The sequence below is a fragment of the Patescibacteria group bacterium genome (assembly GCA_016784145.1).
In the GTDB taxonomy this organism is placed as follows: Bacteria; Patescibacteriota; Patescibacteriia; order UBA2591; family UBA6264; genus BS150m-G65.
Genome location: JADHVF010000003.1, coordinates 57,467 through 108,466, shown reverse-complemented (window position 1 = coordinate 108,466; position 51,000 = coordinate 57,467). Strand labels below are relative to the sequence as shown.

At 30.7% G+C, this 51,000-nt stretch carries 46 protein-coding genes, 11 tRNA genes and 1 rRNA gene (1 of these 58 running past the window's edge); 49 read left to right on the top strand and 9 right to left on the bottom strand.

The window, feature by feature from the left end:
- Window positions 1-603 precede the first annotated feature (603 nt).
- The 3 genes from ISS06_02885 to ISS06_02875 form a co-directional block, all read right to left on the bottom strand.
- Window positions 604-674 (bottom strand) — tRNA-Ala (locus ISS06_02885).
- Between the two features lie 57 nt (window positions 675-731).
- A tRNA-Arg gene (locus ISS06_02880) sits at window positions 732-803 on the bottom strand.
- 8 nt (window positions 804-811) lie between these two features.
- Entirely contained in the window at window positions 812-994 is a 183-nt protein-coding gene (locus tag ISS06_02875) for a hypothetical protein (protein MBL7054106.1), read from the bottom strand.
- Between the two features lie 109 nt (window positions 995-1,103).
- Here ISS06_02875 and ISS06_02870 point away from each other — a divergent pair, with 109 nt between their 5' ends.
- The 28 genes from ISS06_02870 (at window position 1,104) to ISS06_02735 (ending at window position 26,181) form a co-directional block, all read left to right on the top strand.
- Entirely contained in the window at window positions 1,104-1,493 is a 390-nt protein-coding gene (locus tag ISS06_02870) for a polymer-forming cytoskeletal protein (GenBank protein ID MBL7054105.1), read from the top strand.
- Between the two features lie 60 nt (window positions 1,494-1,553).
- The gene (locus ISS06_02865) at window positions 1,554-2,339 is read left to right on the top strand and encodes a hypothetical protein (protein MBL7054104.1); all 786 of its coding nucleotides are present in this window, start codon (window positions 1,554-1,556) and stop codon (window positions 2,337-2,339) included.
- Between the two features lie 28 nt (window positions 2,340-2,367).
- Window positions 2,368-3,816 carry a glycogen synthase gene (locus ISS06_02860; protein ID MBL7054103.1) on the top strand — a complete coding sequence of 483 codons (1,449 nt, stop codon included), beginning with the start codon at window positions 2,368-2,370 and terminating at the stop codon, window positions 3,814-3,816.
- Window positions 3,813-4,439 carry an MBL fold metallo-hydrolase gene (locus ISS06_02855; GenBank protein ID MBL7054102.1) on the top strand — a complete coding sequence of 209 codons (627 nt, stop codon included), beginning with the start codon at window positions 3,813-3,815 and terminating at the stop codon, window positions 4,437-4,439. The genes ISS06_02860 and ISS06_02855 overlap by 4 nt, the downstream gene beginning before the upstream one ends.
- Before the next feature lie 9 nt (window positions 4,440-4,448).
- Window positions 4,449-4,655 carry a hypothetical protein gene (locus tag ISS06_02850; GenBank protein MBL7054101.1) on the top strand — a complete coding sequence of 69 codons (207 nt, stop codon included), beginning with the start codon at window positions 4,449-4,451 and terminating at the stop codon, window positions 4,653-4,655.
- 32 nt (window positions 4,656-4,687) lie between these two features.
- Entirely contained in the window at window positions 4,688-7,141 is a 2,454-nt protein-coding gene (gene gyrA / locus ISS06_02845) for a DNA gyrase subunit A (protein ID MBL7054100.1), read from the top strand.
- A 15-nt stretch (window positions 7,142-7,156) separates the two neighbouring features.
- The gene (gene pcm, locus ISS06_02840; protein MBL7054099.1) at window positions 7,157-7,786 is read left to right on the top strand and encodes a protein-L-isoaspartate O-methyltransferase; all 630 of its coding nucleotides are present in this window, start codon (window positions 7,157-7,159) and stop codon (window positions 7,784-7,786) included.
- A gap of 10 nt (window positions 7,787-7,796) precedes the next feature.
- Window positions 7,797-10,016 (top strand): S8 family serine peptidase, encoded by a 2,220-nt coding sequence (locus ISS06_02835; protein MBL7054098.1) that lies wholly within the window; start codon window positions 7,797-7,799, stop codon window positions 10,014-10,016.
- Window positions 10,017-10,034: 18 nt separating this feature from the next.
- The gene (locus tag ISS06_02830; GenBank protein ID MBL7054097.1) at window positions 10,035-10,964 is read left to right on the top strand and encodes a DUF4931 domain-containing protein; all 930 of its coding nucleotides are present in this window, start codon (window positions 10,035-10,037) and stop codon (window positions 10,962-10,964) included.
- A gap of 22 nt (window positions 10,965-10,986) precedes the next feature.
- A complete protein-coding gene (locus tag ISS06_02825) occupies window positions 10,987-11,478 on the top strand; it encodes an Hsp20/alpha crystallin family protein (GenBank protein ID MBL7054096.1) in 492 nt (163 codons plus the stop codon).
- 17 nt (window positions 11,479-11,495) lie between these two features.
- Window positions 11,496-13,376 carry a VanW family protein gene (locus ISS06_02820; protein MBL7054095.1) on the top strand — a complete coding sequence of 627 codons (1,881 nt, stop codon included), beginning with the start codon at window positions 11,496-11,498 and terminating at the stop codon, window positions 13,374-13,376.
- Window positions 13,377-13,464: 88 nt separating this feature from the next.
- On the top strand, window positions 13,465-15,501 hold the full coding sequence (locus tag ISS06_02815; protein ID MBL7054094.1) for a translation initiation factor IF-2: 2,037 nt from the start codon (window positions 13,465-13,467) through the stop codon (window positions 15,499-15,501).
- A gap of 11 nt (window positions 15,502-15,512) precedes the next feature.
- Window positions 15,513-15,896 (top strand): 30S ribosomal protein S16, encoded by a 384-nt coding sequence (gene rpsP / locus ISS06_02810; protein ID MBL7054093.1) that lies wholly within the window; start codon window positions 15,513-15,515, stop codon window positions 15,894-15,896.
- A 137-nt stretch (window positions 15,897-16,033) separates the two neighbouring features.
- Entirely contained in the window at window positions 16,034-16,342 is a 309-nt protein-coding gene (locus ISS06_02805; protein ID MBL7054092.1) for a KH domain-containing protein, read from the top strand.
- 78 nt (window positions 16,343-16,420) lie between these two features.
- A complete protein-coding gene (gene trmD, locus ISS06_02800) occupies window positions 16,421-17,125 on the top strand; it encodes a tRNA (guanosine(37)-N1)-methyltransferase TrmD (GenBank protein ID MBL7054091.1) in 705 nt (234 codons plus the stop codon).
- A 161-nt stretch (window positions 17,126-17,286) separates the two neighbouring features.
- Window positions 17,287-19,857, top strand: a 16S ribosomal RNA gene (locus ISS06_02795).
- Between the two features lie 148 nt (window positions 19,858-20,005).
- A tRNA-Ile gene (locus tag ISS06_02790) sits at window positions 20,006-20,080 on the top strand.
- A gap of 129 nt (window positions 20,081-20,209) precedes the next feature.
- Window positions 20,210-20,286: transfer RNA gene (locus tag ISS06_02785), tRNA-Val, on the top strand.
- A gap of 86 nt (window positions 20,287-20,372) precedes the next feature.
- Window positions 20,373-20,849, top strand: coding sequence for a hypothetical protein (locus ISS06_02780; protein ID MBL7054090.1), 477 nt, complete (start codon window positions 20,373-20,375; stop codon window positions 20,847-20,849).
- Window positions 20,850-20,852: 3 nt separating this feature from the next.
- Entirely contained in the window at window positions 20,853-22,424 is a 1,572-nt protein-coding gene (locus ISS06_02775) for a CCA tRNA nucleotidyltransferase (protein MBL7054089.1), read from the top strand.
- Entirely contained in the window at window positions 22,402-23,112 is a 711-nt protein-coding gene (locus ISS06_02770) for an RNA pseudouridine synthase (protein ID MBL7054088.1), read from the top strand. The genes ISS06_02775 and ISS06_02770 overlap by 23 nt, the downstream gene beginning before the upstream one ends.
- A gap of 9 nt (window positions 23,113-23,121) precedes the next feature.
- On the top strand, window positions 23,122-23,694 hold the full coding sequence (locus ISS06_02765; GenBank protein MBL7054087.1) for a cytidylate kinase family protein: 573 nt from the start codon (window positions 23,122-23,124) through the stop codon (window positions 23,692-23,694).
- Between the two features lie 10 nt (window positions 23,695-23,704).
- Window positions 23,705-24,181 (top strand): 50S ribosomal protein L19, encoded by a 477-nt coding sequence (gene rplS, locus ISS06_02760; protein ID MBL7054086.1) that lies wholly within the window; start codon window positions 23,705-23,707, stop codon window positions 24,179-24,181.
- 15 nt (window positions 24,182-24,196) lie between these two features.
- Window positions 24,197-24,283: transfer RNA gene (locus ISS06_02755), tRNA-Leu, on the top strand.
- A gap of 96 nt (window positions 24,284-24,379) precedes the next feature.
- Window positions 24,380-24,452, top strand: a tRNA-Ala gene (locus tag ISS06_02750).
- A gap of 96 nt (window positions 24,453-24,548) precedes the next feature.
- Window positions 24,549-25,262 (top strand): FAD-dependent oxidoreductase, encoded by a 714-nt coding sequence (locus ISS06_02745; protein MBL7054085.1) that lies wholly within the window; start codon window positions 24,549-24,551, stop codon window positions 25,260-25,262.
- 11 nt (window positions 25,263-25,273) lie between these two features.
- A tRNA-Val gene (locus ISS06_02740) sits at window positions 25,274-25,345 on the top strand.
- Window positions 25,346-25,800: 455 nt separating this feature from the next.
- On the top strand, window positions 25,801-26,181 hold the full coding sequence (locus ISS06_02735; protein ID MBL7054084.1) for a hypothetical protein: 381 nt from the start codon (window positions 25,801-25,803) through the stop codon (window positions 26,179-26,181).
- Window positions 26,182-26,235: 54 nt separating this feature from the next.
- On the opposite strand, the gene ISS06_02730 is transcribed toward ISS06_02735, so the two are convergent.
- Window positions 26,236-26,307, bottom strand: a tRNA-Phe gene (locus ISS06_02730).
- 236 nt (window positions 26,308-26,543) lie between these two features.
- Here ISS06_02730 and ISS06_02725 point away from each other — a divergent pair.
- The gene (locus ISS06_02725) at window positions 26,544-27,731 is read left to right on the top strand and encodes a hypothetical protein (GenBank protein ID MBL7054083.1); all 1,188 of its coding nucleotides are present in this window, start codon (window positions 26,544-26,546) and stop codon (window positions 27,729-27,731) included.
- On the opposite strand, the gene ISS06_02720 is transcribed toward ISS06_02725, so the two are convergent.
- Together ISS06_02720 and ISS06_02715 are read right to left on the bottom strand one after the other, a co-directional pair.
- Complete coding sequence (locus ISS06_02720; GenBank protein ID MBL7054082.1) at window positions 27,717-29,159, bottom strand: bifunctional (p)ppGpp synthetase/guanosine-3',5'-bis(diphosphate) 3'-pyrophosphohydrolase; 1,443 nt, start codon at window positions 29,157-29,159, stop codon at window positions 27,717-27,719. The genes ISS06_02725 and ISS06_02720 overlap by 15 nt on opposite strands.
- A 20-nt stretch (window positions 29,160-29,179) precedes the next feature.
- Window positions 29,180-29,251 (bottom strand) — tRNA-Gly (locus ISS06_02715).
- A gap of 95 nt (window positions 29,252-29,346) precedes the next feature.
- On the opposite strand from ISS06_02715, the gene ISS06_02710 reads away from it, so the two are divergent.
- The 9 genes from ISS06_02710 to ISS06_02670 all read left to right on the top strand — a co-directional run bounded on the left by ISS06_02710 (window position 29,347) and on the right by ISS06_02670 (window position 38,901).
- Window positions 29,347-31,578 (top strand): adenosylcobalamin-dependent ribonucleoside-diphosphate reductase, encoded by a 2,232-nt coding sequence (locus tag ISS06_02710; GenBank protein MBL7054081.1) that lies wholly within the window; start codon window positions 29,347-29,349, stop codon window positions 31,576-31,578.
- Between the two features lie 22 nt (window positions 31,579-31,600).
- Window positions 31,601-33,325: a 2-oxoacid:acceptor oxidoreductase subunit alpha gene (locus tag ISS06_02705; GenBank protein ID MBL7054080.1), complete on the top strand. Its 1,725-nt coding sequence runs from the start codon at window positions 31,601-31,603 to the stop codon at window positions 33,323-33,325.
- A gap of 5 nt (window positions 33,326-33,330) precedes the next feature.
- Window positions 33,331-34,104 carry a 2-oxoacid ferredoxin oxidoreductase gene (locus tag ISS06_02700; GenBank protein ID MBL7054079.1) on the top strand — a complete coding sequence of 258 codons (774 nt, stop codon included), beginning with the start codon at window positions 33,331-33,333 and terminating at the stop codon, window positions 34,102-34,104.
- An 84-nt stretch (window positions 34,105-34,188) separates the two neighbouring features.
- Window positions 34,189-34,896, top strand: coding sequence for a thioredoxin domain-containing protein (locus ISS06_02695; protein ID MBL7054078.1), 708 nt, complete (start codon window positions 34,189-34,191; stop codon window positions 34,894-34,896).
- A gap of 54 nt (window positions 34,897-34,950) precedes the next feature.
- Window positions 34,951-35,499, top strand: coding sequence for a TlpA family protein disulfide reductase (locus tag ISS06_02690; GenBank protein ID MBL7054077.1), 549 nt, complete (start codon window positions 34,951-34,953; stop codon window positions 35,497-35,499).
- On the top strand, window positions 35,496-35,957 hold the full coding sequence (locus ISS06_02685) for a DUF192 domain-containing protein (protein ID MBL7054076.1): 462 nt from the start codon (window positions 35,496-35,498) through the stop codon (window positions 35,955-35,957). The genes ISS06_02690 and ISS06_02685 overlap by 4 nt, the downstream gene beginning before the upstream one ends.
- 29 nt (window positions 35,958-35,986) lie before the next feature.
- Window positions 35,987-36,427, top strand: coding sequence for a ribose 5-phosphate isomerase B (gene rpiB / locus ISS06_02680; GenBank protein MBL7054075.1), 441 nt, complete (start codon window positions 35,987-35,989; stop codon window positions 36,425-36,427).
- 5 nt (window positions 36,428-36,432) lie between these two features.
- Complete coding sequence (locus tag ISS06_02675) at window positions 36,433-37,062, top strand: ribulose-phosphate 3-epimerase (protein ID MBL7054074.1); 630 nt, start codon at window positions 36,433-36,435, stop codon at window positions 37,060-37,062.
- Window positions 37,063-38,901 (top strand): transketolase, encoded by a 1,839-nt coding sequence (locus ISS06_02670; GenBank protein MBL7054073.1) that lies wholly within the window; start codon window positions 37,063-37,065, stop codon window positions 38,899-38,901.
- A 76-nt stretch (window positions 38,902-38,977) separates the two neighbouring features.
- Here the strand turns inward: ISS06_02670 and ISS06_02665 are convergent, their stop codons facing one another.
- Together ISS06_02665 and ISS06_02660 are read right to left on the bottom strand one after the other, a co-directional pair.
- Complete coding sequence (locus tag ISS06_02665) at window positions 38,978-39,895, bottom strand: FAD-dependent oxidoreductase (protein ID MBL7054072.1); 918 nt, start codon at window positions 39,893-39,895, stop codon at window positions 38,978-38,980.
- 39 nt (window positions 39,896-39,934) lie between these two features.
- A tRNA-Pro gene (locus ISS06_02660) sits at window positions 39,935-40,008 on the bottom strand.
- Window positions 40,009-40,096: 88 nt separating this feature from the next.
- Between ISS06_02660 and thiI the strand changes: the two genes are divergently transcribed.
- The 3 genes from thiI to ISS06_02645 all read left to right on the top strand — a co-directional run bounded on the left by thiI (window position 40,097) and on the right by ISS06_02645 (window position 42,066).
- Window positions 40,097-41,254, top strand: coding sequence for a tRNA 4-thiouridine(8) synthase ThiI (gene thiI / locus ISS06_02655; GenBank protein MBL7054071.1), 1,158 nt, complete (start codon window positions 40,097-40,099; stop codon window positions 41,252-41,254).
- 58 nt (window positions 41,255-41,312) lie between these two features.
- Entirely contained in the window at window positions 41,313-41,495 is a 183-nt protein-coding gene (locus ISS06_02650) for a hypothetical protein (GenBank protein MBL7054070.1), read from the top strand.
- Window positions 41,496-41,862: 367 nt separating this feature from the next.
- The gene (locus ISS06_02645) at window positions 41,863-42,066 is read left to right on the top strand and encodes a TraR/DksA C4-type zinc finger protein (protein ID MBL7054069.1); all 204 of its coding nucleotides are present in this window, start codon (window positions 41,863-41,865) and stop codon (window positions 42,064-42,066) included.
- 65 nt (window positions 42,067-42,131) lie between these two features.
- Here the strand turns inward: ISS06_02645 and ISS06_02640 are convergent, their stop codons facing one another.
- Complete coding sequence (locus ISS06_02640) at window positions 42,132-43,670, bottom strand: SpoIID/LytB domain-containing protein (protein ID MBL7054068.1); 1,539 nt, start codon at window positions 43,668-43,670, stop codon at window positions 42,132-42,134.
- A gap of 75 nt (window positions 43,671-43,745) precedes the next feature.
- On the opposite strand from ISS06_02640, the gene ISS06_02635 reads away from it, so the two are divergent.
- The 8 genes from ISS06_02635 to rny all read left to right on the top strand — a co-directional run.
- Entirely contained in the window at window positions 43,746-45,170 is a 1,425-nt protein-coding gene (locus tag ISS06_02635) for an oligosaccharide flippase family protein (protein ID MBL7054067.1), read from the top strand.
- 5 nt (window positions 45,171-45,175) lie between these two features.
- Window positions 45,176-46,453 carry an O-antigen ligase family protein gene (locus tag ISS06_02630; GenBank protein ID MBL7054066.1) on the top strand — a complete coding sequence of 426 codons (1,278 nt, stop codon included), beginning with the start codon at window positions 45,176-45,178 and terminating at the stop codon, window positions 46,451-46,453.
- A gap of 493 nt (window positions 46,454-46,946) precedes the next feature.
- A tRNA-Ser gene (locus ISS06_02625) sits at window positions 46,947-47,031 on the top strand.
- 89 nt (window positions 47,032-47,120) lie between these two features.
- Window positions 47,121-47,633 (top strand): NUDIX hydrolase, encoded by a 513-nt coding sequence (locus tag ISS06_02620; GenBank protein MBL7054065.1) that lies wholly within the window; start codon window positions 47,121-47,123, stop codon window positions 47,631-47,633.
- Window positions 47,634-47,707: 74 nt separating this feature from the next.
- Window positions 47,708-47,893, top strand: coding sequence for a hypothetical protein (locus ISS06_02615; GenBank protein ID MBL7054064.1), 186 nt, complete (start codon window positions 47,708-47,710; stop codon window positions 47,891-47,893).
- A 154-nt stretch (window positions 47,894-48,047) separates the two neighbouring features.
- A complete protein-coding gene (locus tag ISS06_02610; protein MBL7054063.1) occupies window positions 48,048-48,992 on the top strand; it encodes a hypothetical protein in 945 nt (314 codons plus the stop codon).
- Window positions 48,993-49,089: 97 nt separating this feature from the next.
- Window positions 49,090-49,665, top strand: coding sequence for an ATP-dependent Clp endopeptidase proteolytic subunit ClpP (clpP, locus tag ISS06_02605; protein ID MBL7054062.1), 576 nt, complete (start codon window positions 49,090-49,092; stop codon window positions 49,663-49,665).
- 75 nt (window positions 49,666-49,740) lie between these two features.
- Window positions 49,741-51,000: the 5' portion of a ribonuclease Y gene (rny, locus tag ISS06_02600; GenBank protein ID MBL7054061.1), read on the top strand. The gene runs 258 nt beyond the window's last position; only the first 1,260 of its 1,518 coding nucleotides appear in the window; the start codon lies at window positions 49,741-49,743; its stop codon lies off the right edge, out of view.

Genomic DNA, 51,000 nt, shown 5'->3' with positions numbered 1-51,000 from the left:
TATTTAGACATCTTTTTGGCTATATAGAGGGGTATTTTAGCGTCATAAAATATATAATTATTTCAGAAAATGAACAAAAAATTCATGATTTGCCGTGATTTAATGGTTATTTGTCTCTTTTTTGCTCTAAAACTCTCAGTAAGATTCGTGCTCAATGTCTACTTAGGGGCAAGGCCTCTAAGTGAGATTGTTGATTATTGATTACTGATTATTGATTAGCACCCTACTTAGGGGCAAGGCCTCTAAGTGAGGTTGTTGATTATTAATTACTGATTATTGATTTGTAATCTACTTAGGGGCAAGGCCTCTAAGTAGTAAACTAAGTAGGAAATTAGTGTGCGACCTCGGATGTTGCACACTTGTTGAGTAGATTCGACAGGGTTAGTAAAATACAACCTCTATACAGTCATTGATATTATATGTTAAAATATAAAAACAAGCCAAGTTTATGAAAGCATTAAAGCATTAAAGCGTAAAAACAACTCTATCTTGATATTGAATGTCTGCTAAAATGAAATGCTATTCAGAATTTGAAAGTCTAAATAAAATTTTTAAACAAAAGTTATTTTAATGTTCTAGTATTCTCTTGTCTTTATGATATAATGGACTCAGGCAGAATCGAACTGCCGTTTTTGCAATGCGAATGCAATGTATTACCACTATACGATGAGCCCTGTTAATTTATTATTTGCTATCATGTAAAAACAAGTGAATAACAAAGCTAATCAATATCCCCCCGAGAGGAATTGAACCTCTGTTTAGAGATTAGGAATCTCTCGTTCTATCCATTGAACTACAGGGGGTTTTTTATTTATTGTTTTAATGTTTTTTTTGCCAAGAAATCTGTAAATTCACTTAAGAAATTTGTTTGAATGTTTACAACATGTAAAACAAATAAAATTAAAGCAATTATAATTACAATAAGAAAAAGAAGTTTTAAATCTTTAATTAAATGGTTGTTTTGGTTGATGTTTTTATTATCCATGTTTTTCATTTTAAAAGTAAAATACTTTTTGTCAATATAAAAAATAAATATTTGACGATTTTAATAATTTTGTTATAATTTAGTAACTACTATAATAAATTTAATAAACTAAAATTTTATGTTAGGAAAAGAAACAAAAGTGACCCCTGAAGATGCTGAAACAATAATTGGCTCAGGAGTAAAAGTGGATGGTAAATTTAGGGCGTACGGAAATGTTATTATTAAGGGAGAGTTAACGGGTTCACTAAAAACAGAAAATGACCTTCAGTTAAAAGAAGGAGGCGTGGTTAATGCTAATGTTAGAGCAAAGAATGCTTCAATCGATGGAGAGATTAAGGGAAACTTAAATGTTGAGGAAGAAATAAAACTAGGAAGCAGTGCAAAGTTATTGGGAGACATTAATTGTAGTGTTCTTGCAATTGAACAAGGAGCTGTTATTAATGGAAAATGTCAAGTTGGTGGCAGAGAGGATGCACCTGAAGAAGTAGAAGAAGTAGACGAGGAATAAAAATTTAATTTTTATTAATAAAATTTTACTTAAGGCGTAATTGTCTAGAAAATTAAAATTATGTATTTTTATATTTATGATTCTTTCTTGGTTGGCAAAAAATACTTAAAAGTTGTTTCTAAAATAGAAACAAGAGTGTCAACTCTTGGAATTCCTGGGAAAAAATATCAATATTCTATATTGAAAAACATTAAAGAAATGACCAAAAATATTTTAAGAGAAGACAGGTCTCCAACCATAGTTATATTAGGAAGCGATAATCTTTTGGCTGATGCAGCTATAGCGCTTGCTAATACAGATGCTGTTTTGGGATATATTCCAATAGATATTGATTCTCGTTTTGCGCACATTTTAGGAATCACAGTAGATGAATATGCCTGTGATATTATTTCAGCGAGACGAATAGAAAAGGTTAGTCTTGGAAAAATTAATAAAGAATATTTTTTTTCTTCTTTAGTTTTTCCTCAAAACAAGTGCAATTTTTTCGCAAATGATAAATATAAGATTATTCCAAAAAGGAGCAAATTAATAAAATTGATTAATTTAGATTTGTTAAGATTTAATAATTCGTTTTCAAAGACAAGTTTTAAAAAAAGGGCAGGCAACCCAAAAGATGATTATTTAGAAGTTTTAGTTGGCTCTCCTGGTAAAAATTTTTGGTTTTTTAAGAAAAAAGAGAATTTAGATAGTTTGTTTTTTGTAAAAAAGATAGAAGTAAAATCAAAAAATCCTAAAGAGGAAATTTTTATTGAAATTAGTAAAAATAAAAAAATTCAAATACCAGCAGTTATTACACTTGGAGAAGAAAGATTAAAGATAATTGTAGGAAAAGATCGACTTATTTAATTAAGAAAATCGAGAAACATAATTAATAATGAAAATACTTTTTGTAGCCCCAGAAATATATCCAATCATAAAAATAGGCGGATTAGCAGACGTTGTTGGAGCTCTTTCAAAAGAAATAACCAAGAAAGAACACGATGCAAGAGTTGTTATTCCATTTTATTTTGAATTAAAAAATAAAATAAATAACATAGAAAAAATTGGAGAAGCATCTGTATCTGTTAATAAAAAAAAAGAACATTTAAACATTTTTCAAACAAAAATTAAAACAAGCAGTCCAGAACAAAAGCAAACAGAAGTAATAGTATATTTAATTGAAAATGAAAAGTATCTAAGTAGTAACGGGGTTTATTTAGACAATAATAACCCTTTGGCTGTTTTGAGGTTTTTGTTTTTTTCTTTGGCTGTTTTGAAGATATTTAAAATAATTAATTGGAAGCCCGATATTGTGCACTGCAATGATTGGCAAACAAGCATTATTCCCTTTCTTTTAAAAATAAAAAACATATCAATTAAGTCTATTCTTACGGTTCACAATCTTTTTTTTCAAGGAAAAATAAAACAAAAGATTTTCTGTGATTTTTTAGAAATAAAGAAAAAAGATTGTCTTTCTTTAAAAAAAAATAGCTTAAATGTTAACGTTCTCGAGCAAGGAATTCTTTTAGCTGACCTAATTACAACAGTAAGTCCTCAATATGCAAAAGAAATAACCAAGCAACAATTTTCGCTGGGATTAAGAAGATCTATAAAAAAAAGAGCAAGAGATATTTCAGGTATCTTAAATGGAATAGATCAGGATATTTATAATCCTATTACTGATAAATTTTTGAAAAAAAATTATTCAATCAAAACAATAGAAGACAAACAAGAGAATAAGTTATATTTACAAGAAAAGCTAGGATTAAAGATAGACAAGGATATTCCATTACTTGCAATTGTTTCAAGAATTAGCAAGCAAAAAGGGTTGGATTTAATTTTATCTTCTTTTAATAAAATAATTAAATTAAATTGCCAGTTAGTACTTTTAGGGACGGGGAACAAAGACCATGAACAATTTTTTTTAAATCTTTCAAAAGAGAACAAGTCAATGATGGCTACTTTGATTGGGTTTGATTCAATTCTTGCTCATCAAATTTATGCTGGTGCTGATATTTTTTTAATGCCATCAAGGTTTGAGCCATGCGGGTTATCTCAGATGATGTCAATGAGATATGGAACCATTCCATTAGTTAGGAGTACTGGCGGGCTAAAAGATACTGTAAAAAATTTTAAAATAAAAAAATCATCAGATGGAACAGGGTTTGTTTTTAAAATTTTTTCTGTTAAAGTTTTTTTGTTTACACTAAAAAGAGCATTAAATATTTATTATAAAAAAAATATTTGGAGAAAAATACAAGTTAATGCGATGAAAAAAAATTTTTCATGGGAAAATCCAACAATTGAATATATAAAATTATATAAAAAATTATTAACAAAATGAAAATTAATTGGTACGGACAATCATGTTTTAAAATTAAAAATAAAACCAAAACTATTTTAATAGACCCATATGGACCAATCAATGGCGGACTAAAAAGAAAGCCAAATTTTAAGGCAGATATAATTGTTCTTTTTTCTAAAGAAAAAGACAAAAATAAAATAGTTAAATTAGAGAAAGCAAAATTTCTAATTGATCATGCTGGTGAATACGAAATTAAAAATGTTTTTATTTATGGGGTTGATTTCATTAGAGAGAATAGTCAGTCAATAATTTATCAAATTGAAATTGATAATATTCGTTTAGGGTTTTTAGGGGAGATAAACGATACGCTTAAAGATAGAGAAATAGAAGAAATCGATGGTATGGATGTTCTTTTTGTTCCAGTTGGGGGTGAAAATTTGATTGACCCAAGTCAAGCAATGGATATTATTAATTCTCTTGAGCCAAAAATAGTTATTCCTTGCTGTTTTGATATTCAGGGGATAAAAACAAAATTGCTTCCGTTGGAAAACTTTTTAAAAGAGGCGGGGATTGATGAAGTCGAGCGTTTAGATTATTTTACCTTAAAAAAGAAAGATTTATCTGTTGAAAAAACAAAAATTATTGTACTTAAAGAGAAATAATATTTTTTTATGCATAAATTAAAAAAAGGCCAGTTATTATTATTTATCTTGATAGTCGTTTCAATTTTCTTTTTATGGACAATCAACACAAAGTTGCAGTTTAATAAAATAGACCAAGAAGAAAAACTTTTAAATTTATTTAATAAAGGATTTTTAGAGGTTGGTAATATGTTTAATGAAACAAAAGAAAAAATAAAAAATATAAAACAAAATTAAAAATACAAAGAATTTAATTATGAGTATAACCAATGAATAATAACAAAAATACTAACACATCTTTAGAAAAAGAAATAAAAGATTCTTATCTTGATTATGCAATGAGTGTAATCGTGTCTAGGGCATTGCCAGATAGTCGTGACGGACTTAAGCCTGTTCACCGAAGAATTCTTTATGCAATGCATAAAATGAAACTTGGACATAAGGCCAAGCACAGAAAGTCAGCTACAATTATTGGAGAAACATTAGGAAAGTTTCATCCTCATGGAGACCAAGCAGTTTATGATTCTTTAACAAGAATGGCTCAGGATTTTTCTCTTAGATATCCATTGATTAATGGACAGGGAAATTTTGGTAGCGTTGATGGCGATAGAGCAGCTGCATATAGATACACAGAAGCAAAGTTGACACCTATTGCAGAAGAAATGTTAGTAGATATTGAACAAAATACAGTTGATTTTGTTCCAAATTATGACGACACAATTAATGAGCCAAAAGTATTGCCAGCAAAATTACCAAACTTGCTTATTAATGGATCAATGGGTATTGCTGTTGGTATGGCAACCAATATGCCTTCCCATAATTTGGGAGAAGTTTGCGATGCAGTGGTTCATTTAATAGATAATCCAGGCGCAGACACAAAAGAGATATGTGGCTTTATAAAAGGGCCTGACTTTGCTACTGGCGGAATAATTTTTGGTTCTAAAAATATTAGAGAGGCATATTCTACTGGCAGGGGCCCGGTTGTTATAAGATCAAAAACAGACATAATTAAAGGAGAGGGAGACAAATTTCAAATCATAGTAAATGAATTACCATATCTAGTTAATAAGGCGAAGCTTCTGACAAAGGTTGCTGATTTAGTCAAAAACAAAAAAATAGAAGGGGTAAAAGACATCAGAGATGAGTCAGACAAAAATGGAATTAGAATTGTTTTTGAATTAAAAAAAGGAACTATTCCAAAAAAAATATTGAATCAACTTTTTAAACTCACAGAACTACAGCAGACATTTCATCTTAATATGGTTTCTCTTTTGGGGGGAACACAACCAAAGATTATTGGATTAAAGGGCCTTTTAGATGAGTACATAAAACACAGGCAAGATGTTGTGTATAGAAGAGCCGAATATAAATTAATTAAGACTAAACACAGGGCGCACATTTTAAAGGGGCTTGTTATTGCCATAGATCATATTGATGAAGTAATTAAAATAATAAAAAAATCTTCAACAAAAGAGCAAGCAAAAAATAATTTAGTTAAAAAATATAAATTAAGCGAAGAGCAAGCTAATGCGATTTTAGAGACAAGGCTTCATCAGCTAGCTGGCATGGAGATAAAAAATATAAAAAATGAATTAAAAGAAAAATTAATACAAATAAAAAAATTAGAAGAAATTTTATCTAAACCAAAGATGATTTTAGATATAATAAAGAAAGAAACAAATGAACTAAAAGAAAAATATAATGACGATCGTAGAACAATAATTGTCGAGGAAGAAATAGAAAACTTTAAAGACGAGGACCTTATTCCAAATGACCCAACTATTATTATTCTTACAAAATCAGGATATATAAAAAGGTTATCTACTCAAAGCTTCAGGTCTCAATCAAGGGGAGGAAAAGGGGTTAAGGGCTTGTCGGTCAAGGACGGAGATACTGTTCAGCAGGTCATTGTAACAACTACTCATGCAGAAATATTATTTTTTACAAACAAGGGAAGAGTTTTACAAATAAGAGCTTATGATGTTTTGGGGTCTACTAGAACAACTAGGGGGCAATCTTTGGCTAACTTTTTAGAAATTCAAGAGAATGAAAAAATTTCATCAATTCTATCAACCAAGGGATTAAAAGATCACAAGAATATAATAATGGCAACCAAAAATGGAACAATCAAGAAAGTTTCTACAGATGCATTTAAAAATATAAGAAAATCAGGATTAATTGCAATTAAATTAAAAAAAGAAGATTTATTGAATTGGGTTAGCCTTATTGACGATAAAGATAATGTTATTTTGGTTTCATCAAAAGGAAAATCAATTTATTTTGAGGAAAAACAATTAAGACAAATTGGCAGAACAGCTTCTGGTGTAAGAGGAATAAGACTAGATAAGCAAGATTTCATTGTTGGAATGGGTGTTGTTAAGGCATCTAGTAAAAAAGAAAACAATAGATTATTGATTATTACAGCTAATGGATTTGGGAAGGCAACGCCAATTAAAAGTTATCGCATTCAAAACAGAGGAGGCAAGGGAACAAAGGCAGCTAAAATAAACCAAAAAACAGGAAGCATTATAGGAGCGTTAATTTTTGAAAAAAATAATTTACCAGATTTTATTATAGGAGACGTTTTGGTAATATCAGAGAAAGGGCAAACAATTCGTTTTCAGTTAAAAGGGGTTCCAAGAACAGGTAGAGTGACGCAAGGAGTAATGTTAATTAAATTTAAGCAAGAGGGCGACAGAGCAGGCTCTTTTGCTTTAATATAAGATAAAATAATTTCCATGGAATTAATTAAAGAGTTTGTAAAAAAAGGATATCTTAAATCAACTAATATAATTAATGCTTTTGAAGAAATTAAGCGTAAAGATTTTGTTTTGTCTGAGCATTTTAATGAGACAGAAGAGGATAGACCCTTGTCAATTGGTCATGGGCAAACAATTTCCCAGCCACTAACAGTTGCTTTTATGCTTGAACTTTTGAGTCCAAACAAAGGAGATAAGATTTTAGACATTGGAGCGGGGTCTGGATGGACGGCTGCATTATTGGCTCATATTGTTGGCCAACAAGGAAAAGTTTTTGCTATTGAAAGAATATTAGAGCTCAAAAATTTTGGGGAAAAAAATGTTAATAAATATAAGTTTATTGATTCAGGTCAAGTAGAATTTATTTTAGGAGATGGGACTAAGGGACTACCTAATCAATCTCCTTTTGATAGGATTCATGTTGCAGCAGCAGCAAATAATATTCCATCTAATCTCATTAATCAACTTGCGATAAATGGAAAGATGGTTATTCCAGAAGGAGTTAAATCACAGAATATAGTTTTAATTGAAAAAATAGGAGAAAATAAAATTAAGAAAAAAAGTTTTCCAGGATTTCTCTTTGTTCCTTTAATAGAGAAAAATAAATAAAAGTGATTAGATGCAAATTTTTTTTAATAAAAAAATTATAATTATTCTTAGCTTATTACTAATAAGTGGAGTTTGTTTTGATTTTTTGCTAACCAATGAAGAAAGTGTTTATTTTGACGAAGTATTGGTTAAGTTAAGAAATAATTCTAAGATTTATAAAATAAATAATATTATGGGGCTCTCTCTTGATGACATAGAAGAGATAATAACCAAACCACCCATAGAATGGATTGAGCCAAATTATTATTTTCATTCATCTTATTTGCCGAGTGATAAGCTTTATAATAAGCAGTGGTATCTAGACAAGATAAAGGCCCCTCAATCATGGGATTTTGTCAAAGGAGGAAGACAGGATATTATTGTTGCTGTTTTAGATACAGGAGTAGATATATATCATCCAGATTTAAAAGATAATATATGGATTAATCAAGGAGAGACAAAAAACGACAAAATAGATAATGATAATAATGGGTTTATTGATGATATTAATGGTTGGGATTTTATTCAAAATATTCCAGACCCGTCTCCAAAATTTAATGAGTCATATGACGAAAGCGGAATTCATCATGGAACACTTGTGGCAGGCATAATTGCTGCCAAAGGAGACAACTTTGAAGGAATAACAGGGGTATCATGGAATAGCAAAATTATGCCTCTTAGAGTTTTAAGTAGCGAAGGAACAGGTAGTGTTAATAATGTAATTAAAGCAGTAGATTATGCTGTTGATAATGGAGTCAATATTATTAACTTAAGTTTTGTTGGCACAAATAAAAGTTATTTTTTAAAACAGTCACTTAAAAATGCATGGAACAAGGGAGTGATTATTGTTGCAGCAGCTGGAAATGAAACAGCTGGTTCAGCTGTTAACTTAAATCAGTCTCCAAATTATCCAATTTGCCTTGATAAAGGTGATAGCGAAAATTTTATTATAGGAGTAGCAGCAGTAGATAACGGAGACAGGAAAACAAGCTTTTCAGATTATGGATCAGATTGTGTTGATATCTCTGCTCCAGGAGCAAGCATATATGGAACATTAGTATATAGTTCTAATCATGAAAATTTTGATGAATATTATGGGGGATATTGGTCTGGGACATCAATAGCTGCTCCAATTGTTTCGGGTTTATTTTCTTTAGTTTTTTCAATAAATCCTTTATTTAGTCATAAACAGGTTCAGGACTTCGTACTTAGTCAAGCAGACGAGATAGATTCTTTTAATCCAAAATTTTTAGGTCAACTTGGTAGCGGAAGAGTTAATGCTTACAAAACATTAAAATATGCATATGAACAACTTGGCGGAATAGAGAGTCCTTATTATATAGTAACAGGAGCGGGTCCGGGAGGAGGTCCTCATGTTAGGGTTTTTGATTCAGCCGGGTTGCCTATTACTGGATTTTTTGCTTATCACAAAAATTTTCGAGGGGGAGTTAATGTTGTTTCAGGGGATATAAATGGAGACAACAAAGAAGAGATAATAACAGGAGCGGGTCCGGGAGGAGGTCCTCATGTTAGGGTTTTTGATTTATACGGGTCGCCTATTACTGGATTTTTTGCTTATAACAAAGATTTTTTAGGAGGCATTAATGTTGCTGCTGGAGATATAAATGGAGATGGCAGGGACGAAATAATAGTTGTTCCAGAAAAAGGAGGAGAACCAAATATAAAAGTTTTTGATGGTTATGGAAAGTTAAAGCATGAATTTTTAGCTTATAATAAAAATTTTTCAGGCGGAGTTAGTATTTACTCAAGTGATGTTGATAATGACGGAATGGACGAGATAATAACAGGAGCAGGTCCAGGAGGAGGGCCTCATGTTAGGGTTTTTGATGGTTATGGAAATTTAAAATATCATTTTTTTGCTTATAACAAAAATTTTTACGGAGGCATTAATATTACTACTGGAGATATATCAGGGGACAACAGGGATGAAATAATTGTTAGCATTGATTCGGGCGCATCTCCATATATAAGAGTGTTTGGAACAGAATTTCTTTTACTAAAGCAACAATTTTTAGGATATGATAAAGATTTTTATCAAGGAAGTAATATAGTTTCAGCTGACTTTGACGAAGACTCTGTAAATGAAATTATTCTTGCTCCAAATGCTTATTCAGAGCCGCAAGTTAGAATTTTTAATTCTTTTGGCAAACAAGTTTCTCAGTTTTATGCATATTCACGTAATTTTAAGGGAGGAGTTAATATTGCTACTATAAAATCAGCAGGTTATTAAATTATTTAATTTAATTATATGAAAGCAGAGATTAGAAAAGATTATTTTTTAGATAAACATGTTATTATTACTCCACAAAGATCTTCTAGGCCAAGATCAACCACATCTAAAACAATTTTTTTAAAAAAGAAAGCTTGTCCATTCTGTCCATCTAAAATCGAGAAAGATTTGATAAAAAAAAAGTATATATTTGATAACAAAAACACTAAACAATGGGATATAATGGTTTTAAAAAACAAGTATCCAATTGTTGAAATTTCAAACCCAAAAGCATACGGAGAAAGCGAGATAATAATTGAAACGCCAATCCATAAAAAAGAATTGGCTCAATTAGAGTTAAAGCAAATCAAAAACTTATTAGAAGTATATAAAGACAGAATAAGCACTCTTAGTAAGATTCCTAATATTGATTATATTCTTGTTTTCAAAAACAAAGGAGGCAAGGCAGGTGCGTCATTAGTTCATGCTCATTCACAAGTTTTTGCATCAAGTCTTTTGCCAGAAGATTTGAAACAAGAATATATAGCAATATTAAAATACAAGCAAGAACATAATAGTTGTCCTTATTGTGATATAATAATTAAAGAAGAGAATAGTCCTAGAAAAATTTATTCTGATAAACACGTTGTTGCGATTGCTCCATATGCTTCTAGATATCATTACGAATCATGGATTTTTCCAAGGAGGCATATTGATAATTTGAATAAATTGAGCAAAGAAGAAATAAATTCTTTTTCATTTGTATTAAAGAATATTTTGGAAAAACTTTATGATATTGAAGTTTCTTATAACTTTTTTCTTCATCAAGTTATATCTAACAAGGATCAGCATTTTTATTTAAAAATTCAACCACGTGAATCAGTTTGGGCAGGAATAGAGCTCGGCTCTGGCATAGTTGTTAACTCTCTTAGTCCTGAAAAGGCAGCTAAATATTTAAAAATCAATTAATAAATTTTATTATATTTGAAATATGGCTTGGTCAAAAATATTAGGATTAAAAAATAATTTTTTAGAAAAAAAGGGGGAAGAAGTTAATGTTATTTATGTTGAGAAGAATAGTGTTTCAAAAAAAATATCTAAGCAAAAAAAGCAATCAAGTTCTAAAAAATTAAAGAAAGAAACGAGCAAACAGGGCATCAGGCCACAATTAGCAATTGATCTTTATGATGACCGCCAGAATAATCAATTAATTATTAAGGTTATTTTAGCGGGAATTGGGGCAAAACAAGTTGATATTAATGTAGAGCCAGAGATGATCATGATTAATTATGAAAGAGCAAGAACAGAAGATGAATACAGAAAATATTTTTATAAAGAACTTCCTTGTGGCAAGATTTCAAGGACAATAATTCTCCCACATCAAATAAGGCCAGCCAAAGCAAGAGCTAATTTAAAAAATGGCATCTTAACGATTGTTTTGTTAAAAACATCAAAAGAAAAAGACAAAATAGAAGTTGAGTAAGTTTTTATAAACAATGTATGAGAAAAAGAAGTTTTAGCTTGGTTAATTTTAACAACCAACCAAAGAAAAAAACTAGGCAGAGATTATTTTTTTATTTATTTGTAATTTTAATTATAATCATAGGATATTTTTTCACTTTTTTTAAAATTTATGACAATAGAATTTATCCAAATGTATTTTGTTCTGGCAATTTTAATTTAGGGGGCCTCACCAAATATCAAGCAAGTGAACTTTTAAATGTTTGGGTTGATAAAATAGAAACAGGTGGTTTTTCTTTTTATGTTCAGGACCAAGCAAAAGATACCCCCATAAATATACCATCGCAGTTAATAGCGCCAACAGATCCTGACTTGAGTCGTTCTTTACTTTCTTTTGATGTTGATTCGACTGTTAAAAGTGCTTTTAATGTTGGTCGGAATAATAATTTTTTCCAAAAAATAAAACAAATAACATTTGATGTAAATAAGAAAAAAAAGGTTGATTTAATTTTTTGGATTGACAAAGTTCAGCTAATTCATATCTTGGAAGAGAATTTTGGAGAGCTAGATAATCCAGCTAAAAATGCTAAAATAGAATATTCCAAAGATAAGAATGAATTGATATTAATAAAGGAGGAAGTTGGTACAGTATTAAATTATACTAAAGCAATTGATGATTTAATTAAAAATTTAGGGTTATTAAAAAATAATAAAATAGAAATTACATTTGTGGAAGATGGGGCAGATATTAATTCAGGTCAACTATCTAATATAATTGAAGATGCCAGGGATTTATTGTCTTCTGCGCCGTATTCTTTAACATTTGAAGAAAAAAAATGGCAGATAAAATTAAACGATTTGGCTGATTGGCTTGATTCAGGCAAAAATAACTTGAATGAAATTAGTTTGTTTTTTAAAAAAGACAAAATTTCATCTTATTTAGATGAAATAGCAGGAGAAATAAACATTGATCCAGTTTCTCCTCGTTTGGCAATAGAAAACATGAGAGTTTCTGAATTTAAAAAGGGATCCACTGGCATAAACCTACCCATTGATGATAATGTCAAGATAATCATCAAAGAAATTTTTCAGAAAAATAAAAACATAGAGCTTAAGATTGATGTTACAGAGCCAGAACCATTGCCAGAAGATCTTAATAGCCTTGGCATTAACGAATTGCTTGCTGACGGGCGATCTAATTTTTCAGGAAGTCCAAGTAACAGAATACACAACATCAATGTTGGCACAGACAAACTTAACGGAATATTGATTTTGCCAGATGAAGAGTTTTCTCTAATTAAAGCACTTGGAAATATTGATGAAGAGGCAGGGTTTTTAGCAGAGCTAGTTATTAAAGGAGATAGAACTGTTCCAGAGTACGGAGGAGGGCTTTGTCAGATTGCTACCACAACATTTAGAACAGCGATAAATGCAGGTCTTCCAATTACTGAAAGACAAAATCATTCATATAGAGTTTCTTATTATGAGCCAGCTGGAACAGATGCTACTATTTATAATCCAAGGCCAGATTTGAAATTTATAAATGATACAAGTAATCACATTCTTTTTCAAGCAGAGATTAATATAGATAAAAAAGAGTTAATTTTTCGATTTTATGGCACAAGTGACAACAGGAAGGTTATTACTGCCGAGCCAACTATTTTTAATATTGTTGAGCCAGGTCCAATAAAATATATTAAAACAGACGAATTATTGCCAGGAGAAAAAGAAAAAGTTGAATCAGCTCATTATGGCGCTGATGCCAAGTTTAAAAATACAGTTATTTTTGCCAATGGCATTAAAAGAGAAGAAGAATGGAACAGTCACTATAAACCATGGGAAGAAACGTGGTTAATTGGAAGACAAGTAGAAGCAGAGCAATCCACAGATTCATTATTAGATGAAGTAGACAGTAATTAATAATCAGTAATAAATAATCACTAATCAATAATCAATAATCAATAATCAGTAATCAGTAATAAATAATCACTATTTAATAAATTACTTTATGAATATTACAGAACTTGCGAGAAAAGTTAAAATTACTCCAGCAGAACTTCGGCAAAAATTGCCAGAATTGGGTTTTCATATTGGAAAAAGGGCAATTCAGATTCCAAATAAACAGGCTGAAAAATTTATAGAAATATGGCGAGCAGAACAATCAAAGCAAGCAATGCTTAATAAGATTAAACAAAAAATTTCAAAAACAGAAGAAAAAGAAAAACAAGTTGAAAAGGAATTAATAAGCATTCCTTCCAAAATACAGGTTCATCGTTTTGCAGCCAAAATAAATATTCCTCTTAACAAGGTGATGAACGAGCTAGTTAAAAATGGTGTTTTTTGTGGGGTAAATGAGAATATAGATTACGAGATTGCTGCTATTGTGGCAGAAAATATTGGCATTGATGTTCAGCCAGGAGATGAAGAACAAGTAGCCAAAGTTAATGTGAAAGCAAAAATAAATAAAATTTTAAAACAAGAAAAAAAAGAAAATTTAAAGCAAAGGCCACCAATAATTGTTATGGTCGGTCATGTTGACCATGGTAAAAGTTCTATCTTGGATGCTATTAGAAAAAGTAAAATTACAGAGATAGAGCAAGGAGGAATTACTCAGCATATAGGGTCTTATCAGGTTGAAAAAAATGAACATTTAATGACTTTTATTGATACGCCGGGACACGAGGCATTTAAGCAAATGAGGGTTAGAGGGGGAGGGCTAGCTGATATTGCTATTTTGGTTATTTCAGCTGATGACAAAATTCAGCCACAAACAATGGAATCAATAAAAATAATTCATGAAGAAAACATCCCTTTTGTAGTTGCTATTAATAAAATTGATAAATCAGGGGCAGACATAGATAAAATTAAAAAAGAATTATCAGAAATTAATTTAATGCCAGAGGATTGGGGAGGAAAAATTATTTGTATTCCAGTTTCTGCTAAAACAACCAAAGGCATAAATGATTTATTAGACGCAGTAAATATAATTATTGACTTAAATAAGAGCAGTTTTTTAGCAAATCCAACCGGAGAAATGATAGGAGTTGTGGTTGAGTCTAGACTGGATCCAGGTTTAGGACCTATAATGAGTTCAATTATTTTAAATGGGCATATTCAAGATGGAGATAATTTGATTGTTGGAAATAGTTATGGAAAGGTTCGTTTTATTCAAGATTATCTAGGGAATAAGATAAGCAAAACAAAAATTAGTTTACCAGTAGATATTTTCGGATTAAAAAATGTTCCGTCAGCCGGAACTATTATTAAAAAAATTTCTAGTGACAAGGAGTTTAAAAAAATAACAAAACAAATTTCTTCAATTAAATCAAGTCATTTATTTTTTCAAGAAGAAAATGAGCAAGAATATAAAGATACAGCCGAAGCAGCCAAAAATACAAAACAACTAAAAATTATATTAAAAGCAAATAAATTGGGTTCTTTGGAGGCAATAATTCATTCAATAGAAAACTTGAGTACAGACGAAGTTAAAGTTAAAATATTAAAAAAGGGGATAGGACAAATAACAGAAACAGACGTTGATCTTGCTAGTGCATCAAATGCATATATTTTTGGATTTGAAGTTAATGTTTCAGGGTTGGCCAGAAACTTAATAAAAGAGAAGAATGTAAAAGTAGAATTATATAATGTTATTTATGATTTAATTGAATTTACAAAAGAACAGATAAATAAATTATTACCAGAAGAAGTAATAGAAGAATTTTTGGGAGAAGTTAAGATTTTAAAAATATTTCAAAAGAAAAATAAAGAAAAGGTCGTTGGAGGGAAGGTTCTAAAGGGAAAAGTTAATAATAATCGTTTTATTAGAATATGGGAATCGTCAGAACAAGGAAAGCAGTCAGAAAATAGAGAATTAACAAAATTAAAAGGAGAAGGAAAAATTACACAGCTTCAATTTAACAAAAATGACGTTGATGAAGCTGGTGCAGGGAAAGAATGCGGATTAAAAATTATTACACAGGCCAATATAGAACCAGATGATATTTTAGAAATCTACAAAGAAGTTAAAAAGCAAAGAAAAATATAAATTATAAAAATATGTTAACAATAAAACTTTCTAGAAGAGGAAAGAAAAACCAACCATTTTATCGTTTAATTGTTTTAGAGAAAAGCAAAGACCCTTTTGGAGATTTTTTGGAAGACTTAGGATTCTATAATCCACTTACAAAAAAAATATCTCTTAAGGCTGATAGAATAAAGTACTGGATATCAAAAGGAGCGCAGACAACCGGGACAGTAAGAAATTTACTAATTAGTAATGAAATTATTAAAGGAGCTAAAGTAAAAGTAACAAAAGTAAACGCTAAAAAATTAGCTAAAAAGGAAGACAAGGCAAAAGAAATATTAAAACAAGCTAAACAACCAGAACAAGTAGAAGCTACCGAAGAAAAAGAAGAAGACAAGCAAGCTCTTGACAAATAGGTTTTTTTATTATATTCTTTTAACGAAAACTATATAAACCAGTCTTTAGTAAGGTAAGGGTAGCCAAAAGGTCGTATTGGCTGGATTTGTTTCTAATGTGCATATTCTTGCATATTAGTAAAAATGAAAGAAAGATTATGGCAGAACAAATGAAAGATGAAAAGTTTTTGGAATTTGTTGTCAAATCGCTTGTTAATAACCCAGACGATGTAAAGATTGAAAGAAACGTCGATGAAATGGGTGTACTCCTTTCTTTAAGAGTTAATAAAGAAGACATGGGTCAAATTATTGGCAGACAGGGCTCAACAGCCAGGTCTATAAGGTCTTTATTACGCATTATTGGACTTAAAAATGATGCCAGAGTTAATCTAAAGATAGAAGAGCCAGAAGGATCTGAAAAAGAGGTCCCAACCAAGAGCGATGAAGATGATGAATTAAAATTATAAAACTTTATTTAAACCCAAATGTAAAGATTGTCGCTCTTTGGGTGGCAATTTTTACATTTTATTTATCATAAAACAAAAATGAGCTTAATTCAATTTGATATTATCACATTGTTTCCAGATATTTTTGATGCTTATTTTTCATCATCAATTATTAAGAGGGCTCAAGTATCGGGACTTGTTAAAATTAATACTCATAATATTAGAAACTGGGCAGCTAAAACAAATAGCAGCAAGAAACAAGTGGATGACAAGCCCTATGGTGGAGGATATGGCATGATTTTGAAACCAGGCCCTATTTATAGAGCAATAAAAGATATAAAAAATAGTAGGAGAATATTGCCTAGTCAAAGAAAAATAATTTTATTATCTCCAAGAGCAAAATTATTCAATCAAAAAAAAGCAACTAGGTTGGCTAAAATAAAACAAATAATTTTAATATGCGGGAGGTACGAAGGATTTGATCATAGAATACTGAAGTTTGTTGACGAGGAAATTTCTGTTGGAAATTATATTTTAACAGGAGGGGAAATACCAGCCATGACAATTGTGGATGCGGTTGTTAGGTTAGTCCCAAGAGTTATAAATTCTAAATCATTAAAACAAGAGCAACCAATTCTTGGACATAGTGATGTAATGGCTAACAAACAATATCCACAATATACAAGACCAGAGGTATTTACATTTAAAGATAAACATGGTATATTAAAAATAGCAAAAGTCCCAAAAGTATTACTTTCAGGTAATCACGAGAAGATTAGGCAGTGGAGAAAATTAAAAATATAGGATTTTTGTAAAAGTTCTTTACAATTTATAAGTTAAACTATTAATAAAATGTTTATTAAAGACAGAGAAAATTAATCTTGCTTTATTTTTTTTCATTTTTTTTTAAAAAAAATGAATACACAAATAGGATTATTAGATAATATATTTATTATATATATCTTTTTTAAGAGAGTTTGATCCTAGCTCAGGATGAACGCTGGCGGCGTGTCTAAGGCATGCAAGTCGAATGTGTTAGTTTACTAACACATGGCAGACGGGAGAGTAACACATTAGTAATCTACCGAAAAGAGGGGCATAACTTTAAGAAATTGAAGATAATACCCCATGTGCTTGATTTTTATAAGAAAATTAAGTAAAGGTCGTGAGACCGCTTTTTGAGGAGCTTATGGCTTATCAGGTTGTTGGTAGGGTAATGGCCTACCAAGCCTATGACGAGTAGCGGGTGTGAGAGCATGACCCGCCTCATTGAGACTGAAACACTGCTCAATCTCCTACGGGGGGCTGCAGTCAAGAATCTTCCTCAATGGCCGAAAGGCTGAAGGAGCGACGCCGCGTGCAGGAAGAATTTCTTCGGAATGTAAACTGCTTTTCTAAAGGAACAAGTGCTTTTGCATTGAGTGTACTTTAGGAATAAGCTGCCGCTAACTTCGTGCCAGCAGCTGCGGTAATACGAAGGCAGCAAGCGTTATCCGGATTTATTGGGCGTAAAGCGTATGTAGGCTGTTTGATAAGTTTTTAGTTAAATCCCTTTGCTTAACATTGGAATCGCTAAAAAAACTATCAAACTAGAGACCGGGAGAGGCAAGTGGAATTGTCGGTGTAGGGGTTAAATCCGTCAATATCGACAGGAACACCAAAAGCGAAGGCAACTTGCTAGAACGGTTCTGACGCTGAGATACGAAAGCGTGGGGAGCGAATGGGATTAGATAGATCCCGGTACCGCATTATAATAGTACCAAAGGTGTCCCTCTTGGTTGTGAAACCAAGATGTGTATCCAGCTATATCGGGGAATATCCAAAAAATAAAAAGCTTCTACTGGCTTATTTTGGACGATCCCGAGGGAAGTATTAATAATATATTTTATATTATTTAATACCCCGTAGAGACTATGTATTTGAGTTAAGATAGAAGGTGCTTTTTAATTAATTCTTTATAAATTAGTTTTATAAAAATTTATGAAAAGATATGATCAAGTGCCTTTGTCGGATCGTGTTAAGGAAATACTTCTTGGCACATTATTAGGAGACGGCTCTATTAAGATGCAAAAAAAATATGTAAATGCTAGGCTTTTGTTTAGGCATACGGCTAAAGATTCAGAATATTTTTTTTGGAAAGTAAAAGAGCTAAATGAAATAGCAGGAAAAAATAGTGTTATTTTACAAAAATCTGATAATTTTTATTCCAAGAATAATAAGTTAAGATTTTTAGGAAAGACACTTCCTGCCATCACTCAACTATATGAATTAACATACAAACACAACCTTCTAATCATTAAAAGACATTGGTTGAATAATATGTCAGCAATTTCTTTAATGGTTTGGTGGTGTGATAGTGGTTCATTAATTGGGGGAGGAAGAAAAGGTATTTTTTGTACAGATGGTTTTGATAAAAAATCTGTCAAAATAATAGCACAATATTTACATAAAGTATGGAATATTCGTACAAAAGTTGCCCCCATAAAACGTAGTAGAGGAAGTAAACAAGAGCAATATTGGAGATTGTGGATATATTCAACGGAAAATTTAAAAAATTTTCTTAGAATTATTATTCCTCATATACCAGTTAAAACAATGTTGCGCAAAGTCCTTCTATTATATAAAGATTCTCAAATGCAACAACGCTGGATATCTGAAGTATCTTCTTTAAGTAAATTTTCCAAGAATATAATCTTGGCAGAATTAGATAAAAAGAAGCAGAAATAAAAAAACTTCAGATAAAGATATAGTCCGTCCTTATAGTAATATAAAGAAGACCCCAGTAGTCCACGCCGTAAACGATGGATGCTGGATATTGGAAGTGTCGACCCTTTCAGTATCGCAGAAAAAAAGCTAACGCGTTAAGCATCCCGCCTGGGAAGTACGGCCGCAAGGTTAAAACTCAAAGGAATAGACGGGAACCCGCACAAGCGGTGGGCCATGTGGTTTAATTCGACGCTAAGCGAAAAACCTTACCGAGGCTTGACATACTAGGCATTAGATTATCTGAAAGGATAATTGATTTCTCTTTGAGAAAACCTAGAACAGGTGCTGCATGGTTGTCGTCAGCTCGTGTCGTGAGATGTACCGTTAAGTCGGGAAACGAGCGAAACCCTTATCCTTAGTTGCTAGTTTAAGTTTATCTTAAACGCACTCTAGGGAGACTGCCGGCGATGAGCCGGAGGAAGGTGGGGATGACGCCAAATCAGCATGGCCCTTATGCCTCGGGCTACACACATGGTACAATGGCCAATACAAAGGGTTGCCAAACCGTAAGGTGGAGCCAATCCCATCAAAGTTGGTCTAAGTTCGGATTAAGGGCTGAAATTCGCCCTTATGAAGTTGGAATCGCTAGTAACCGTGTATCAGCACGTCACGGTGAATACGTTCTCGGGTTTTGTACTCACTGCCCGTCAAGCCAAGAGAGCCGGTGGTACCCGAAAGTTCGCGTTCGCGGAAATAAGGTAAAATTGGTGATAAGGGCTAAGTCGTAACAAGGCATCCGTAGCGGAAGCTGTGGATGGATTACCTCATTTAGAGGACAAGCCTTGCATTTTTAATGCAATGTGCTATGGTCGATGATTATTCGTTCTCTGTCTTTAATAAGCGTTTTATTGTAAAAAGATAGCCAGATTTTTAGGTTGTCTTTTTTCTTATTTTTGTTATTATTAAATATAAATTAGCGCGCGTGTAGCTCAGTGGGAGAGCGCATCTCTGATAAAGATGAGGTCGAAGGTTCAATCCCTTCCACGCGCACCATTTTACGTTAATATTAGTCAAAAATATTAAACATAATCACTAATCAATAATCAATAATCAATAATAAATAATAAATAATTAATAATTGTTAATCAATAATTAATAATAAATAATCAGTTTGCCCATTATGGGCTTGTAGCTCAGTTGGTTAGAGCGCTTGCTCGACACGCAAGAGGTCTCCAGTTCGAATCTGGACAAGCCCACCATTTAGCTCGGATTTTAGTTAGAGATAAATGCCCTGAGTTTGTGGAAGAGGTAAGCTGTTTAATTCCATGGCCAAGCCATTTTTTTTATGAAAAAACAAATCAAAATTACTCCAATTATAAAAGATTCTTATTTGGCAATGATAAAAAACAGTGTTGGTTCAAAAATGTTTTCTTGTTTTTATGTTTTAAAAGGAAAGACAAAAAAAAATGCAGTAATGAATGGAAAATTATCTTGTGCTTTTTTTGTATCAACCATCCTACATCATTTTAAATTAATTAATGGACCTCATTTGACTGTTAAAAGCACTTTAAAAGATATGAATGTTTCTGGATGGCATAGAATAAGAAGTCCAAAAAAAGGAGCAATTATTTCATGGGAAGAAAGGAAAAGACCGGATGAAAAAATTCATGGACATATAGGATTTTATATTGGTAATAAAAAAGTAATAAGTAATAGTTTTAGAAAAAAATCTCCAATTTGTCATGATTTAACATATGCACCAGTAGGAACAAAAAAATATAGAAAAGTTAAAGATATTTTTTGGCATTCAATGCTAGAATAATTTATGAAAATTTTAATTAAAAATAATAAGGATTTGGCTATTCTAAAAAAAGATAAATTTTTTAATTTCATTAAGAAAATTAAAAAACAATTTCCTGCTTCTAAAATATATTTAGTTGGCGGAGCGGTTAGGGATATGCTTTTAAAAAGAGAAACACAAGATTTAGATTTTGTTGTTACTGGCATTAAGGCAGAAGATTTAAAAAAATTTTTATCAAAAAATGGACAGGTTAATTTAGTGGGGCAGACATTTGGTGTTTTTAAATTTATTCCCAAAGGATATAAACATAGTGACCAAGTTGATATTGCGCTTCCCAGAAAGGATTTTTCTTTTAAAACAGGGGCATACAAGGATGTTGAAATTCAGTCTAGTCCAGAATTAAGCATCATGGATGACCTCTCAAGAAGAGATTTTACAATTAATGCCATGGCAATAAGACTAGATAAACAGAAAATAGAAATTATTGATTTATTTGGAGGAGCAAAGGATTTAAAAGATAAAAAAATAAGAGCAGTTAAAGCTCCGGTTGAAAGATTTCAAGAAGACTATTCCAGGATGCTTAGAGCAATTAGGTTTGCTTGTCAATTAAATCTTCAAATAGAAGATAAAACATGGAAGGCAATTAAAACAAAAATTAGTGGATTAAATAAAATAAAAAGACAAGCAATAGTTTCAACTAGTCAAGATTTTTCTGTTCAAGAAATTAAAGAAGCAAGAGTTGTTCCATACGAAGTAATGGCTAAGGAATTTTTAAAATCTTTTTTGGCTAATTCTGTTTTAGCTTTTGATTTGTATGATAAATCAGGATCTTTTTTAGAAATTATGCCGGAAATTTTAAAAATGAAAAATTGTCCTCAACCTAAAAATTATCATGCAGAAGGAGATGTTTGGGAGCACACCAGAATAGCTTTGCAATCGCTCACTTCTAATGAATTTAAAGAATATTTTAAAAAATCTACAAATTCAATTGAATTAATTATTGCTACGCTATTACATGACATTGGTAAACCGCCTACATTAGCTATGCCAGATACAACTAAAGACAGAATTCGTTTTAATAATCATGATGCCATTGGCGCAGACATGGCTAATAAAATATGTAAAAGATTAAAGTTGTCCAGTCCTGAAAAGATTGGAGTTAATGTAAAAAAAATTACATGGCTCATTAAGGAACACTTAATATTAGCCAGAGGAGATATATCAAAAATGAAAGTTTCAACTATTGTTAAGTATTTTTTTAATAAAACCATGCCAAGCAAAGATCTTTTAAAATTATCTTTTGCTGATATTTCAGCAACAATTCCTGTTTCTGGTAAGCCCAATTTTACGGATTTTTTTGAGATGGTAGCCAGAATGGAACAAATAAAAAAAATTAGTAAAAATAAAAAATCACTACCAAAAATACTATTAAACGGAAATCAAATTATGAAAAAGTTTAAGCTCCCAGCCGGACCCAAGATAGGAGTTTTATTAAATATTGTTAGAGAAGAGCAATTAAATCTAAAAATTAAAACAACCAAACAAGCAATTGATTTTTTAAAAAAATATTTAAATGAATCCCCTTTTAAAAATTAAGATATTGTATGAACGAGATGATTTGTTGGTAGTAGCCAAGCCTGCAGGGATTTTAATGCACCCAATAAAAAATATTCAAACACAACCAACATTATTTAGTTGGCTTTTGGATAATTATCCGCAAGTTAAAAACATTGGACAAGTAGGTAGAAATGGAATTATTCATCGACTTGATAGAGATGTTTCAGGAGTGCTTATGCTTGCTCTTTCACAAACAGTATATGATTATTTTATAGAGCAATTTAAGCAGAAAAGAATAACTAAATATTATTATGCGCTTGTTTATGGACATTTGCCTGTCAAACAAGGCGAAATTGATTTTGAAATTGGGAGAAATCCAAAAGGCAAGATTGTGTCTGTTAAATATGATAAAAAAATTAAATTCAAAAAATCAGCTTTAACAAAATATGAAGTAGTGACAGAGTTTAATTTTCCATCAAAGTATAGTTTGTTAAAAGTAGAGCCAGTAACAGGCAGAACAAACCAAATAAGAGTTCATCTCAAGGCGTTCGGGTTTCCAATAGTTGGGGACAAAAAATATAAATTTAAAAATTTAAGCACGGACATAGATAGAATATTTTTACATGCTTATTGTTTGGGGTTTTATGATTTAAATAATAAGTATAATATTATAAATAGTAATTTGCCAAAAAAATTAAATAATTTTTTACTTACTTTAAAAAAATAATAATAAGCAATGGGAACATATTTAGATTATTTAAAAAAATACCAAAAAACTAATAAACAATCTAAAAAACTAACAATCACTGTCTCAGGACAGGCAGGTTCAGGCAAAAATACAATTGCTGAGCACATTGCTGACGTTTTTAAGTTAAAATTTGTTAATGCAGGGGATATTCAGAGGCAATACGCTCAAAAAATGAATATTTCTTTAGACAAAGCATCAAAAGTTTTGCCAGCGGACATTGATCATTTTATGGATAAAAAAACACTTGAATTAGCAACAAAAGGAGGATATGTTTTAGTTGGCAGATTGGCTGCTTGGGTAGCAGGAGATTTTGCTAAATATAGAATTTTTGTTGATTGTAGTCAGCAGGTTAGAATAAAAAGGGTAAGTAAAAGAGAAAATATAACTCAAGAGCAAGCCAGAGAGAGAATAATTAGAAGAGACAAGAGAGACAAAAATAGATATAAAAGACTTTATAAAATTGATTTAGATGAGAAAAACATATATAATGTTATTATAAAAAACAATGAACCAGGTATAAATAAATTAAAGCAAAAAATAATTAACAAAATTAATAAATAGAATAAACAATATGACTAACGAAGAAAAAAAAGAAACAAAAGAAAACTCTTCTGAAAAAGAAGTAGAAAGTGTTCCTTCTGCGCATAAAGATTTGAAAGCACAAGAAAAAGGAGAACAAATAAAAAAGGAAGAATCTGCTGGAGAAGAAGTAGAACAAAAAGTTACTAATATAAGTCCTGGCATGATTATTCGTGTTCATCAAGAAATTAAAGAAACGGATGCAAAAGGAAAGGAAAAGCAAAGAATTCAAGTATTTGAGGGGATAGTTATTTCTGTGCACAGAGGAAAATCTCCTGAAGCAACTTTTACGGTTCGAAAAATTGCTACTGGCGGGGTTGGGGTTGAAAAGATTTTTCCACTATATTTACCTTCAATAAAAAAAATAGAAATAGTAAAAGAACACAAAACAAGAAGAGCAAAATTGTATTATTTAAGAGGAAAATACAAGAAGAAATTAAAGGAAATCAAAGATAAAATTAAGAAGTAAAAAGTTAGTTTTTATGCGGACGTGGCGGAATTGGTATACGCAATAGGTTGAGGGCCTATGAGGGTTTCCCTCGTGGAGGTTCGAGTCCTCTCGTCCGCACCACAGACTAATGTTTGGTTATTGTTGTGTCTGCCGAAATTCTGTGAAGCAGAATGTAGGATGGCGTCTTGTATTTTAATTATTAATTATTAATTTAAGGGGCCGTTGGCTCAGTTGGTAGAGCGCCTCGATGGCATCGAGGAGGTCGCCGGTTCGAATCCGGCACGGTCCACTCTTTGCTTTGCTTAGCAGGATAATCAATAATTAATAATTAATATTTTTTACGAACAGAATAATTAATAATTTTTAATTTCAAATATTTAAAAATATGTTTCAAGATTTTTCTTGCAAAATTCAATCAAAGAAAAACCTAACGTCAGATATTGTTAAATTAAAAATTGTTTTAAAAAATAAAGATATTCTTGATTTTAGACCTGGGCAATTTATTATGCTAGGTCTTTATGATAAATTAGGTAATATTTGGCAAAAAAGAGCTTTTTCAATTTGTTCTTCTCCTTTAAATAAAGAATATATTGAACTAGTAATCAAAATAGGAGGAAGTTTTACTCAAAAAATTAATAAGCTAAAGACAGGAGACAAGGTGGTTGTTTTTGGTCCTTTTGGTGAGTTTGTTTTTGAAGAGAATAGAATGAATAATGTTGTTTTACTGGCTGGCGGAATCGGGGCGACTCCTTTTATGAGCATAATTAGATATTGTTCTCAAAAAAAATTAAATAATAAATTATTTTTAATTTATAGTAATAAAATCAAGCAAAATATTGTTTTTTATAAAGAATTAAAAGCAATTATTAAAAAAAACAAGAATTTCAAGGTTGTCTTTTCTTTAACAAGCAAAGTCCCATTTTTTTGGCAAGGAGAAAAAAAGAGAATTGATAAACAAATGATTAAAAAGTATTGTTTTCCTTTTAAAAATAAATATTTTTTTCTTTGTGGACCAAAGAGGTTCATAAAGTTAACAATTGCTTGTTTGTTAGAATTAGGCATTTCTGAAGATTATATAAAAACAGAAAAATGGGCATGAATTATGTTTAGGGACGGCTAGCTCAATGGTAGAGCATCGCGTTTACATCGCGGAGGTTGTAGGTTCGAGTCCTATGCCGTCCATTTTTTCTTCTAGTGTGCAACCTTTGATATTGCACACTTTTTTGTGCTCAATATCTACTTAGGGGCAAGGCCTCTAAGTAATATCTCTAAGTGACTCTACTTAGGGGCAAGGCCTCTAAGTAATATCTCTAAGTGACTCTACTTAGGGGCAAGGCCTCTAAGTAATATCTCTAAGTGAATGATTACTGATTATTGATTATTGATTCGTGCTCAATATCTACTTAGGGGCAAGGCCTCTAAGTAATATCTCTAAGTGTATCTACTTAGGGGCAAGGCCTCTAAGTAACTACTTGTGAGTGTGCGATCTTTGATATTGCACATTTTTTATTTAGGCAGTTTGCGATTGACAAAACCTTAAAATATGCTATATTGGTTAATAATACAATGGCTGCATACATAATGTAGTTAAGTACATTAATAATCAAAGGAGAACAAAAAAAATGAGAGCACTAAGAATGTTTTTAGTAAGCATAATAGTTGTTGGCTGTTTCACGGGCATTTATTCGCAGACAGTTTCAGTAGAAGAAATAATGATAGATACATTAACCATAGATACTCTGGTAACAGATTTGAATACTTCATTAAATGACCTGGCTATTCTTGTTGCTAGTCACCAAAAAACATTGGGCTGGGAAGAAGAAATTGAGAGCAAAGAAATAAATGATTATTTTTTGCCAAAACATGATTCTTTTTTAACAAGAACTGATATTGAATCGTGCGTTGTGAGCATAAAGTTTGTTTTATTAAAAATGGAAATGCTTGGTTATTCCCCGACCAACAGTAATCAAATCGATTCTTTGCTAATGTCTGCTGAAAAATTTATAAAAAGTGATTAAAAGGACCACTCAAAAACCTGCACAAAATTGTGCAGGTTTTTTAATAATATAAAATGCCGAGGGGCAGAATCGGACTGCCGACACGTAGATTTTCAGTCTACTGCTCTACCACTGAGCTACCTCGGCGCAGGAAGTCAGTCCTAACTTGGAGGGGATTGACCCCAATGTATTAGTAAATGTTTATTTTTGGCTTGCCTCTTCGTTTTCCTCGCTTCATTTGCTTTAGTTGATATGACAAAAGAAACATTTTTTACTTTTTTTTCAGAGATTTATCTTTGATGAGTTATTTTTTTTATTATAATTTATATTTATTAATTTGTAAATACTTTAATTTTTTAATTTTTTTTGTTAAAATAAGGCATATGTTTAAAAATTTTTTTATTATTTTTTCCTTATTTCTTGTTTTGGTTGTTATCCCTTTTAACCCAGTTCAAGCAGAAGATTCTACCTGCCTTGTTTATTTTACTGGAAAAGGATGTCCTCATTGTGCAAAAGTGGATGCAATAACTTCATCATTGCTCAAGAAATATCCTGAGTTAGATATTATTAAATACGAGATTTATGAGAATAAGGAAAATATTGATTTGATTGTTGAATATGACAAACAATATAATTCAGGGCTATCTATTCCTTTGATAATTTTAGATAAAAAAAGTTATTTGATTGGAGATAAAGAGATTATAAAAAATATTGACTCCCTTATTATTCGAAACAAAGGAAATCCATGCTTGTTGAGTAACGGAGAAACTGTTAGTTTTTCAGAAAAAATTGCTTATAATTTTCCAGGTAATTCAGAAATATTAACAAACAAAGAAATTATAATTAAAGATGACAAAAGTAGCGAAAGAATAAATAATGAATTAACATTATTTAAGATTTTATCTTTAGCAATAGTTGACGCCATAAATCCTTGCGCTTTAGCTGTTTTATTTTTAATGTTAATTACCCTTATTAGTTATAATCCAAACAAAAAGTTAAGGGTTTTATTGTCAGGACTTTCTTTTATTGGAGCTGTTTTTGTAATGTATTTTCTCTATGGATTAATAATTATTAAATTTTTTCAAATTACTTATATTATGTCTTCGCTTGGAAACTGGATATATAAAATATTAGGGTTAATGGCGATTGTTTTGGGAATTTTAAATATTAGAGATTTTATAAAATACAAGCCAGGCAGGATTGCAACAGAAATGCCTTTATTTTTAAGACCAAAAGTTAAAAATATAATTTCTAAAGTAACTTCTCCTTTAGGGGCATTTGCAATCGGGTCATTTGTTACTTTGTTTTTGCTGCCATGCACTATTGGGCCCTATATAATTGGAGCAGGCATTTTGTCTAAATTAGATATTGTAAAAACAATTCCATGGCTTTTAGTTTATAACTTTGTCTTTGTCTTGCCAATGTTAATTATTGTTTTAATAGTTTATTCAAGCTTGTTTAAAGTTAATGATTTATCTAATTGGAAAGATAAAAACATACAATATTTGCACTTAATATCAGGGTTGATTATATTAATTATTGGTATATTGATGATATTAGGAATGATTTAAAGCTTTTTTTATTTTAGCTTTTGTTTCTTTTGTTTGTGCAATTTTTATCCAGTCGAGAGAAGGTCTAGGGTTTTTCTCGCGACTTTTTATTATTTCAACAACATCTCCATTCTTGATTAATTGACTTATTTTACACATTTTTTTATTTATTTTTACACCTCTGCAAGCATTTCCTAATCCATTATGAATTTTATAAGCAAAATCAAGAGAGCAAGAGCCTTTTTTTAATTGAATAATATCTCCTTTAGGGGTTAAAGCGTAAACACAGTCTTGAAAAACTTTTAATTTAAAATGTTGGGTCTTAGATTTATCTTTCCATAAAATTAAATCTTTTGCCCATTTATAAGAATAATCAACAACACTTTTATTCCCTTTTATTTTGTAAGCAATATGTGAAGCAGGTCCAAATTCATTGTGTTCATGCATCTTAGTTGTTTTAATCTGAATTTCAATAATCTTTTTTTCAAATTGAACATTAGTATGAATAGCCATGTATTTGTTTGGTTTTGGCTGTGAAATATAATCATTAAACTTTTCTTTTGAATAAGGCCAGAGAGAGTGAATTATTCCTAAAACAAGATAGCATGATGGAACATCTTTTAACAAAATAGTTATACCAATGCGATCTAGTATAACAGTAGCGTCTTTATATATTATTTTCCCTGATTTAATATATTTTTTTATTTTATTCCAAGTACTCCAACGTCCCTTGCTTCTGCCAAAAATATCAATATATTTAATTTTTTTCTCAGATAGTACTTGTTCAATGCTTTTAATTATATTTTTAATATCTCTTTCGCCTTGTTTTTTACTGGTAGCGAGTTTTTTCGTGATCCATTTATAATCATCTGGAAACAAAATATTAAAGGCAATGTCTTCAAGTTCTTTTTTATATATATGTAATCCAATAAACTCAGATAAAGGCCCGTATAAATAAAAAATTCTTTTAGCAAATCTTGCTTGTTTTTCTTTTGGCAACCAAGAGGCGGTTTGACCATCTAAAATTTTATTAGTTAAGCGAATAATTAAGATTCTAATATCGTCGGTTGATGCAATTAAAAGTTTTCGAAAGTTTTTAATATTTTCTTTTTGAATCGAAAATTTTTTAGTGCTAGAACTCAAGTTGTTTAATCCATTTACTATTAGAGCCACTTCTGTTCCAAATTTTTCATCAATTTTGTTCAGCATATCTTTGTCAGATTTAAGAGTTCGATGCATTAAGCCGGCCATAATAGAAATATCATCAATTTTAAGGTCAACTAAGAGGTGACCAATTTTTAACAAGTGTTTTATGACTGGTTCGCCAGAGATTCTCTTTTCATTTTTATGGATTTTTTTAGCAAAATCATAAGCTTGTCTGATTTTTTTAATATCAGCTTGCTGGTTGTATTTTAATATTTTTCGAAAAAGAGAATCAATTGTATTCATATTTTTTTAATTAAAAAAAGAGCGGGTGAGCAGAATCGAACTGCCGTCTACTCCTTGGAAGGGAGTTATAATAGCCACTATACCACACCCGCAATATTAAAATTTTAACATAATTAAAATAAAAATCAAGGTTTTGACAATTGGTGTTGGTTGTTGTATAATTATTTTATAATATAAAAAATATAATATGGAAAAAATAATTAATCAAATTAAAAAAATTCAAAAAAGAGATAAAACTATAGCTAATTTTAATCAATCAAAAATTACAGATGCTATTTTAAAGGCAGGGCAATCAGTTGAGGAATACAATTCAAAAGAATCAATCATGCTTTCTAATAAAGTTGTTGACATGCTAAATAAAGTTTACAAGGACAGACAGGCATGTCCAACTGTTGAGGAGGTTCAGGATATTGTTGAAATTGTTTTAATGAAACAAGGATTTATAAAAGCAGCTAAGTCATATATTATTTACAGACAAGAACATAATAAAATAAGAAAAATTAAAAAAGAAATTTTATCAGGTAAAACCACTAAGTTACCGATATCATTAAATTCTTTAAGAGTATTAGCAGATAGATATCTTTTAAAAGACATCTACTATGAAAAAATAGTTGAATCACCGGAAGAAATGTTTAAAAGAATCGCCAAAGCATTGGCAGGAGTAGAAAAAAAGTATAAGAAAACTAAAACAGAGATAAAAAAATTTGAAAAAGATTTTTATAATATTATTTCAAGGTTTGAATTTTTGCCTGCTGGCAGAACAATAGCTAATGCAGGAACTTCTTTGCCAATAGTTTCTAATTGCATAGTTCTCCATATAGAAGATAGCATGAAAGGAATTTTTTCTTCTTTAAGAGATGCTTCCTTATTACAACAAAGTGGGTCTGGCATAGGGTTTCCGTTTCATATGTTAAGGCCAGCCGGTAATATTGCTAAAAGGACTAAAGGAGTTGCCTCTGGTCCTGTTTCTTTTTTGAGAGTTTACAATGAAGCTTTTGGAGTCATTAAGCAACAAGGGAGGCATGGTGCTAATATGGCTGTAATGAGAGTTGACCATCCTGATATTCTCGATTTTATAAAATGTAAAAGCATAGAAGGTGATATAAAAAATTTTAATATTTCAATTTCTCTTACTGATAAATTTATGAAGCAGGTTGAAAGTAAATCAACTAAGCCATGGATTTGTAAATTTAACGGCAAAAGAATGAAGCCAAGGAAAATTATTAGAGATAAACACGGCGTTGTTTTAGAAATAAAACAAATTGAAATTACAGCCAAAGATATTATGGAAGAAATAGTAGAATCAGCTTGGACAAATGGAGAACCAGGCGTAATTTTTATAGACGAAGTTAATAGAACGAATAAATTGCCAGGCATTGGCAGAATAGAAGCATGTAATCCGTGTGGTGAGCAATTTATTCACGATAGAGATGTTTGTAATCTTGGGTCTATTAATTTAGATAAATTTGTAAAAAATGAGGAGATTGAATGGGATAGATTAAAAGAGGTTGTTATGGCCGCTGTAAGAATGTTGGATAATGTAATTGATTTAACGACTTTTTCAGTAAAAAAAATTAATAATATTTTTAAGAAAAATAGAAGAATAGGATTAGGTATTATGGGATTTTCTGATATGCTTTTTCAATTAAATTTGCCTTATAATTCTAAGGCAGGGAGAGGTGTTGCAGAAAAAGTAATGAAGTTTATAAACAAACAAGCTCATTTAATGTCAGAGCAGTTAGCGAAAGAAAAGGGAGTTTTTTCTAATTATGATTTAAGTGTTTACAAAAACACAGGGATAAAAATGAGAAATACTGCTTTAACAACCATTGCTCCAACTGGTTCAACTTCAATGTTATGTGATTGTTCTTCAGGGCTTGAGCCATACTTTGCTCTTTCATACACAAAAGAAGTAATGAAAGGACAAAAACTTCATTATACTAATAAACATCTAACCAAAAAATTAATGCAAAAAGATATTTACACAGAAGAATTAGCTCAAGAGATAGTTGAGAAAGGGAGTATTCAAAACATAAAGGGAATTCCTAAAAATATAAAAGATGTTTTTGTTGGTTCAATGGACATTGCTCCAATTGACCATGTAAAAATGCAGGCTAGTTTTCAAAAATATGTTGACAATAGCATTTCAAAGACAGTTAATTTGCCAAACAGGGCTACGCTGGCCGATGTTTTGGATATTTATCTTTTAGCATGGAAATCAAAATGTAAATCTTGTACTGTTTATAGGAGTGGTTCAAGAAAGAGTGAAGTTTTAACATTATTAAAAAAGTCTCAACCAAAAATAAATCAGATTAAAAATTCATCAGGCAAGTTTTGTCCTGATTGTGGTAGTCAACTTTTGTCTCAAGAAGGTTGCTTTTCTTGCCCTAATTGTGGTTTTGGGTTGTGTTCTTCTTAAAACAATATATTATATAAATATTATGCTTAAAAATAAAGATTTTACATGGAGAATAGGAGGAGAAGCAGGGCAAGGGATAATGTCCTCTGGTCTCCTTTTTTCTAATTTTTGTGTAAATTCAGGATATTATATTTTTGATTTTAATGAAAACCCATCATTGATTCGGGGTGGTCATAATATTTATACAACCAGGGTTTCTTCTAAGAAAATTCAAGCACATAAAAAAACAATAGATGTTTTAATCGCGCTTAATTTAGATGCTATTGAATTAAATAAAAAATATTTATCATCTCAATCAATAATTATTGCTAATGCAGATAAGATTTTAGCAAAAAATGTTCAAATATCTAAAAATGTTAAGATTTTTTATGTTCCTTTAATTTCTTTAGCAACTAAAATAGGTGGTCGAGAGATAATGATGAATAGTGTAGCAATTGGATTCACAATTTCTTTACTTGGAGGGGATTTTAATATTTTATCTTTATTAATTAAAAAATCATTGTTTTTAAAATCAAAGAAAATAATTAATCAAAACATTAAAGCTGCTCAGGCAGGATTTAACTTTAGTCAAGCCAAGGCAGGAGATTTTTTGAAAAACAAGCAACCATTAAAGCAAAGCATTGTTTCGGGAGGAGAGGCAATTTCTCTGGGAGCTGCTAAAGCCGGGTTAAATTTTTTTGCTTGTTATCCAATGACGCCCATAGATCCTATTCTCACTCATATAGTTAAAAATAAGAAAAAAAATAATATTACTTATATTCAGCCAGAAGACGAAATAGCAGGAATTAACATGGCTATTGGAGCAAGTATTTCAGGAGCAAGAGCAATGGTGGCTACATCTGGAGGAGGATTTTCTTTAATGGTTGAAGCACTTGGATTAGCTGGTATTACAGAGACTCCATTGGTAATTATTAATGGTCAAAGGCCTGGCCCTGCTACTGGGTTACCAACCTGGCAGGGACAAGGGGATTTAAGATTTGTTTTGCATGCTGCTCAAGATGATTTTCCTAGAATTGTCTTGGCTCCAGGGAGCATTAAAGAAGCGTTTTTGCTCACAGCAGAAGCATTTAATTTAGCTGATATTTATCAGGTTCCAGTAATTATACTAGCTGATAAATTTCTTATTCAATCACATCAAAGTATTTCGTTATTTAAAAATTTAAAAGTAAAAATTAATAGAGGCAAATTATTGTCATTAAAAGAACAGCAAAAAGAATATAAAAGATACAAGATAACTGATTCGGGTATATCTCCTAGGGCTATCCCGGGTAGACCAGGATTTACTTTTATTGCTAATAGCGTTGAGCATGATGAATTTGGTTTTGCAGATGAGGGGAAAGAAAACAGGATAAAGCAAATGGATAAAAGAATGAAAAAAATGGAATCTTTTTATAAAAAAATGCCAAATCCAAATATATATGGATCCAAGCAAGCAACTATTACCTTGGTTGGCTGGGGATCTACTAAGGGGCCTATATTGGAAGCACAAGCATTATTAAAAAAAATAGGAATAAAAAGTAATTTTCTTCACTTAAATTATCTCAGTCCATTTCCAGCTAAGTTTGTAGTTAAATTTTTAAAATCTTCTAAAAATATTTTAATGATAGAGCAAAATGCATCAGCTCAATGCGCTGGATTAATAAGAGAAAAAACAGGCATAAGAATAGAACATAAGTTGCTAAAATATGATGGTCGGCAACTTTTTATTGAGGACATAGTTGACAAGGTAAATAAAATTTTAAAATAACAATAATGAAATATATTAATAACTTTGATACGGATTATAAAATTAGTTGGTGTACTGGGTGCGGTAATTTTGGCATATTAGCTGGTCTTAAAAAAACTTTTATAGATCTAAAACTAAAACCATACGAAATATTGATTACTTATGGAGTAGGTTGTCATGCTCATATGGTAAATTATTTATCTTGTTTTGGTGTTGGCACATTACATGGACGACCATTGCCAGTTGCTCAAGGAGCAAAAATTGCTAATAAAAAATTAACAGTTCTTTCAGTTGGTGGAGATGGCGATCAGGTTGGAGAAGGGACAAATCATTTAATACATGCTTGTAAAAGAAACATTGATGTCACTTGCTTGATTCACAATAATCGTGTTTATGGATTAACAACTGGACAGGCCTCCCCGACTTCTCCGAAATCATATAAATCTAAGACAACCCCGGATGGAGTTGTTGAGGATCCAATCAATCCATTATCTCTTGCTCTTGTGGCCGGGGCTAGTTTTGTAGCCAGGGCATTTACGGGAGATGTTGACGGATTATCAAAAATATTAAAACAGGCGATAAATCATAAGGGATTGGCAGTTGTTGAGATATTGCAACCGTGTGTTACTTTTAATTATATAAATACTTATTCATGGTATAAAGATAGGGTTTATAATTTAAGTAAATCTTATAATTTTAAAAACAAGGAATTAGCACTAAAAACGATTACAGCAACCCAATCAAAAATTCCTTTGGGAGTTTTTTATAAGCAATTAAGGCCTATTTTTAGTGAAATATAATAAAGTACTGAAATATACTTGCATAAGCAAGGAAAAATTGTTATTATAAATATAATATTAATTAATTTAATTTTTTAAAAATTTATGAAAGATTATAAAGCATATGTTCTTTTTATGGGAGGCGCTATTATTCTGGCAAGCGCAATCTTGGGAGGATCAATTATTTATTCAGGGAAAACAGGAAGCGTGGCCACAACTCAGCCAACTGAGATTCAAGAACCTTTAGAGCAGCCTAACCAACCAACTGCTCCACCTGTCAGACCAACACCTAAGCCAAAGTTTAAAATAACAAAAGCAGATCATGGCAAAGGGAGCTCTTCTGCCAAGGTTAAAGTTACTGTTTTCACGGATTTGCAGTGTCCTTATTGTCAAAGATTTCATTCAACGCTCATGGATGTTTTTGATGAATATTCATCAAAAGTTTATTTAAGCATAAAACATTTTCCATTAGACTCTATTCATCCAAATGCTAGACCAGCTGCTCAAGCCTCAGAATGTGCTGGAGAGCAGGACAAGTTTTGGGAGTTTGTTGATGAAATATTTAATAATCAGTCAAAGTTTAGTGATGACTATTATTTTGAAGTTGCTGCCAATCTTGGATTAAATTCAACTCAGTTTAAAAAATGTGTTGAAGATGAAAAATACAAGGACAAGGTTAGTTCTGATTATCAAGAAGGGATTGATTCAGGCATAAGTGGAACTCCGGCTACTTTTATCAACGATGAATCATTGATAGGAGCTGTTCCAAATAATGTATTAAAAGATGCAATTGAAGCAGAATTAAATAAATAATATATTTGGATTATTAAAAGGAGTTAAAAGTAAAATTTTACTCCTTTTAGTTTTATGAAAATTAAATATAAAATAATTTTATTAATCTTGTTGTTGTTAGTTGTTGTTTTTATTTTTATACTAAAAAATAGTACCACTTTAACAGAACAAAGCAAACAAGAGGAAATAGGTGTTTTAGAAAAACCAGTTATTGGATGGCTGGCCCCTGATTTTATATTGGAAAATCCAGCTGGACTAAAGATGAATTTATCAATGTTTCGTCAAGAAAAACCAGTGCTTTTATTGTTTTGGTCAACAACATGTCCTTTTTGTATAAAAGAGTTGCCAAGTTTAAAAAAATTAAACAAAGAATATAAAAATAGTATTCAAATAATTGCAATTGTTGGTGGAGAATCCAAAGAAAAGATTCAAAAATATATTAAAGATAATAATATAAATTTTTTTATTTCAGTTGACCTAATGGGTAATGTTTCAAAATATTATTCAGTTAGAGGAACCCCAGAACACATTCTTATTGACATGACAGGAAAAATTATTAATAGGTTTCAAGGGGCTGTTGAATTAAATCAATTAAAGGCATTTATTGAGCCAGTATTAAAATGAGTGAATTATTTTTAAAAACAGGAGTTATTTTTTTAGGATTATTGGTTATTTTTATTGCTTGGATAAATATAAGTGCTAATTTAATAAAAAATCATAACAATAATTATAAATTAAAAATTAATAATCAGATAATTAAAGTAGAAGTTGTTGATACTTTTAGTCAGAGAGCCAAAGGTCTTTCAAGTAGAAAAAATATACCAGAAGATTTTGGTATGTTTTTTGTTTATAAAAAACCAGGCGAATATTCATTTTGGATGAAGGACATGAATTTTCCAATAGATATTATTTGGGTAAAAGAGGACTTTTATATTGCTGACATTAATAAAAACATTGACCCGGCTTCTTTTCCTGCTAAATTTAAGCCAAATCAACCAATTAAATATGTTTTAGAGGTTCAAGCCGGATTTTGTGATAAAAACAAGATACAAATTAATGATTTAATTGAAAAAATGTTTTAAAATTTAATATTTTTTGATATAATAATAATATGAAAATTTTTATTGGGGCTGACCATGCTGGATTTAATTTAAAAGAAAAAATTAAACAATATTTAGTTAAATTAAATGTTAAATATGAAGATTTAGGTAGTTTTGATATTGATAAACAAGATGATTATCCAGATTTTGCCATCAAGGTTGCTAGGATGGTCAAAAATAATAAAGATAGCAGAGGAATAATAATTTGTGATACAGGCATAGGCGTTTGTATCACAGCTAATAAGGTTAAAGGAATTATGGCTGCTAATGTTTTTAATAAAAAAATGGCTAGCAGAGCCAGACAACACAATAATACAAATATTTTATGTCTAGGACATAACCATATTAGTTTTTATAAGGCAAAAAAAATTATTAAAGCTTGGCTTAATACAGAGTTTAGTCATGCTTCTCGGCATCAACGTCGTCTTAACAAAATTAAGGAAATTGAATAATAAAAATGAAGCAAAAAATTACTTTAGCAATTTTAACAAATAATTTAACAGATTTTAAAAACAAGATAGTCAAAATCGAAAATATTGTTGACTGGATTCAAATAGATATTATGGACAAAAAATTTGTTGACAATAGTTCAGTTAATCTTAATGATTTAATAAATATTAAGTTAAACTTTAATATAGAAGTTCATTTAATGACATTGAATCCGGAAAAATATTTAGAAGCTTGCAAACAAATAAAGGCTAAAAGAGTTATTTTCCACTATGAAGCTGTTAATGATGTTTCGTTTGTTTTAGAGAGAATGAATAAATATGATTTTAAAAAAGGAATTGCAATTAATCCTAATACTGAAGTAGCCAAGATAAAACCTTTTTTGAATCAAGTTGATGCGGTTTTGTTTTTAGGAGTTAAGCCAGGATTTGGAGGGCAAGAGTTCCAGCTACCTGTTCTTGCTAAAATAAAAAAATTGAGAAAATTTAATTCAAACATAAAAATAGGGGTTGATGGTGGCATAAACTTAACTAATATTTCTGAAATAAAAAAAGCAGGAGCAGATTATTTAGTTATTGGTTCGGGGGTATTTAATTCCAAGAATATATCTAGTCAACTTAACCTTTTAAAGAATAAATAAATGGATTTGAACAAATTAAAAGAAATATCAAAATTAATCAGATATTGGATTATAAAATCAACTACTAAAGCAGAATCTGGTCATCCAACTTCATCTTTTTCAGCAGTTGAATTAATGGTTGGCTTGTTTTTTAACAAAAAATTTAAGTTTGATTTGAATAACATTGCCAACCCAAATAATGATAGGATTATTTTTTCAAAAGGGCATGCTAGTCCTTTGTTTTATTCTTTATGGGCTATAGTAGGAGCGATAAAAGAAGCAGATTTGATGTGTTTAAGGAGGTTTAAGAGCAATCTTGAAGGTCACCCTACTTCAAGGTTTAAATACGCCGAAGCAGCTACAGGGTCTCTTGGACAAGGATTATCAATAGGCGTTGGCATGGCTATAAATGCCAAATATTTAGACAAATTGCCATACAAAACATTTGTTTTAATAGGAGATGGAGAAATGGCTGAAGGGTCTCAGTGGGAAGCAATTCAATTAGCAGCCCACTATAAGTTAAATAATTTAATAGGTATTTTGGATGTTAATCGCCTGGGTCAATGTGGCGAAACAATGTATGGGCACGACATAAAGTCCTACAAAAACAAATTAAAATCTTTTGGCTGGCAGGTTGTTGTTATAAAAAATGGACACTCTTTGCCACAAATTAATAGAGCCTATAACAAGGCCTTAAAATCAACTAAAGCGCCGATAATGATTATTGCCAAAACAATAAAAGGCAAGGGAGTTAGTTTTTTAGAAGACAAAAATGGATATCATGGCAAAGTATTAGATAATAATGAAGCAATTAAAGCAATTAAAGAGCTTGGTGATATTGATAAAAAAATTAGAGTTAAATTTTTAAAGCCCGATAATTTACAACCAAACAACAAATCAATAGATTTAATTAAAATCCCAAAATATAAGCAAGGAGAAGAGGTTGCCACTAGAAAAGTTTATGGAAATGCTTTAATTTCAATTATTCACAAGTTTCCTAATATAGTTGTTTTGGATGGAGATGTTAGTAATTCAACTTTTTCTAAAGATTTTAAAGATAAATTCCCAAATAATTTTTTCGAAATGTTTATTGCCGAACAAAATATGGTCGGAACGGCATTAGGGTTGTCATTAAGAAACAAGATTCCGTTTGTATCTAGTTTCTCAGCTTTTTTAACAAGAGGATTTGATCAGATTAGGATGTCACAATATTCTAATAATAATGTAAAATTTATTGGTTCTCATGCTGGTGTTTCAATCGGACAAGATGGGCCGTCTCAAATGGGATTAGAGGACATATCAATGTTTCGCAGCATATTAAAGAGTGTTGTTCTTTATCCAAGCGATGCCATGTCAATGGAAAAATTAATTCTTAAGGCTGCTGAACACAAAGGGCTGGTTTATATTAGAACAACGAGGAATAATACTCCTGTTATTTACGAATCCAACGAAGATTTTTTAATTGGAGATAATAAAATTGTTCGACAATCAAACAATGACAAAGTGGTTATCATTGGATCTGGCATTACTCTTCATCAAGCAATTAAGGCATATAAAGAATTAAAAGAACAGAATATATTTGTAAAAGTTATTGACCTTTATAGCATAAAACCGATAAACAAAGATTTATTAGTAAAATCAATTGGAAACATTAAATCAATAATCACTGTTGAAGACCATTATCCTGATGGAGGCATTGGAGAAGCAATTAAAAGTATTTTAAGTGATTGCGATTATAATATTTATTCATTAGCAGTTAATAAAATTCCTAGAAGCGGAGCAACACAAACATTACTTAATTTTGAAGAAATTTCTTCTGATGCAATTATTTCTAAAACAAAAAAAATACTGAGAGCATAAGCTTCTCAGTAGGCTGGCCTTTAATCAATAATTGCTAATCACTAATCAATAATTAATAATCATTTATTAATTATTTTTATTTGTTTAAATATTTGATTACTGATAAAGCGGCACATGCTCCTTGTCCAGAAGCAATAACTATCTGTTTGTGAGGAATGTCAGTAATGTCTCCAGCAGCAAAAATGCCAGGAATATTGGTTTCACAAGTTTTATTTATTTTAATCTCATTAAATTTATTTGTATCTAGTTCTGCTGGGATAAAATCAGAGTTGGTTGTCATACCAATATGTACAAAAATCCCCTCAATCTTCAATTCTTTAATTTGATTATTTCCATCTTTATATTCTAGTCCTTTTACAAAATTGGTTCCAATAATTTTGCTAGTCAGGGCATTGTAAATAATTTTTACTTTTTGCGCTGCTTTTATTTTTTCAATTGTTCTTATTTCTCCTTTGAATTGAGGATTTTTATTGATTAAATAAATTTTAGATGCAATTTTATCCATCATTAACACTGATTCCATGGCTGACATGCCTCCGCCAATAATAGCTACTGTTTTGTTGTTAAACAAAGGTCCATCACAAACAGTACAATAACTAAGTCCTTTGTTTCTGAATTCTTTTTCTCCTGGAATATTTAATTCTCTAGGGCGAACACCAGTAGCAATGATTATGGTTTTAGAGTGATATTTAATTTTTTTTTCATCTTTTTCAGCTAGAATTTCTAATGATTTATCATCTAAAATTTTTATATTTTTTATTTTAATGCCTGTGATTGGTTTTATACCATAAAAACCAAGATGTTCTTGGAATTTTCTAGAAACATCAGCTCCATTTGTTTCTCCCCAGCCAGGGAGATTTTTTATTTGTCCAGAAATAGCCACCTCTCCTCCGGTTTCAATTGTAATAATTTTAAAATTTAAATTTTGGCGAGCAGCATAAATTCCTGCTGAAGCACCTGCTGCTGAAGCACCAATAATAACTAAATCCAACATAATACAACTTTTTAATTTAATAGAATTAATGATAAAAAGTCGGGACGGGGAGATTCGAACTCCCGATCTCCTGCTCCCAAAGCAGGCGCCTTAAGCCTCTAGGCCACGTCCCGATATTTTATAAGTATAAAGCAAAAAGAAAAATTTGTAAATCCTGTTTTAATGTATCACATATTATAAATTATTGTTATAATACATATTATGTATATTATTTGTCATTATGATGAAATTGGAATAAAAGGGAAAAATCGGAGATTTTTTGAAGAAAAATTAGTAACCAATATTCAAACAAACATTGATAATGCTTTCTTTGTTTTTATTAAAAGGATCTCGGGGAGAATTATTGTTAAATTATCGTCTAAAGGAGAAAAAAATATAGTTGAAATAACAACTAAGTTAAAAGATGTTTTTGGACTTGCTTATTTTGCCTTTGCTTATAGCGCTAAACAAGATATTGAATCAATTCAAACAATTATTTTTGAATTAATTGAAAAAAAGAAATTTAAAACATTTAGAGTGTTAACACAGAGGTCAAAAAAAGATTTTCCAATGCTTTCTCCGGATATAAATAAAAATATAGCTGTTTTTCTTCTTAAAAAAATGAACAAAAAGAAAATCAATTTAACAAACCCTGACTTAACATGTTTTATTGAAATAGTTGAAAAATATGCTTTTATTTATTTTGAAAAAATAATTTGTTATGGGGGATTGCCAGTTGGTGTCAGTGGCAGGGCATTATCGTTGATTTCTGGTGGCATTGATTCGCCAGTGGCCTCTTATTTAATGGCTAAAAGAGGAGTAGAGTTGATTTTCATTCATTTTCATGCTTATCCATATACGAACAAGGAGTCAGTAGACAAGGTAATTAAAGTAATTCAAGTATTATCTAAAGCAAAGAACAAGGCAAAACTTTATTTAGTTCCTTTTGCAGATGTTCAACAAGAAATTTTTTTAAAATGCCCTGGCAAATTAAGAGTTGTTTTGTATAGAATATTTATGTTAAGAATAGCAGAGCAAGTGGCAACCAAAGAGAAAATTATAGCCCTGGTAACAGGAGAAAATTTAGGACAAGTTGCTTCGCAAACAATTGCTAACATGGCTGTAATAAACAATGCAATTGATTTGCTTATTTTTAGGCCTTTGGTTGGAAAAAATAAACAAGCTATAATTAACTTAGCAAAACAAATTAATACTTATGAAATATCAATTTTGCCTGACCAGGATTGTTGTTCTAGGTTTTTACCAAAACATCCAGCTACAAAATCTAATATTAAAGAAGTTGACCAAGCAATTAAAAAATTAAAAATCAAAAAATTGATAAAATTAGCTTTAAAAAATACAACTATTAAATATATCTAATATTGACAAATCCCTTAAATTTGTTATGCTGTCATTATCATTAAAAAAAGGAGGAAACATGAATTCAAATACACGTTTTCAGCTACAAAGAGGCATTGAATCAATCGGTTATTTATTTTTTTGCGCTTTACTTCCGATTGTTATATTTATTGGAATCTTGGTTACGATTATTTCTATTAGTATCTTGTTTATTCCGTGTGGAATACTAATGTATGCTTACTTTAAATCATGTAATAGCTGAATTTTCAATCAAAAACTGCTCCATAAAAAGAGCAGTTTTTATATTGACTTTTTTAGGTAATTATTATATAATATCTATTACCTAGTTATATCAATGGGTTCATTAAAAAAATAAAAAAAAGGAGTAGTAAATGGCAGAACAAACATTTAAAGATCTTATGTATTTTACTATGATACAGCAGATTAAGTTAAAAAAATGTAACAATGAAAGAGTGTGGAAAATTGCAAGCGCAATTGATCAACATATTCATAAAGCGAATAAAGCAAAGAAAGGAGCACTTAAAAGAGTTTTAGCCTTGAATAAATCAAATAATGGGTTTGAAGGAATAGAAGATGGTACAACTGCTAGTATTTCAAAAAACACAGAAATGGAGTATAATAATATATATAGGCAGGAAGATTTTCTTGAGAATTTAATTCAGTCAAGAGAAAGATTAGTGCAATTTTTGGAAAAATATGGCTATTGTATTGATTGTGGTGAACCAATTCCAATAGAAAGGCTTGAGCATGTTCCACACACAACTCATTGTGTTTCTTGCAAGGAAGAACAAAGACTAGTAAGGAGGATTTAAAATTATTAAAAAAACAGGGCAAAAAAAATGCCCTGTTTTTCTTTTTTTATAAATTTTTACAAAAACTAATATGCTCTATTTAGATCAATTCCAGAATAATAATATTTTAATATCTGAGAATAATTTGCACCTTGACTAGCTGCTGTGATGCCGCTGTTTTGAGGCAGTCCAACGCCGTGACCAATTAATTGTTTTCCTTGTCCCGGAGGGTCTATTTTTGATTGCAAGTAATTTACAGGAGAATTAGTCATTCTGGCTTGATGAGAAGCGATTGTTTGACCATTGCTTTGAGCAAAATAATAAGCTAAAATTGGATCATTTTCATAAACAGCCAATATTCCTTTGGTTAGATTGATTGCATTTAACATATTGGGGGCTCTTTTTTCTTTGTTATATCCTCTGTAGACTTGATCAGCCTGAGTGGCCCGGACTGTAAAAAACGGATTCCCATCAGGAGTATTTGTGTATTTCGGAGTCAATAATCGAAAAGCAGCATAAGTTCTAGCTGCAATGGCTTGGGTTTTTAAAAATTCTGACTGAGTGTTGTCGGTTACCTCGGCTAATCCTCTAAGATACTTCTCTATTGGTAATTCATTTACTAACCATAATCGTTCAGTGTTTGGATTATATTTTATTTCTATTTTATCTCTAAATTCATTGTCGTTTATGCCTCCATCCCAGAATTGTCCTCTTTGCCAACTATCTATTTTGAATATAATTTCTTCTTCATTTGGACTGGCAAGTTTTATTTTAGAATCAGTCATCAAAATTCTTTGACCATCACTTGAATTTAAAAAATAACGATTTAGAGAATAATCATAATCAACTTCAATCAATTCTCCGGATGTATTGCGAACTAGTAGCTTATTGTCTTGGTCATAAATATCATAACTAGTATTATTTAAAGATGATATTTTAAATGGTAAATAATCAGGTTTTTCTTGTTTTTCTACAAAAAGTAGACCAATTTCAATTTCAGGTCCATTGGCATTGGTTGGCCAAATATGATTATTCAAAATATTTATATTGCTTGGGATTACTTGCCAATAGTATGTTTGGGTTGGTATAATCGGGTCAGCTTTTGTTATAGGATCTATCTCAATTACTTCTTCTTCTATTATAATTGGGTCTGTTATTGCTGTGACTTCTTGTTCGCGTGAAACAACTTTAATTCCTATTTCAATTTCTCCGCCAGAAATTAAATTTGTGCCTGCAAAAAGATTAAATTTTTCCCAATGCATGCCGAGGTTATTTGGAGCGGATAGAGTAAATCGAAAAATAGATTCTTCGTTGGAGCCAATAATTAAGACAGGGTTTAATTTATTGGGAGTATATGAATTATACCAATTTGTATATAAAAATTTACTTTTTTGTCCTGATATTGTTCTTAGGGATACTGTTTTTGTCCCTCTTCCTTCCCATATTTGCTCTCCAGTATTTTTAAATTTAACCCAAAAATCAATTATTTGGTTGGGATATAGCTCAGGAATACTCGCAGGATTTTGACCTGTTCGCAGGGCTGAATATCCAGTAATGGCTAATACTTGGTTTGGAAAAGCAATTATTATTATAAATATTATTAAAAATAAATATTTAATATTCATGTTTATTAGTTTATATATATTTTTTTTAACGTCAATATACTTGATTAAAAGAAATTTCTTGATTATGATAAAATTATGAATCTATCTAAAAGAATTGCCAAAAATACAGTTATTCATTTTTTAGGAAAGTTAATTGGACTTTTTTTAAGTTTACTTGTTTTTGGATTTATAGCAAGACATCTGGGTCAATTTGGATTCGGTCAATTTACTATTATAATAGCTTATCTTCAGGCCTTGGCTATTCTTGCAGATTTTGGTCTTTATTTGATTTTTATTCAAATGTTATCTTTGCCAGACATTAATAAAAAAATATTAATTAGTAATTTTTTTACTCTTAGAATTATTTTAAGTTCGATTGTACTTTTCATTGGAGTTTTGGTTGCTTTTTTCATTCCTCAGTATTCTAAAATTGTAAAAATAGGTATTGCTATTACTTCTCTTTCGTTTTTAACGGGTTCATTAATCCAATTAATTACAGGGTTTTTTCAAAAAAACATGAACATGAAGATTGTTGCCCGTGCAGAGGTTTTGTCTAGAATTATCTTGGTTTGCTTGATTGGATTGGTGGTTTGGCTGGATTATGGAATATTTTTAGTTTTATTTGCAATAATTATGGCTGGAATTATAAATTTTATTTTTCTTTATTTGTCATTAAAAAAAACAATTTCAATAACATTAAAAATAGATTTTAATTTATGGAAAAATATATTGAAGAAAGCTTGGCCAGTCGGTCTTTCAATTATTTTTACAACAATTTATTTTAAAGGCGATACAATTATCCTTTCTTTGTTTAAGAGTCCAGACCAAGTAGGTATTTATGGAGCATCTTATAGAATATTGGAGGCCTTAATTATGTTTCCTCCTATTTTTATGGGATTGGTTCTATCTCCTTTAACCAGGGCTTGGGCAAAGCAAAATGTACAAAAATTTAATCAAATTTTTCAAAAATCTTTTGATTTTTTCGTTATAATTGTTTTTCCTCTAGTAATTTCTGTTTATTTTTTTGCTAGACAAATAATGATTTTTGTGGCTGGGCAAGAATTTGCCATAGCTGCTCAACCGTTAAAAATATTAATTTTTGCGATTGGGTTAATATTCTTTAGCAGTTTAGTCACTTATACAATAATTGCAATCGAACAGCAGAGAAAAATGTTATTATTTTATGGAGCATCAGCCTTAATAGCTTTGTTTGGATATTTTCTTTTTATTCCGAAATATTCATATATTGGAGCTGCTTACATAACTGTTTTGGTAGAGTTCTTGGTTACTTTTTTTGCTTTCCTTATTATATATAAGACGACGAAATTTCTTCCTTTGTTACAAGTTTTTTGGAAAACAACTCTGGCTAGTTTAGTAATGATAGCATGGTTAATAATTTTGACTAATATTAATTGGATTTTATTGTTAATTAGTTCTCTAATAGTTTATGGCCTAGTTTTGTATTCCATAAATACATTTTCAAGGGATAGTTTTAAAAATATGCTTGATTTTAGAAATTAATTTTTATGATTTATATTTTAATATCAACAATTTACAGTATCTTTGCCTGGGTTAAGCCAAAATATGCTTTGTTTTGTTTATTAGTTTTTATTCCAAGTTATCAAATTAGGTTTGAGCTTTTAGCCATCCCAATGACTTTTTTAGAGGTAATGATTTTGATTTTATTTATAGTTTGTTTAATAAAAAAAATAATCCAAGTAAAAAAAGTTTATTTTATACTGGATAAATGGGCCTATTTAATGTTGGCTTGGTTGTTAATATCATTAATCTCAATTTTTGTAGCTCCTGATTTACGGGCTGGGGCCGGTATCTGGAAGGCCTATTTTTTAGAGCCAATTTTATTAGTCATAATATTTCTGGCTTTGATAAAAAATAAGCAAGATTTTAATTTTGCTTTACTTTCTTTAGTTTTCTCAGGATTTTATATTTCAATTTATGCTTTGTTTCAGAAAATCACTGGCACAGGCGTTTTAAGCACAGAGGCTTGGGGGGCATCGCAGGTATTAAGAGTAACCGGACCTTTCCCTCATCCTAATTTTTTAGGACTTTGGCTCGGACCTATCATTGCTTTGAGTTTTGGATTAATAGTTTTTAATTTTTTTCAATTAAAAAGATTGTACTCTTTGTTTGGTGTAATATTTTTAATATTTTCATTTTTAGCATTAATTTTTGCTCGATCAGAAGGAGCGATTATTGGAGCACTGGCAGGAATTATTTTTATTGGCTTAATGCACAGGCAATCTCGCAAAATAGTTGTTAGCGTTTTACTTGTTGGAGTTTTATTATTTGTAGTTGTCGCTCCAATTAATAATTATATTATTTCCAAAGTTTTTTTTAATGATTTATCAGGACAATTAAGAATTAATATCTGGCAAGGAGCAATTAGTTTATTAAAAACTAGCCCAGTCATTGGGGTAGGGCTAAGTGGTTATCAAACACTAATTCCTGATTTTCAAGCAAGGTATTATCATCCAGACACAAACGAATTGATTTCAGTTGAAACACATCCATATCCACATAATTTATTTTTAAGTTTGTGGTCAGAAATAGGCCTGCTCGGTTGGTTGCTATTTATATTTATAATAATAATGTTTTGGCATAATGCTTGGCAATGCATAAAAAAACAAGAAATATATGCATTAAGTGTTATGGGAGCAATGTTAGTTGTTCTTGTTCATGGATTAGTCGATACGCCATATTTTAAGAATGATTTGGCAGTTTTATTTTGGTTCTTAATAGCTTTAGTAATATTTTTAAAACAATCCTTGAACACTGAACATTGACACTGATATAGAATGTTAGTATTAGGCCCTGACAAGAGTTGACAAGAGGATTGATTCCCTGAATTACCTCACTTACTCTCACTTAGAGGTCTTGCCCCTAAGTAGAGTAGTAATCAATAATCAGTAATCAATAATCAACTACCTCACTTAGAGGTCTTGCCCCTAAGTAGAGTACAAATCAATAATCAATAATCAATAATCAACTACCTCACTTAGAGGCCTTGCCCCTAAGTCAGGTTTTGGTCGAGGAACAGGATGAGGTTTTGGTGTTAATACTTGCTTTTCTTGACTTATGTCTTTACTTAGAGGCCTTGCCCCTAAGTAGAATAGAAATCAATAATCAGTAATCAATAATCAGTAATTAGTAATCAATAATCAATAATCAACTACCTCACTGAGAGTTTTACTTAGAGGCCTTGCCCCTAAGTAGACCTAAGTAGAAAATTAAGTAGATAGAAGGTTTTACGAAAAAATATAATTTAAATAAAATTAAGGAGAGGTGGCTGAGTGGTTGAAGGCGCTGGTTTCGAAAACCAGTATATCGCAAGGTATCGAGGGTTCGAATCCCTCCCTCTCCGTTTTTGTCTGGAGGCAAAAGATTATAAAATTCAAATCAATAACTGATATTATATGAAAATTAGGGAAATAAAAGCTAAATATTTTTTTAATGTTTTATAAATTTTGTTCAAAGTGCGGCAACAAGCTTGTTAAGAAAATAAATCACGAAAAAGCATCAAGGCAATATTGTAATAGGTGTGATTTATTTTTTTATCAAAATTCAAGACCATGTGTTACTGCTATTATTGTCAAACAAGATAAAATTTTATTAACAAAAAGAGGAATTGATCCATATAAGGGTTTTTGGGATTTGCCGGGCGGTTTTTTAGAAGAAGGAGAACATCCAAAAACTGGCATTAAGAGAGAAGTTAAGGAAGAGTTAGGAGTAGAAATAAAATTAGATAAAATAATAGGATTTTTTATTGATAAATATCTATCTGCTGGCAAAGATTTATACACTTTAAATGTTTGTTATCTATCAAAAATAACAAAAGGGAATATAATTCCAGCATCTGATGTTAAGAGTGTAAAATGGGTTAATCTTGACAGTCTCCCAAAAAAATTTGCTTTTAAAAACGTTATTCAGGCAATAGAATCTTATAAAAGGTTGACAAAAGTATAGATTTTGATAAACTAAAAAAAGTAAATAGCATTGTGCTGTTTACTTTTCTTAGAAATATAAACAAGGAGGATAATGTGAGAGCAAGAAAGAACAAGCAGGGAAAAATTTTAAAAGATAATGATAATGTTTTAAGACAATTAGCAGCACTGACAAAAGAAGAGCAGGAAAAGATAAGACAGGAAATTAAGGACCATCCATCTCCTTTTTTTGAAGAATTTGTTAATCCATTGACATTAACTAGCTCTGTTTGTAAAAAATAAAAATCAAAAGGAGTCCAGCAAAGGGCTCCTTTTTTAATATTGACAAATTGCCAGGATTTTATATACTAAAGAGGCTATAATACAGGGTTATAGCCATAAATAACCAATGGTTATTTATGATTAGCTCATTAAAAAAAAGAAAAGGAGGTTTGTTATGACGACTAAAAAGGTTGTTGCTGACAAACAAAAAGTCCAATTCTACAATAAATTATTTGAACTGCAGTTTCGATTTCGTAAAAATTTACTAAATCCAGACAAAGTGCTTAATGCCTTGCAGTTGATAATTGAAGGACATTCAGTCAAGCCAAGAAGCACTGAATGGGTAGATGAGATTGTTGAAGCAGAAAGAAGACATCATTTTAAATTTTTTGGCACAAATCCAAGATTAGATATGTTTGCTGAAACAATTGAATATTATGGAGTTAAAAAAATTGTAAAATGGGGAAGAATAGGACTAGAGCCACATTTCTTGCCAGCAATTGATTTGTCAATCCATAATGATTTACCAGGATGGAAAATTAAACCAAGTAAATGGTTTTATTCTCAAAATAAACAAGCAAAGATACTAAGAAGGTCATTTGATGAATTTATAGAAGCAAATGCCTTGCTGCTTGGGGAGAACAATGGTAATGTTGTTTTAATCGATACCAGGTGTAAACCCAATCGCAGAAGACAAAATAAACAAATTTATGAAAATGACAATTTGTTAGGGTATATTATTTCTAAGTTAAGACATAAGAACGAAATAACGCCATATGATAAATATGTTCCAAAAATGTCAAGGTTTGGTATTTCTGCTCGTGAATTTGATGAATCCATTAGGCCTCGTTTGGCAAAAAAAATAGGCATTGCCAAAAATCAAATCCGCTTAGAAAGAGTAATTGAAGCAAATATAATCCCCCAACTTTATTCATATATGCCCAGAAGGGAAGACAAAAATACAGATACTTTTGTCTGGCATGAAGAAAGGTTTAAGGGGAATAAAAGCATCCAAGGATTTGGTGGGAGTTCTGTTTATGGCGGATTAACTAATATTGATTGTCAAAGAAGAGTTTTAAATAGAGCAGATGTTTCATTCCGTCCAATTGTAGAGTTGTAAAAATAATGGCCCTGAAAACAGGGCCATTGTTCTTGACTAATGTATTTTATAATATTATAATATTAACATAATAAATAAACTTTAAACTAATATAAGTATGCATCTCGTTCCAACAGTTGTAGAAAAGTCTTCTACCGGAGAACGGGCTTATGATATTTATTCCCGGCTTTTGAAAGAAAGAATTATTTTTCTTGGAGATGAAATTACAGATGGTTTGGCGAATACTATAATAGCTCAACTTTTATTTTTAGAAAGCGAAGACGAAAAAAAAGACATCAAAATTTATATTAATAGTCCAGGAGGATCAGTAACAGCTGGCATGGCTATTTATGATACAATTCAATACATTAAACCAAAAATAATGACTATTTGTATTGGAATTGCAGCTTCTATGGGAGCAGTTCTGCTGTCAGGAGGAAGTAAAGGAAAGCGTTGTGCTCTGCCTAATGCAGAAATAATGTTACACCAAGTAATGGGTGGAACACAAGGACAAGCATCTGATATTAAGATTAGAGCTGAGCACATTTTAAAAATAAGAGACAATCTTAATAAAATTTTAGCTAAACACACAGGACAAAAAATAAGCAAAATTCAAAAAGATATTGATAGAGATTTTTTTATGTCTGCTGTTCAAGCTAAGAAATATGGATTGATTGACAAAATTATAAAGTAATTTTTGCTAAAACATTTTAATAAAAAGCCGGACTTAAAGGTCTTGGTTTTTAATTTTAATAAAAAATAAAATTATATGAATTATTATATTTTCGTTTTAATTGCAATTGTTTTTAGCTTTTTAATTGGGTGGTTTTTACGTAAACAAATAAGTAAAAAAACAATATCATCAGCAGAAACAAGAGCAAAAAATATTTTAACCAAAGCAAAGGTAAAACAGCAGGAAATATTTTTTAGTGCTAGAGAAGATTCCTTAAAGTTTGCTGAAAAAAGTAAAAAAGAAGAAACAAAAAGAAGAGAAGAGCTAAAGGTGCTAGAAAATAGATTAGAACAACGTAGAGAACTTTTTGAAAAAAAGATTTTAGAATTAGACAAAAAACAAAATAAAATTTCTGTTGATTTAAACAAAATAGAAGGAGCAAAGGACAAAGTCAGAGAGCTTTACAGAGAAGCAAAAGCTAAATTAGAAAAAATTTCAGGATTAAACAAACAAGAAGCAAAAGATCTTTTATTTGATTCAATAGAAAAAGAGTTCAAAGATGACTTGCTTTTGAGGATTAAAAAATTAAAACAAGAAGGAGGAGAAGAAATTGAAAAACAGACAAAGCAATTAATGGTTGATGTAATGGAACGAATGGATATGTCTCATTTCTCAGAAAGATCATCTTCGACTGTTTTGTTGCCTTCTGACGAGATGAAGGGGCGCATCATAGGAAGAGAAGGAAGAAACATAAAGGTAATAGAACAACTTACAGGAGTGGAGGTGATTGTTGACGATACTCCAGAGGCAATAATTATATCTTCCTTTAATCCAATTAGGAGACAATTAGCAAAGCTCTCTATTGAAAAATTAATTTTAGACGGGAGAATTCAGCCAGCTCGTATTGAAAGTGTAATTTCTCAAACAAAAAAAGAGTTGGCTAAAGAAATAAAAAAAGCAGGGGAAGCAACTGTTCAAGAAACAGGAGTGGCCGGACTTAATGCTAAAATTATTCAAGCTCTTGGTAGGTTAAAATATAGAACAAGCTATGGGCAAAATGTTTTGCTTCACTCTATTGAGGTGGCAAATTTGTCAGAAATGCTAGCCATAGAATTAGGAGCAAATGTTGCCATTGCTAAAAAGGCAGGATTAATTCACGATATTGGCAAGGCAATTGACTTTGAGATTCAGGGAACACACACAGAATTAGGGAAAGATCTAGCAGAAAAATATAACATACAGGAAAAAATAATTACGGCTGCAATGGAGCACCATGATGACCACCCTTCAACTTTAGAGGGGGTGATTGTTAAGGTTGCTGACGCTATATCAAGTTCAAGGCCAGGGGCAAGAAGA

Coding starts and splice junctions, on each gene's coding strand:
- ISS06_02875 (MBL7054106.1), bottom strand. CDS start 994: ATGAAAAACATGGATAATAAAAACATCAACCAAAACAACCATTTAATT.
- ISS06_02870 (MBL7054105.1), top strand. CDS start 1,104: ATGTTAGGAAAAGAAACAAAAGTGACCCCTGAAGATGCTGAAACAATA.
- ISS06_02865 (MBL7054104.1), top strand. CDS start 1,554: ATGTATTTTTATATTTATGATTCTTTCTTGGTTGGCAAAAAATACTTA.
- ISS06_02860 (MBL7054103.1), top strand. CDS start 2,368: ATGAAAATACTTTTTGTAGCCCCAGAAATATATCCAATCATAAAAATA.
- ISS06_02855 (MBL7054102.1), top strand. CDS start 3,813: ATGAAAATTAATTGGTACGGACAATCATGTTTTAAAATTAAAAATAAA.
- ISS06_02850 (MBL7054101.1), top strand. CDS start 4,449: ATGCATAAATTAAAAAAAGGCCAGTTATTATTATTTATCTTGATAGTC.
- gyrA (MBL7054100.1), top strand. CDS start 4,688: ATGAATAATAACAAAAATACTAACACATCTTTAGAAAAAGAAATAAAA.
- pcm (MBL7054099.1), top strand. CDS start 7,157: ATGGAATTAATTAAAGAGTTTGTAAAAAAAGGATATCTTAAATCAACT.
- ISS06_02835 (MBL7054098.1), top strand. CDS start 7,797: ATGCAAATTTTTTTTAATAAAAAAATTATAATTATTCTTAGCTTATTA.
- ISS06_02830 (MBL7054097.1), top strand. CDS start 10,035: ATGAAAGCAGAGATTAGAAAAGATTATTTTTTAGATAAACATGTTATT.
- ISS06_02825 (MBL7054096.1), top strand. CDS start 10,987: ATGGCTTGGTCAAAAATATTAGGATTAAAAAATAATTTTTTAGAAAAA.
- ISS06_02820 (MBL7054095.1), top strand. CDS start 11,496: ATGAGAAAAAGAAGTTTTAGCTTGGTTAATTTTAACAACCAACCAAAG.
- ISS06_02815 (MBL7054094.1), top strand. CDS start 13,465: ATGAATATTACAGAACTTGCGAGAAAAGTTAAAATTACTCCAGCAGAA.
- rpsP (MBL7054093.1), top strand. CDS start 15,513: ATGTTAACAATAAAACTTTCTAGAAGAGGAAAGAAAAACCAACCATTT.
- ISS06_02805 (MBL7054092.1), top strand. CDS start 16,034: ATGGCAGAACAAATGAAAGATGAAAAGTTTTTGGAATTTGTTGTCAAA.
- trmD (MBL7054091.1), top strand. CDS start 16,421: ATGAGCTTAATTCAATTTGATATTATCACATTGTTTCCAGATATTTTT.
- ISS06_02780 (MBL7054090.1), top strand. CDS start 20,373: ATGAAAAAACAAATCAAAATTACTCCAATTATAAAAGATTCTTATTTG.
- ISS06_02775 (MBL7054089.1), top strand. CDS start 20,853: ATGAAAATTTTAATTAAAAATAATAAGGATTTGGCTATTCTAAAAAAA.
- ISS06_02770 (MBL7054088.1), top strand. CDS start 22,402: ATGAATCCCCTTTTAAAAATTAAGATATTGTATGAACGAGATGATTTG.
- ISS06_02765 (MBL7054087.1), top strand. CDS start 23,122: ATGGGAACATATTTAGATTATTTAAAAAAATACCAAAAAACTAATAAA.
- rplS (MBL7054086.1), top strand. CDS start 23,705: ATGACTAACGAAGAAAAAAAAGAAACAAAAGAAAACTCTTCTGAAAAA.
- ISS06_02745 (MBL7054085.1), top strand. CDS start 24,549: ATGTTTCAAGATTTTTCTTGCAAAATTCAATCAAAGAAAAACCTAACG.
- ISS06_02735 (MBL7054084.1), top strand. CDS start 25,801: ATGTTTTTAGTAAGCATAATAGTTGTTGGCTGTTTCACGGGCATTTAT.
- ISS06_02725 (MBL7054083.1), top strand. CDS start 26,544: ATGTTTAAAAATTTTTTTATTATTTTTTCCTTATTTCTTGTTTTGGTT.
- ISS06_02720 (MBL7054082.1), bottom strand. CDS start 29,159: ATGAATACAATTGATTCTCTTTTTCGAAAAATATTAAAATACAACCAG.
- ISS06_02710 (MBL7054081.1), top strand. CDS start 29,347: ATGGAAAAAATAATTAATCAAATTAAAAAAATTCAAAAAAGAGATAAA.
- ISS06_02705 (MBL7054080.1), top strand. CDS start 31,601: ATGCTTAAAAATAAAGATTTTACATGGAGAATAGGAGGAGAAGCAGGG.
- ISS06_02700 (MBL7054079.1), top strand. CDS start 33,331: ATGAAATATATTAATAACTTTGATACGGATTATAAAATTAGTTGGTGT.
- ISS06_02695 (MBL7054078.1), top strand. CDS start 34,189: ATGAAAGATTATAAAGCATATGTTCTTTTTATGGGAGGCGCTATTATT.
- ISS06_02690 (MBL7054077.1), top strand. CDS start 34,951: ATGAAAATTAAATATAAAATAATTTTATTAATCTTGTTGTTGTTAGTT.
- ISS06_02685 (MBL7054076.1), top strand. CDS start 35,496: ATGAGTGAATTATTTTTAAAAACAGGAGTTATTTTTTTAGGATTATTG.
- rpiB (MBL7054075.1), top strand. CDS start 35,987: ATGAAAATTTTTATTGGGGCTGACCATGCTGGATTTAATTTAAAAGAA.
- ISS06_02675 (MBL7054074.1), top strand. CDS start 36,433: ATGAAGCAAAAAATTACTTTAGCAATTTTAACAAATAATTTAACAGAT.
- ISS06_02670 (MBL7054073.1), top strand. CDS start 37,063: ATGGATTTGAACAAATTAAAAGAAATATCAAAATTAATCAGATATTGG.
- ISS06_02665 (MBL7054072.1), bottom strand. CDS start 39,895: ATGTTGGATTTAGTTATTATTGGTGCTTCAGCAGCAGGTGCTTCAGCA.
- thiI (MBL7054071.1), top strand. CDS start 40,097: ATGTATATTATTTGTCATTATGATGAAATTGGAATAAAAGGGAAAAAT.
- ISS06_02650 (MBL7054070.1), top strand. CDS start 41,313: ATGAATTCAAATACACGTTTTCAGCTACAAAGAGGCATTGAATCAATC.
- ISS06_02645 (MBL7054069.1), top strand. CDS start 41,863: ATGGAGTATAATAATATATATAGGCAGGAAGATTTTCTTGAGAATTTA.
- ISS06_02640 (MBL7054068.1), bottom strand. CDS start 43,670: ATGAATATTAAATATTTATTTTTAATAATATTTATAATAATAATTGCT.
- ISS06_02635 (MBL7054067.1), top strand. CDS start 43,746: ATGAATCTATCTAAAAGAATTGCCAAAAATACAGTTATTCATTTTTTA.
- ISS06_02630 (MBL7054066.1), top strand. CDS start 45,176: ATGATTTATATTTTAATATCAACAATTTACAGTATCTTTGCCTGGGTT.
- ISS06_02620 (MBL7054065.1), top strand. CDS start 47,121: ATGTTTTATAAATTTTGTTCAAAGTGCGGCAACAAGCTTGTTAAGAAA.
- ISS06_02610 (MBL7054063.1), top strand. CDS start 48,048: ATGACGACTAAAAAGGTTGTTGCTGACAAACAAAAAGTCCAATTCTAC.
- clpP (MBL7054062.1), top strand. CDS start 49,090: ATGCATCTCGTTCCAACAGTTGTAGAAAAGTCTTCTACCGGAGAACGG.